52 protein-coding genes and 1 tRNA gene (2 of these 53 running past the window's edge) are annotated in these 56,533 nt (G+C 74.5%); 31 read left to right on the top strand and 22 right to left on the bottom strand.

Going from position 1 to position 56,533, the window contains the following annotated elements; translation table 11 throughout:
* From HNR12_RS13840 to cas6e, 11 genes are all read left to right on the top strand, one after another.
* On the top strand, positions 1-130 hold the 3' portion of the coding sequence (locus tag HNR12_RS13840; protein ID WP_179767869.1) for a GntR family transcriptional regulator. The gene continues 632 nt to the left of window position 1, outside the view; the window shows 130 of its 762 coding nt (coding positions 633-762); the start codon falls outside the window, past its left edge; it ends in the stop codon at positions 128-130.
* On the top strand, positions 127-2,766 hold the full coding sequence (locus HNR12_RS27840) for an FAD-dependent oxidoreductase (RefSeq protein WP_217782532.1): 2,640 nt from the start codon (positions 127-129) through the stop codon (positions 2,764-2,766). Before HNR12_RS13840 ends, HNR12_RS27840 begins: the two co-directional genes overlap by 4 nt.
* 135 nt (positions 2,767-2,901) lie before the next feature.
* On the top strand, positions 2,902-4,083 hold the full coding sequence (locus HNR12_RS13825; protein ID WP_179767868.1) for an NAD(P)/FAD-dependent oxidoreductase: 1,182 nt from the start codon (positions 2,902-2,904) through the stop codon (positions 4,081-4,083).
* A gap of 274 nt (positions 4,084-4,357) precedes the next feature.
* Positions 4,358-4,558 carry a hypothetical protein gene (locus tag HNR12_RS13820; protein ID WP_179767867.1) on the top strand — a complete coding sequence of 67 codons (201 nt, stop codon included), beginning with the start codon at positions 4,358-4,360 and terminating at the stop codon, positions 4,556-4,558.
* Positions 4,559-4,706: 148 nt separating this feature from the next.
* Entirely contained in the window at positions 4,707-4,949 is a 243-nt protein-coding gene (locus HNR12_RS13815; protein ID WP_179767866.1) for a CsbD family protein, read from the top strand.
* A gap of 245 nt (positions 4,950-5,194) precedes the next feature.
* A complete protein-coding gene (gene cas3, locus HNR12_RS13810) occupies positions 5,195-8,023 on the top strand; it encodes a CRISPR-associated helicase Cas3' (protein ID WP_179767865.1) in 2,829 nt (942 codons plus the stop codon).
* The gene (casA, locus tag HNR12_RS13805; RefSeq protein ID WP_179767864.1) at positions 7,935-9,785 is read left to right on the top strand and encodes a type I-E CRISPR-associated protein Cse1/CasA; all 1,851 of its coding nucleotides are present in this window, start codon (positions 7,935-7,937) and stop codon (positions 9,783-9,785) included. The genes cas3 and casA overlap by 89 nt, the downstream gene beginning before the upstream one ends.
* Entirely contained in the window at positions 9,782-10,489 is a 708-nt protein-coding gene (gene casB, locus HNR12_RS13800) for a type I-E CRISPR-associated protein Cse2/CasB (protein WP_179767863.1), read from the top strand. Before casA ends, casB begins: the two co-directional genes overlap by 4 nt.
* Positions 10,490-10,495: 6 nt before the next feature.
* Positions 10,496-11,677 (top strand): type I-E CRISPR-associated protein Cas7/Cse4/CasC, encoded by a 1,182-nt coding sequence (gene cas7e / locus HNR12_RS13795; protein WP_179767862.1) that lies wholly within the window; start codon positions 10,496-10,498, stop codon positions 11,675-11,677.
* Positions 11,670-12,473, top strand: coding sequence for a type I-E CRISPR-associated protein Cas5/CasD (gene cas5e / locus HNR12_RS13790; protein WP_179767861.1), 804 nt, complete (start codon positions 11,670-11,672; stop codon positions 12,471-12,473). The genes cas7e and cas5e overlap by 8 nt, the downstream gene beginning before the upstream one ends.
* Position 12,474: 1 nt before the next feature.
* Positions 12,475-13,236 (top strand): type I-E CRISPR-associated protein Cas6/Cse3/CasE, encoded by a 762-nt coding sequence (cas6e, locus tag HNR12_RS13785; RefSeq protein ID WP_179767860.1) that lies wholly within the window; start codon positions 12,475-12,477, stop codon positions 13,234-13,236.
* A gap of 133 nt (positions 13,237-13,369) precedes the next feature.
* On the opposite strand, the gene HNR12_RS13780 is transcribed toward cas6e, so the two are convergent.
* Both HNR12_RS13780 and HNR12_RS13775 read right to left on the bottom strand, forming a co-directional pair.
* Complete coding sequence (locus HNR12_RS13780) at positions 13,370-14,581, bottom strand: alpha/beta hydrolase (RefSeq protein ID WP_179767859.1); 1,212 nt, start codon at positions 14,579-14,581, stop codon at positions 13,370-13,372.
* Between the two features lie 61 nt (positions 14,582-14,642).
* Positions 14,643-15,155 (bottom strand): DUF6069 family protein, encoded by a 513-nt coding sequence (locus tag HNR12_RS13775; RefSeq protein ID WP_222600329.1) that lies wholly within the window; start codon positions 15,153-15,155, stop codon positions 14,643-14,645.
* Positions 15,156-15,371: 216 nt separating this feature from the next.
* Here HNR12_RS13775 and HNR12_RS13770 point away from each other — a divergent pair, with 216 nt between their 5' ends.
* Both HNR12_RS13770 and HNR12_RS13765 read left to right on the top strand, forming a co-directional pair.
* Entirely contained in the window at positions 15,372-16,568 is a 1,197-nt protein-coding gene (locus tag HNR12_RS13770; RefSeq protein WP_179767857.1) for a sensor histidine kinase, read from the top strand.
* Positions 16,565-17,218, top strand: coding sequence for a response regulator transcription factor (locus HNR12_RS13765; RefSeq protein WP_217782528.1), 654 nt, complete (start codon positions 16,565-16,567; stop codon positions 17,216-17,218). Before HNR12_RS13770 ends, HNR12_RS13765 begins: the two co-directional genes overlap by 4 nt.
* 23 nt (positions 17,219-17,241) lie before the next feature.
* On the opposite strand, the gene HNR12_RS13760 is transcribed toward HNR12_RS13765, so the two are convergent.
* The 5 genes from HNR12_RS13760 to HNR12_RS13740 form a co-directional block, all read right to left on the bottom strand.
* The gene (locus HNR12_RS13760) at positions 17,242-18,276 is read right to left on the bottom strand and encodes a FecCD family ABC transporter permease (protein WP_179767855.1); all 1,035 of its coding nucleotides are present in this window, start codon (positions 18,274-18,276) and stop codon (positions 17,242-17,244) included.
* Positions 18,273-19,316 (bottom strand): FecCD family ABC transporter permease, encoded by a 1,044-nt coding sequence (locus tag HNR12_RS13755; RefSeq protein ID WP_372451120.1) that lies wholly within the window; start codon positions 19,314-19,316, stop codon positions 18,273-18,275. The genes HNR12_RS13760 and HNR12_RS13755 overlap by 4 nt, the downstream gene beginning before the upstream one ends.
* Complete coding sequence (locus tag HNR12_RS13750; RefSeq protein WP_179767854.1) at positions 19,316-20,341, bottom strand: iron-siderophore ABC transporter substrate-binding protein; 1,026 nt, start codon at positions 20,339-20,341, stop codon at positions 19,316-19,318. Before HNR12_RS13750 ends, HNR12_RS13755 begins: the two co-directional genes overlap by 1 nt.
* A 294-nt stretch (positions 20,342-20,635) precedes the next feature.
* Positions 20,636-21,475 carry a helix-turn-helix domain-containing protein gene (locus HNR12_RS13745; RefSeq protein WP_179767853.1) on the bottom strand — a complete coding sequence of 280 codons (840 nt, stop codon included), beginning with the start codon at positions 21,473-21,475 and terminating at the stop codon, positions 20,636-20,638.
* A 144-nt stretch (positions 21,476-21,619) separates the two neighbouring features.
* Positions 21,620-22,513, bottom strand: coding sequence for a manganese catalase family protein (locus HNR12_RS13740; RefSeq protein WP_179767852.1), 894 nt, complete (start codon positions 22,511-22,513; stop codon positions 21,620-21,622).
* Between the two features lie 403 nt (positions 22,514-22,916).
* Here HNR12_RS13740 and HNR12_RS13735 point away from each other — a divergent pair, with 403 nt between their 5' ends.
* The 3 genes from HNR12_RS13735 to HNR12_RS13725 all read left to right on the top strand — a co-directional run bounded on the left by HNR12_RS13735 (position 22,917) and on the right by HNR12_RS13725 (position 26,186).
* Positions 22,917-24,236 carry an extracellular solute-binding protein gene (locus HNR12_RS13735; RefSeq protein WP_179767851.1) on the top strand — a complete coding sequence of 440 codons (1,320 nt, stop codon included), beginning with the start codon at positions 22,917-22,919 and terminating at the stop codon, positions 24,234-24,236.
* An 85-nt stretch (positions 24,237-24,321) separates the two neighbouring features.
* Positions 24,322-25,350, top strand: a complete 1,029-nt coding sequence (locus HNR12_RS13730) for a carbohydrate ABC transporter permease (protein WP_179767850.1) — start codon at positions 24,322-24,324, stop codon at positions 25,348-25,350.
* A complete protein-coding gene (locus HNR12_RS13725; RefSeq protein ID WP_179767849.1) occupies positions 25,347-26,186 on the top strand; it encodes a carbohydrate ABC transporter permease in 840 nt (279 codons plus the stop codon). The genes HNR12_RS13730 and HNR12_RS13725 overlap by 4 nt, the downstream gene beginning before the upstream one ends.
* 24 nt (positions 26,187-26,210) lie before the next feature.
* Here the strand turns inward: HNR12_RS13725 and HNR12_RS13720 are convergent, their stop codons facing one another.
* Positions 26,211-26,852 carry a class I SAM-dependent methyltransferase gene (locus HNR12_RS13720; protein ID WP_179767848.1) on the bottom strand — a complete coding sequence of 214 codons (642 nt, stop codon included), beginning with the start codon at positions 26,850-26,852 and terminating at the stop codon, positions 26,211-26,213.
* Positions 26,853-26,978: 126 nt separating this feature from the next.
* Here HNR12_RS13720 and HNR12_RS13715 point away from each other — a divergent pair, with 126 nt between their 5' ends.
* Positions 26,979-27,575 carry an HD domain-containing protein gene (locus HNR12_RS13715; protein WP_179767847.1) on the top strand — a complete coding sequence of 199 codons (597 nt, stop codon included), beginning with the start codon at positions 26,979-26,981 and terminating at the stop codon, positions 27,573-27,575.
* Positions 27,576-27,840: 265 nt separating this feature from the next.
* A complete protein-coding gene (locus tag HNR12_RS13710) occupies positions 27,841-29,046 on the top strand; it encodes a nitric oxide synthase oxygenase (protein ID WP_179767846.1) in 1,206 nt (401 codons plus the stop codon).
* A gap of 228 nt (positions 29,047-29,274) precedes the next feature.
* On the opposite strand, the gene HNR12_RS13705 is transcribed toward HNR12_RS13710, so the two are convergent.
* The 6 genes from HNR12_RS13705 to HNR12_RS13680 form a co-directional block, all read right to left on the bottom strand.
* Positions 29,275-30,903 (bottom strand): peptide chain release factor 3, encoded by a 1,629-nt coding sequence (locus HNR12_RS13705; RefSeq protein ID WP_179767845.1) that lies wholly within the window; start codon positions 30,901-30,903, stop codon positions 29,275-29,277.
* Positions 30,904-31,086: 183 nt separating this feature from the next.
* Positions 31,087-33,624: an MMPL family transporter gene (locus HNR12_RS13700; RefSeq protein WP_179767844.1), complete on the bottom strand. Its 2,538-nt coding sequence runs from the start codon at positions 33,622-33,624 to the stop codon at positions 31,087-31,089.
* A gap of 431 nt (positions 33,625-34,055) precedes the next feature.
* On the bottom strand, positions 34,056-34,790 hold the full coding sequence (locus tag HNR12_RS13695; RefSeq protein WP_179767843.1) for a TetR/AcrR family transcriptional regulator: 735 nt from the start codon (positions 34,788-34,790) through the stop codon (positions 34,056-34,058).
* A gap of 84 nt (positions 34,791-34,874) precedes the next feature.
* Complete coding sequence (locus HNR12_RS13690; protein ID WP_308118494.1) at positions 34,875-36,212, bottom strand: TIGR01777 family oxidoreductase; 1,338 nt, start codon at positions 36,210-36,212, stop codon at positions 34,875-34,877.
* A 72-nt stretch (positions 36,213-36,284) separates the two neighbouring features.
* Positions 36,285-37,031 (bottom strand): hypothetical protein, encoded by a 747-nt coding sequence (locus HNR12_RS13685; RefSeq protein WP_179767841.1) that lies wholly within the window; start codon positions 37,029-37,031, stop codon positions 36,285-36,287.
* A gap of 178 nt (positions 37,032-37,209) precedes the next feature.
* Positions 37,210-37,839, bottom strand: coding sequence for a class I SAM-dependent methyltransferase (locus tag HNR12_RS13680; RefSeq protein WP_179767840.1), 630 nt, complete (start codon positions 37,837-37,839; stop codon positions 37,210-37,212).
* A 92-nt stretch (positions 37,840-37,931) separates the two neighbouring features.
* Between HNR12_RS13680 and HNR12_RS13675 the strand changes: the two genes are divergently transcribed.
* The 4 genes from HNR12_RS13675 (at position 37,932) to HNR12_RS13660 (ending at position 41,905) form a co-directional block, all read left to right on the top strand.
* The gene (locus HNR12_RS13675; RefSeq protein WP_179767839.1) at positions 37,932-38,576 is read left to right on the top strand and encodes a helix-turn-helix domain-containing protein; all 645 of its coding nucleotides are present in this window, start codon (positions 37,932-37,934) and stop codon (positions 38,574-38,576) included.
* 49 nt (positions 38,577-38,625) lie between these two features.
* Positions 38,626-39,642, top strand: coding sequence for a hypothetical protein (locus HNR12_RS27835; protein ID WP_218901936.1), 1,017 nt, complete (start codon positions 38,626-38,628; stop codon positions 39,640-39,642).
* 200 nt (positions 39,643-39,842) lie between these two features.
* Positions 39,843-41,069, top strand: coding sequence for an FAD-dependent monooxygenase (locus HNR12_RS13665; RefSeq protein WP_179767838.1), 1,227 nt, complete (start codon positions 39,843-39,845; stop codon positions 41,067-41,069).
* Positions 41,070-41,113: 44 nt separating this feature from the next.
* Positions 41,114-41,905 (top strand): SDR family oxidoreductase, encoded by a 792-nt coding sequence (locus HNR12_RS13660; RefSeq protein ID WP_308118493.1) that lies wholly within the window; start codon positions 41,114-41,116, stop codon positions 41,903-41,905.
* Positions 41,906-41,923: 18 nt separating this feature from the next.
* On the opposite strand, the gene HNR12_RS13655 is transcribed toward HNR12_RS13660, so the two are convergent.
* Entirely contained in the window at positions 41,924-42,229 is a 306-nt protein-coding gene (locus tag HNR12_RS13655; protein ID WP_179767837.1) for a hypothetical protein, read from the bottom strand.
* On the opposite strand from HNR12_RS13655, the gene HNR12_RS13650 reads away from it, so the two are divergent.
* On the top strand, positions 42,228-43,037 hold the full coding sequence (locus HNR12_RS13650; protein ID WP_179767836.1) for an MFS transporter: 810 nt from the start codon (positions 42,228-42,230) through the stop codon (positions 43,035-43,037). The genes HNR12_RS13655 and HNR12_RS13650 overlap by 2 nt on opposite strands.
* Here the strand turns inward: HNR12_RS13650 and HNR12_RS28470 are convergent.
* A complete protein-coding gene (locus HNR12_RS28470) occupies positions 42,961-43,533 on the bottom strand; it encodes a DUF418 domain-containing protein (protein ID WP_338119842.1) in 573 nt (190 codons plus the stop codon). The two genes, HNR12_RS13650 and HNR12_RS28470, sit on opposite strands and share 77 nt — an antisense overlap.
* Positions 43,534-44,499: 966 nt before the next feature.
* Between HNR12_RS28470 and HNR12_RS13640 the strand changes: the two genes are divergently transcribed.
* Both HNR12_RS13640 and HNR12_RS13635 read left to right on the top strand, forming a co-directional pair.
* Positions 44,500-45,639: a sensor histidine kinase gene (locus tag HNR12_RS13640; protein ID WP_179767835.1), complete on the top strand. Its 1,140-nt coding sequence runs from the start codon at positions 44,500-44,502 to the stop codon at positions 45,637-45,639.
* Positions 45,636-46,295 carry a response regulator gene (locus HNR12_RS13635; RefSeq protein WP_179767834.1) on the top strand — a complete coding sequence of 220 codons (660 nt, stop codon included), beginning with the start codon at positions 45,636-45,638 and terminating at the stop codon, positions 46,293-46,295. The genes HNR12_RS13640 and HNR12_RS13635 overlap by 4 nt, the downstream gene beginning before the upstream one ends.
* A 54-nt stretch (positions 46,296-46,349) precedes the next feature.
* Here the strand turns inward: HNR12_RS13635 and HNR12_RS13630 are convergent, their stop codons facing one another.
* From HNR12_RS13630 to HNR12_RS13625, 3 genes are read right to left on the bottom strand one after another with little or no spacing between them, the layout of a single operon-like run.
* Positions 46,350-47,882 carry a DUF4132 domain-containing protein gene (locus HNR12_RS13630; RefSeq protein WP_246425508.1) on the bottom strand — a complete coding sequence of 511 codons (1,533 nt, stop codon included), beginning with the start codon at positions 47,880-47,882 and terminating at the stop codon, positions 46,350-46,352.
* Positions 47,831-49,546 (bottom strand): hypothetical protein, encoded by a 1,716-nt coding sequence (locus HNR12_RS28465; RefSeq protein ID WP_246425074.1) that lies wholly within the window; start codon positions 49,544-49,546, stop codon positions 47,831-47,833. Before HNR12_RS28465 ends, HNR12_RS13630 begins: the two co-directional genes overlap by 52 nt.
* Positions 49,546-49,947 (bottom strand): hypothetical protein, encoded by a 402-nt coding sequence (locus HNR12_RS13625; protein ID WP_218901934.1) that lies wholly within the window; start codon positions 49,945-49,947, stop codon positions 49,546-49,548. The genes HNR12_RS28465 and HNR12_RS13625 overlap by 1 nt, the downstream gene beginning before the upstream one ends.
* 222 nt (positions 49,948-50,169) lie before the next feature.
* Here HNR12_RS13625 and HNR12_RS13620 point away from each other — a divergent pair, with 222 nt between their 5' ends.
* On the top strand, positions 50,170-50,592 hold the full coding sequence (locus HNR12_RS13620; RefSeq protein WP_179767833.1) for a VOC family protein: 423 nt from the start codon (positions 50,170-50,172) through the stop codon (positions 50,590-50,592).
* A gap of 90 nt (positions 50,593-50,682) precedes the next feature.
* A complete protein-coding gene (locus HNR12_RS13615; protein WP_179767832.1) occupies positions 50,683-51,714 on the top strand; it encodes an aldo/keto reductase in 1,032 nt (343 codons plus the stop codon).
* A 192-nt stretch (positions 51,715-51,906) separates the two neighbouring features.
* On the opposite strand, the gene sigJ is transcribed toward HNR12_RS13615, so the two are convergent.
* Entirely contained in the window at positions 51,907-52,815 is a 909-nt protein-coding gene (sigJ, locus tag HNR12_RS13610; protein ID WP_179767831.1) for an RNA polymerase sigma factor SigJ, read from the bottom strand.
* Between the two features lie 193 nt (positions 52,816-53,008).
* Between sigJ and HNR12_RS13605 the strand changes: the two genes are divergently transcribed.
* Together HNR12_RS13605 and HNR12_RS13600 are read left to right on the top strand one after the other, a co-directional pair.
* Entirely contained in the window at positions 53,009-53,512 is a 504-nt protein-coding gene (locus HNR12_RS13605; protein WP_179767830.1) for a carboxymuconolactone decarboxylase family protein, read from the top strand.
* A 157-nt stretch (positions 53,513-53,669) separates the two neighbouring features.
* The gene (locus HNR12_RS13600; RefSeq protein ID WP_179767829.1) at positions 53,670-54,233 is read left to right on the top strand and encodes a dihydrofolate reductase family protein; all 564 of its coding nucleotides are present in this window, start codon (positions 53,670-53,672) and stop codon (positions 54,231-54,233) included.
* Between the two features lie 147 nt (positions 54,234-54,380).
* On the opposite strand, the gene HNR12_RS13595 is transcribed toward HNR12_RS13600, so the two are convergent.
* The gene (locus HNR12_RS13595; protein ID WP_179767828.1) at positions 54,381-55,070 is read right to left on the bottom strand and encodes a TetR/AcrR family transcriptional regulator; all 690 of its coding nucleotides are present in this window, start codon (positions 55,068-55,070) and stop codon (positions 54,381-54,383) included.
* A gap of 157 nt (positions 55,071-55,227) precedes the next feature.
* On the opposite strand from HNR12_RS13595, the gene HNR12_RS13590 reads away from it, so the two are divergent.
* Positions 55,228-55,758: a hypothetical protein gene (locus tag HNR12_RS13590; RefSeq protein WP_179767827.1), complete on the top strand. Its 531-nt coding sequence runs from the start codon at positions 55,228-55,230 to the stop codon at positions 55,756-55,758.
* Between the two features lie 232 nt (positions 55,759-55,990).
* Here the strand turns inward: HNR12_RS13590 and HNR12_RS13585 are convergent.
* Positions 55,991-56,075, bottom strand: a tRNA-Leu gene (locus HNR12_RS13585).
* A 138-nt stretch (positions 56,076-56,213) separates the two neighbouring features.
* Between HNR12_RS13585 and HNR12_RS13580 the strand changes: the two genes are divergently transcribed.
* On the top strand, positions 56,214-56,533 hold the 5' end (the start) of the coding sequence (locus HNR12_RS13580) for a M20/M25/M40 family metallo-hydrolase (RefSeq protein ID WP_179767826.1). The gene runs 1,003 nt beyond the window's last position; only the first 320 of its 1,323 coding nucleotides appear in the window; its start codon is at positions 56,214-56,216; its stop codon lies beyond the right edge, outside the window.

Genomic DNA, 56,533 nt, shown 5'->3' with positions numbered 1-56,533 from the left:
CCGCAACATCTGGCTGGCCGACGGCGGCCTCGCCGAGGTCTTCCAGTCCCACCTGCTGCCCGACCAGAGCCCCTTCTACATCGAGCAGTCCCTCGCACCGGTCCCTCCCCCCGCAGAGGAGTCGCTATGACCCGCCCCCGCATCGGCATCGTCGGCACCGGAACCATCGGCACCATGGCGGCCTGGCGCGCGGCCGAGCGCGGCGCCGAGGTCGTCGCGTTCGACCTCGACGCCCCCGGGCACGACCGGGGCGCCGCCGGAGGCGAGTCCCGCATCTTCCGCACCGCCTACATGGAGGGGCGGCGCTACATCCCGCTGCTCCAGCGCGCCGAGGGGCTGTGGCGCGAACTGGAGGACCGCACCGGGCGGCGGCTGCTCGACCTGTGCGGCGGGCTGTCCATCGGGCCGGCGGACGACCCCCGCATGCGCGAGATCGTCGAGGGCGCCCGCGAGTACGGGCTGGCCCACCGCGTCCTCACGTCCGAGGAGGCGGCCGAGCGCTACCCGCAGCACCCCGTGGGCCCGGACGAGACCGCCGTACTCGACCCCCGGGCCGGGGTGGTCCGGCCCGACGCCGCCCTTGCGGCGGCGGCGCTGCGGGCCGAGGAGCTGGGCGCCCGCGTCCACCGCTACACCGGGGTGGAGGCGGTCGAGCCGCACGGGTCGGGGTGGAGCGTGGCCGCCGGCGGCCGCCGCCACGACCTCGACCGCCTGGTCCTGGCCCTGGGCCCGTGGAGCGCCGCCCCGGGCACCTTCGCCCGCGGCCTGCTGGAGTCGGCGGGCCTGGCGGCGGCGGGGCTGGAGGCCCGGCAGATCCCGATGTGCTGGTTCCCCGCCCGTGATCCCGGTGCCCTGGTCCCCGGACCCAACCCGGTCGTCATCCGGGTCGGGGAGTACGGCTACTCCTGCTTCCCCGTCATGGACGGGGTATCGGTCAAGGTCAGCCCGCACAGCGCGCCCCGGCCCGCCGTCGCCCACCCCGGCGAGCTGCCGCCGCGCGCGGCGCCGGGGGTGGTCGCCACTGCGCGGGAGACCGTGCGCCGGCACCTGCCGGCGCTGCACCCCGACCCCAGCCGCACCGCCGTCTACGCCGACCTGTTCAGCCCCGACGGCCACGCGCTGCTGGGCCCCCTGCCCGGAAGCCCCGGCGCGGTGCTGGCCACCGGCTTCTCCGCGCACGGCTTCAAGCTCTCCCCGCTGTTCGGAGAGGTCATCGCCGACCTCGCGATCGAGGACCGGCCGGGCCGGCAAGCGCACCGGGAGACCCCCGGCGCGGCGGCCGCACCCGGCACCCCGGCCCCCCGGCATGCCCGAAACGGGGATGAAACCATGCCTGAATCCGCTGTCTCCACCGCCGTGGTCATCACCTCGGCCCTGCTCGTGATGGGCGCCGGCGCCCTGATCGCCTTCTACTACGGCCGCCGCGCCGCCACCTCCGACGACTGGATCGTCGGCGGGCGCTCGCTGCCGCTGCGCGTGGTCGTGTTCAGCCAGTTCGCCACCGCCTCGGGCGGCGGCGTGCTCGTCGCCCACGTCGGCATCGGCTACGCCTGGGGCTGGTCGGTGCTGGTGTACGAACTGGCCTGCACGGTCGGGTTCCTGCTGCTGGTGCTGCTGGCCAAGTGGCTGCGCAGCCAGGAGTTCGACACCGTGCCGCAGGTGCTCAGCCGGCTGTTCGGCCGCGACACCAAGGTCGTCGCGATCGCGGCGCTGTGCAGCATCGTGGTGCCGTTCGGCTGGCTGGCCACCCAGTTCGTGGCGTTCGCGCGGCTGTTCTCGCAGCTCACCGGGCTCTCGCTGCCGATCCTGATCGCCGTGATGGCGGTGGCGTCGCTGCTGTTCGTGCTGCCGGGCGGGCTGCTGTCGGTGGCCTGGTCGGACTACATCTTCGGCGTGTTCATGCTCGTCGTGACCGTGTTCGTGGTCGGCTACGCCATCTACGCCGCGGGCGGGGTGGACGCCATCACCACGCGGGTGCCCGAGGAGCTGTGGTCGCCGTCGTCCATCACGCTCGTGGGCTGGCCCACCATCCTGCTCTGGGTCTTCGCGATCGTGCCCGGGACGCTGACCAACCAGCTCTACTACCAGCGGATCTTCGCCACCAAGGACATGTCCAACGTGCGCCGCAGCCTGGTCGTCAGCGGACTGATGATGCTGATCGCCGGGGTCTACGCCGGCGTGCTGGGGCTGGCGGTGCGCGCGATGGGCGCCGACTTCAGCGTGGCCGAGCGCGAGCTGGCCGCGGGCTGGTTCATCGGCCGGCTCCCGCTGTGGGTGATGGCGGTCTTCGCCGGGTTCCTGGTGGCCACCATCGTGTCCACGACCTCCAGCGCGCTGCACTCGGTCACGACCAACCTGGTGCGCGACCTCTACCAGGGCATCCGCGGCGGCGACCGGCCCGAGCGGGAGCTGGTGCGGATGTCCCAGCTCATCACGGTGGGGGTGACGGTGACGGCCGCGCTGCTGGCGATCGCGTTCCCCCGCGCGCTGGACTGGCTGGTGGCCACCTACGCCTACTCCGCGGCGACGCTGGCGGTGCCGATCTTCGTCGGCTTCGCGCTGCGCAACCGGGTGCGGCTGACGCCGGGCATCGCCCTGACCGCGATGGGCAGCGGCCTGGTGGGCTGCGCCGCCGCCCACATCGCCGGCACCGAGGTGCCCTACGCGGTCTACGGAATCGCGGTCTCGCTGGCCGGGATGCTGGTCGCCGTGGCCGTCCGGCGCGGGGTGGGCGGCGGCGACCGCACCCCGGCGCCCACCGCCTGACACGGTGAGGGCGGGGACCGCGGGTTGGCCGCGGCCCCGCCCTCACCGTCAGGCCATCACCCACGCCATCCCCCAAGCCATCGCCAAAGAGATCGCCAAAGAGATCACCAAGATCACCACAGGAGAGGAACCAACGTGCGGATCGCCATCATCGGAGCCGGGGTGGTCGGGCTGTCCATCGCCCGCGAACTGGCCGGGCGCGGCGACGACGTGACCGTCTACGAGGCGGTCCGGCCCGGCGCGGGCACCAGTTCCACCAGCTTCGCCTGGGTCAACTCCCACGCCAAGGAGCCGCTGTCCTACCACGACCTGAACCTGGCGGGCGTGCGCGCCCACCACGCCCTGCACGCCGAACTCGCCGACGGGCCGCGCTGGTTCCACCCCACCGGCAACCTGGAGTGGGCCTCGACCCCCGAGCACGAGGCGGCGCTGAAGGCGTCGGTCGAGCGGCTGCGCGACCGGGGATACGCCGCCGAGTGGATCGGCGCCGACGACGCGCGGACCCTGGAGCCGGGGGCGCGCATTCCCGACAGCGTGACGGGGGCGGTGCTGTTCCCCGACGAGGGCTACGTGCTGCCGGGGGAGTACCTCGCCCGGCTGCTCACCGACGCCCTGGCCCGGGGGGTGCGGCTGGTCTGCCCGGCGCCGGTGCGCGCGGTGGCGGCGGACGCCGAGGGCGCCCGCGTCACCCTGGCCGACGGCACGGTGGAGACCGCGGACGCCGTGATCAGCGCGGTGGGCCGCTGGACCGAGGAGCTGGCGGCCACGGCCGGGATCACGATTCCGATGGCCGACCCGGAGGGCGTGGGCTCGGCCACCGTCGGCTACCTCGCCTACACCGAGCCGGCGCCGGTGCGGCTGGAGCGGGTGCTGACCACCTCGCGCCTCAACGCCCGCCCCGAGGGCGGCGGCCGCCTGGTCCTCCAGGGCCTCGACCTCGACGCCCAGGCCGACCCCGCCGCCCCGCCCCTGGGTCCCGACTCCCCGGTGGCCCGCGAGCTGACCGCCCGCCTGGCGGAGGTCATGACGGGCGGCGAGCACGCCCGGGTCGCGGAGGTCCGCGTGGGCCGCCGGGCCCTGCCGGCCGACGGCCTGACGGTCTGCGGCTTCGCCGACGCCGACACCCACCGCCGCCTGTACGTGGTGGCCACCCACAGCGGCATCACCCTGGCCCCCGCCCTGGCCGAGTGGGTCACCGAGGAGGTCCACACCGCCACGGAGGTCCCGGCCCTGGCGGACTTCCGCCCCACCCGCTTCACGACGGAGTCCCGCCCCACGACCACCCTCACCCAGGTCCGCCTCCCCGGCCAGCAGTAGCGGGCCGGGCCGTCACACGAGCAACACGACCGCCGAGGCCGGGCACCCAGGGCGTCCGGCCGCGGCGGACCGGCGAGCGGCGGTGCGGTGCGGGGCGGAGCCAGGGTTCGCCGTTCGCCGGGGGAGGGGGAGCCACGCGTCCGCCGGCGGCGGGTTGGGTCCCGCCCGCTGCCGTGGCAGGATGACCGGCCAGACCGGGAACGGCGGAGCGGCCACGCGCGCCCGCCGTCCCCCCGTCACCCATCGCGCCGACCCCCCGGAAAGGCGGGACCACATGTCACCCAGTTCCGACTGGCGGCACCAGGCTTTCATGGCCGGCCACCTCAGCCCACGGGCCCTCGCGGCCGCCAAGACCAACCGCGAACGCAATAGCGCCGCGGCCAAGCGCAACCGCCAGAACAACGACGCGGCCGCCACCAGTCGCCACATCACGGAGAACACCGAGGCCAACATCCGAGGCAGCAGCAGCCGCTGACCCGGCCCGCAGCGCCCGTCCGGTCGCCTTCCTGGCCCCCCGGTCCATGATCCGCATGCATACTCCGGCTCCTGCGCGGAAGTGGAGTAGTGAGGCCAAACCGCTATGACGGCTGGGTCTCGCTGATCCGGCCGGTCTGGAGGCTGACATGAGCGCTGGCGAGAAGGGCCAGAGCAAGGGCGAGCAGATCAGCGGCAAGATCAAGGAGTTCGCGGGCAAGCTCACCGGCAACGAGCGGCTGAAGAACGAGGGCCGCGGCGAGCAGGTGAAGGGCAACGTCCGCGAGGCCAAGGAAGACACGAAGGGCGCCATGGGCGGCTTCGTAGAGGGCATCCGCGACGACGACCCCAACCGCCGAGGAGAGGGCCCCGGCCCCGACCGCCGCGTCTGACGCCATCACCCATCCGCCCCGGGGGCGGGCCAATTACCGGCCCGCCCCCGGGGGGGTTCGATCTGTTTCGCAATACAAAAGGGTTAATGGCGCCATTTTTCCGTTTCTCTGGTAAATCTGCTGTTCTCCCTCCAGTGGTGATCCCGGCGTGGTAGACAGCTTTCCGCAGGATCCGCGCAGACCCGAAAAAGCGCGGTCTTCACCAGGATAACGATCTTGGTTGTGCGGAAGGAAGGCTTCAGGACGTGGGAGATCCGTCCGGTTTCAGTCATGCGGCGCTGGCGGTCTGGGGCAAGACGGGGGAGGGAAGCCGGAACCCGCGGATATCTCCGGAAGAGTGGCACCCCCTGGTGGCGCACATGGTCGACACCATGGAGGTTGCGAAACAGGTCTGGGAGCACTATCTCTCAGCTGCATTCCGGGACCGGTTCGCTGAGGGACTGGGCGTCAGCGGCGTTGACGCCCACAAGACGGCGCGGTCCCTGTTCCTCTGGCTTGCCGCGCTGCATGACCTTGGAAAGTGCGCCCCCGGATTCCAGAACCAGAGCCAGCTTCATGTCCGCCGGGCCACGGAGGCGCTGCCGTTTCCCGGCGCCCCGGAGAACCATCCGCACAACCTTGTATCGGCGCACTTGCTCTACGCGTTTACGGCCGAGGCCGGCTGGGCGCACGAGGCATCGGCCTGGGTGGCCAACGTCGTCGGCGGCCATCACGGCGTCTTCCCCCAGCCGGGCTCGGCCGAGACGCCGCTCAGGACGACACAGATCGGCGGCGCGGAGTGGCGCACCGTGCAGCGGGAACTTTTCCAGATGATCACGCGGCTCGCTGATGTCCCTCTGGGCCTCCTGGCCGACCATGTTCCGTCGATCGGCAGCCAGTTGACGTGCGCGGGGGCCGTGATCCTCTGCGACTGGCTCGCGAGCAACGAGGACCTCTTCCATTACAGCGGCCCCTGGACGGAGGACTATCCGAAGCTCGCGGCCGCCAGAGCGAGGGACTTCCAGCGGCTGATGCAGTTGGAGGACGTCTGGCGGCCCGCCCGGCCAGCGAGCGCGCCGCGGCTGTACGCGGACCGCTTCGGTATCCGGGAGCCCCGCGACACGCAGACCGCCGCCTACGAGGTCGCCGCGGAGATGGACCGCCCCGGGCTGGCGATCATCGAGGCCCCCACGGGTGAGGGCAAGACCGAGGCGGCGCTGGCGATGGCCGAGGTGCTTGCCGCCAGGTTCGGCTTCAACGGGTTGTTCTTCGGACTGCCGACCCAGGCCACCGGCAACCAGATCTTCGACCGGGTCCTGGACAAGTGGCTCCAGAGGCTTCCGCAGGACCCCCTGCCCACAGTGGGACTCGTGCACGGCAAGGCCAGTCGGCACAAGCGGTACCACGACCTCCCACTGGGCGGTATCGGTGAGCACGGCGAGGCGACGCCCACAGCCTCGCAGTGGATGCGGGGGAGCAAGAAGGCGCTGCTGTGCCCCATCACCGTGGGGACCGTCGACCAACTGCTCTTCGCCGGCGTCAGCGCACCCCACGTCATGCTTCGCCACCTCGCCCTCGCCAACAAGGTGGTCGTCATTGATGAGGTGCACGCCTACGACGCCTACATGTCGCACATCCTGCACCGGGTACTGCACTGGCTGGGCCAGCACCGCGTCCCCGTCATCCTGCTGTCGGCAACACTCCCGCCTGCGCAGCGCGAGGCACTGATCGCCGCCTACACCGGCTCCCCGGCCGACGTGCCGGCGGAGGGCTACCCGCAGATCACCCACGTTCCGGCGCCCTTGCCCGAGGAGCGCGCGGCGGCGTCCTCCTTCTTCGCGCCTTCCAGCGCTGAATCCCCAAGGCCTACCGCCCGAGTACGCGTGGCCAAGCGGACCGAGGACCGTGCGGCCGACCTGGCAGTGGAGTTGCGCCCGGAGTCGGGCGCCGGCGATCTCGCCCGCTTGTCGGGCGAGATCGCCGAGCGCACAGCCGGTGGGGGATGCGTCCTCGTCCTGCGGAACACCGTCGTCCGGACCCAGCAGACGTACGAGGCCCTGCGGAAGTTCTTCCCCGCGAACGAGCTGACGCTCGCCCACGCCCGCTTCACCGCAGCCGACCGCGCGGCCCTGGACGAGCGCCTGCGGACCGGATTCGGGCCGCCGGTCCCCGATGCGGTGACTGGCGAGGTCGCGGAGAACCAGCACCGTCCAGCGCGCCATGTCGTGGTCGCCAGCCAGGTCGCCGAGCAGTCGCTCGATGTCGACTTCGACCTGGTCGTGACCGACCTCGCCCCGGTCGACCTGCTGGTGCAGCGGGCCGGGCGGCTGCATCGACACCGGCGCCCGCGCCGACCGGCGGGCCTCAGCAGTCCCGTTCTTGTCGTCACCGGTTATACGGGCAGGTCCGACGGCGGCCCGCCCTCCTTCCCCACATCAGACGGTAAGCCCTACCCGCACCATTTCCTCCTGCGGACTCTCGCGGTGCTGCGGGAGTGCGACCGCGTTCACATACCCGACGACGTGCCCGGACTGATCGACCAGGTCTACGGCGGAACCCCCCTTGGCCCGAAAAGCTGGCATTCCAGCATGGAGAGGGCTGCGGAGAACCTGCGGGAATCCCTGGCGGCCCTGCGCCGCCAGGCCAGCGCCCTCCTGCTCGCCGAACCGGATCCCACCGCTTCCGATCTCAGCGAACTGCAGCACAGCGCGTCCCATGGAGTGGACGAGGAGTCCGCAGGCAACCGCCTGAGCGTCCGGCTCGGCGAGCCCAGTGCCGAGATCATTCTGCTTCGGAAAGTCGACGAGACCACGGTATGCACCGTGTCGGCGGGCGAGCAGACGCGTATTCCCCTCGACCGGGCGCCATCAGCAAAACGGATGAAGGACGCGGTCCTGGACCAGGCAATCCGACTTCCGCTGCGAATGGTCCCGATTGAGAAGTTGTTCCTCCCTGCCGCGTGGAAGCACGCCCTGTGGTGTCAGAGGCTCCGTGTATTGGTTCTGAGTGGACGCGACGGCAGCGTTCGAGAATCCGGTAAGAGCTTCGTTTACAGCAGTGAGGCGGGGTGGACCCATCAAAATCGAGACACGTAGCGGCACCGCGATCGCCTTCAACCTGGCAGGCGATCCGTGGCTCCCTTACCTGTCGGTTTCCGGACAGCCGCATGAAGGCTCCATCCGCCACGTTTTGACGGCAGCACACGAGATCAGGGACCTGTCAGTCGACAGCCCGACCCAGTATCCGGTCCTGATCAGGTTCCTCCTGGCAGTCCTCCACCGGGCGCTGGGAATGCGGAACGGAATCCAGCACCCCGCGCAGCCCAGGAGCAAGGGCAGTTGGATCGACCTCTACCGCCGAGGCAGTTTTCCCCCCGAACCGATCGCGGCGTACCTCGACCACTGGGCAACGCGCCTGGACCTCTTCGACCCGGCGGCTCCCTTCGGCCAGACGCCCGGGTTGAACGCCAGAGGTGACGCCCGGAAACCCACCAACCTGCTGATACCGCACGCGGCAAGCGGCAACAACGCGCCCATCTTCTCGGCCGCACGTGATCGGCGTCCCGTGGCGCTGACGCCGGCCGAAGCCGCGCGCTGGCTGCTGCACCTCCATGCCTGGGACACAGCGGGGATCAAGACGGGCGCGGTCGGCGACCCCGCTGCCAAGCAGGGCAAGACCACCGGCAACCGGACCGGCCATCTCGGCTCCCTGGGCGTTCTCATCCCCACAGGTACCACGCTGTGGGAGACCCTGATGTTCAATCTGCGGGTCCTCAACGACGACATCTGCCCGGACGACGACCTCCCCTTCTGGGAACGCCCACCCTCGACACCGGAATGGACGACGGCTCATCCGGCCGGAGTCCTCACCCTCTACGGCTGGCAGAGCCGCCGTGTGCGGCTCTTCCCCGAGGCGTCCCAGAGCGGTGTCGTCGTCCGCGAGGTCCTGGTCTGCGCGGGCGACCGCATTGCCGACCCGACCGGGCTGACGCGGCTGGAACCGCACTCCGCCTGGTACCCGGTGGACGGCGGCTCCCCCGGAACCAGGGGGAAGGACGACGGGGCCGCTGGCTCCGGGGTCGATTCCGGTCCCGGCCACCGTCCGATCCGCCACCGGCCCGGCCAGCAGTTGTGGCGCGGACTTGGGGGCATCCTCGGCAGGCGGTTCGACAAGGAGAGCGGAATCGCCAAGTCTCCCGTTCCGGCGGCGCTCCATCACATCAACTCACTCCGCCTGCCGCAGGAGCGGGTGCTCCAGATCCGCGCGTTCGGCATCACCTACGGCATCCAGAGCGCGGTCATTGACGAGACCTACACCGACACCCTGCCGCTGCCGGTGGCGCTGCTGCGTCCCGAGGGCCAGGGTGTGCTGGACAGTGTGGCGGTGGATTCCGTCCGCGACTCCGACACAGCCGCGTGGACGCTCGGCCGGCTTGCCGCCGACATCGCCTACTGCTCGGGCGGCGACGATGAAGCCCAGAAGGCCCAGCATCGCAGGGCACAGGACCGCCTCTACGCGGTGCTGGACCAGCCGTTCCGCGAATGGGTCGCCGGACTCGTCGACGAAGAACGCGCGGAAGAGTACCGGGTCGCCTGGCACCGCCGGGTGCACAAGGAAGCGAGCCGCATAGCGGGCTCCCTTCTCGCGGACGCGCCTCCCACCGCACTACGGACCCGGATGCGCGCGCCGAAACCCGGAGCCAAGGACAAGCGCCCGATCCCGGTGAACCTCCCGCTGATCCACGGGGAGTTCTACCGGTCCCTCGCCAGAGCGCTGCCGCAGGCGGGCGGCACGGACCCCACCAGCGGCGCTGAGGCCGCGGACCAGCAAGACGACGCGAACGGAGGCGCGCTGTGACTACCTCTTCGCCAGTGGACGAGCGCAAGGAGATCGACCGTGAGCGCCGCAAGCGGCTCTCCCAGGAGTTGGCGAACCTGTTCGACAAGGACCGGAAAGCCCTGCGGGCCGACGCCCCCGGTGTGCTGAGCCAGTGGCGGAAAGGCTTGAGTCACCCGCCCCACACGACGCCGGTTCTGGCGATGCAGGTCTCCAACGTGCTCAGCAGCCCCTACGAAAGGGAGGGATCCTGGGACGTCCGGACCTGGGAGACCGCGATCCACTACGGGCTCGGGCTCTTCGCCGTGCACCAGCAGTCGGTGTCCGTCCCCGTCCACGACTTCACGGCGGCGGGTCAACGGTCGGTTTCGGTGGGTGCCGCCTGCCGCGCGCTGGCAGCCGCGCAGGTGGACCCCGCGCGCCGCGAGTTCCCGGCGAGCACCCCCCAGTTCGAAACGGTGAACAACGGGCTGGTCCGCCGCCTCGAAGCCGCGATGAGTTCGGAGTCGACCCTTGAACTCGTCGGCCACGTCCGCGGCATCATCCCCCTCCTCAAGAGCACGGACCGGGTCATCAGGATCGACTACGTCCAGTTGGTCGCCGACCTCGCCGCATGGTCCACCCCCGCCCGCCGCGGGCCCACAGCGCTCAGCTGGGGCCGCCACTTCTACGCCCCCTTCCGGTCCGACACCTCCAGCCCCGAGCCGGCGAACGACAAGGAGTAAGAACCCATGGTCTTCTTGGACATCCACGCCATCCAGGCGGTACCGCCGGCGAACATCAACCGCGACGAGAACGGCAGCCCCAAAACCGCCCAGTACGGCGGCGCCCGGCGGCTCCGCGTTTCCTCGCAGGCGTGGAAGCGCGCCGCCCGCAAGGCCATGGAGGCCGCCTCCGCCGACATCCCGGAGTCGCAGCGCACCAAGCGGCTGCCCGAGGTGCTGGCCAACGAGCTGACCAAGCGCGACCCCGAACTCGGCCCGCGCGCGGCCGAGGTCGCCGACGCCACCGTCACCGCCCTCTTCGGTGCCAAGACCCCGAAGAAGAACGGCCGCTCGGTCACCGAGTACCTGCTGTTCCTCGGCGCGGCCCAGCGCGACCGCGTCGTGGACCTCCTCCTGGAGCACAAGGCCGACGTCCTCGACACCGTCGGCGACACCAAGAAGTTCACCGACCTGCTCAAGCGCATCAAGCTGCGCGACGAGGTGAGCACCGGCCACCCGCCCGCCGTCGCGCTGTTCGGCCGCATGATCGCCACCGACCCCACCCTGAACGTCGACGCCGCCTGCCAGGTGGCCCACGCCATCTCCACGCACGCCGTGGACGCCCAGTTCGACTACTACACCGCCGTGGACGACACCGACGAGGCCGCCGACGAGACCGGTGCCGGCATGATCGGCACGATCGAGTTCAACGCCGCCACCATGTACCGCTACGCGACCGTCGACCTGCGCAGCCTCATCGACAACCTCGACGGCGACCGCGGGATGGCCACCGACGTCGCCGTGTCCTTCGCCCGGGCGTTCCTGTGCAGCATGCCCACCGGCAAGCGCACCACCTTCGCCAACAACACCCGGCCCGACTTCGCCCTGCTGTCGGTGCGCACCGACCAGCCGGTGAGCCTCGCCGGCGCCTTCGAGCGCCCGGTCGTGGCCCTGGACAGCGACGGCGAGCCGGTCGGCCACCTCGCGCGGTCCGTGCGGGCCCTCGCCCAGCACCACGTGCTCCAGGACGAGCAGTACGGCACCGCGCCGGAGTTCCACACCGCCAACTACCCCGCGTGGATCGCTGAGGACGCGGGTCGGCCCGGCGGGTCCGGTAGCGGCTACCTTCCGCCCTCGCAGCCGCTCCCCGAAGGGCTGGCCGCCACGCGAGCCGCCCTCGCCCGGCTGGTCGGTGCCCCCGATGCCTGACGTCCTCGCGCTGCGCCTCGGCGGGCCTCTCCAGTCCTGGGGCGGCGCGACCCGCTACAACACCCGGGGCACGCTGAGCCACCCGACCAAGTCGGGGGTGGTCGGCCTGTGCGCGGCCGCCTTGGGGTGGCCGCGCGGCACCGACCTCTCCGCCCTGGCGGGGCTGCGCTTCGGTGTGCGCGTCGACCGCCCCGGCACGCTGCTGACCGACTACCACACCATGTCCGCTGCGTCCCACGACCCGCTGCGCCCCCGCGAGCAGCGGCTGCCCACAGCGGACGGCAAGCAGCTCAAGCCAGGGGAGGGCAAGGTCTCGCGCCGCTACTACCTGGAGGACGCCCTGTTCGTCGCGGCGTTCGAGGGTGCCGGCGAAACGCAGCGCGAACTCCTGCACGAGGTCGAGGCCGCGCTGAGACGGCCGCGGTACCCGCTGTTCCTGGGCAGGCGCTCCTGCCCGCCCGACGCCCCCGTGCTCATCGGACTGCTGCTGGACACCGACCTTGAGGCCGCCCTGCGCGAACACGTCCCCTGGCAGGTCTCCGACTGGCGCAGGACCCGGCTGCCCGAGTCCGGAGCGCTGCCGCTCGTGCTCGACGAGCCCGAAGGCGAGGAACTGATCGACGACCTGCCCGCGGGCGGGGCCCCCTTCGACCGGAGGTTCGCGCACCGGGCCGTCCACCACGCCTCAGCGGCCGTCACCGCGCTCGCCGGGACTGACGAGGTGGAGCCCGCACCGGCGCCGGGGTTCGGCTTCACCGCCGAGGCCGCGATGGAGCTCGCGGCGGAGGAGGAGTGAGATGTACCTGACCCGGGCCTTCATCAACCCCCGCAGGCGCGGAGCCCTCCGCTTCATCGGCGGCCCGCAGCGCATCCACGCCGCCGTGATGCAGGCGTTCCCCATGGACCCGCCCACCGAGGGCTCGGTCGGCCCGCGGGTGCTGTGGCGGCTGGACGAGGACGACCACCGCCGCCCCGTGCTGTGGGTGGTGTCGCCGGACAAGCCCGACCTGCACCACGTGGTCGAGCCGTACGGCTGGCCGGCCTCCGACCAGGCATTCGAGACCCGCGACTACACCCCGCTGCTCCGGCGGCTGGAGTCAGGCCAGCGCTACGTCTTCCGCACCACGGTCAACCCGGTGAAGAGCACCCCGGTACCGCCCGAGGACCGCGAACCCGGTGAGGACGGTCTGAAGAAGCGCGGCCACCTGGTGCCGATCGTCGGGGCCGGCCACCAGATCGCCTGGTTCGCCGAGCGGGCGGGCAAGTGGGGGTTCGAACTCCTGCCGAGTACCGTGCCCATGCCCGAGACCGAGTCGGAGGGGGACACCGCAGACGCCCCCGTCGCGCCCCCGGCCTATGCCTGCGAGATCCGCGCCCAGAAGAACCTCCGGTTCTGGCGCGGCGAAAGCGGATCCAAGCCGGTGACCCTGTCCACGGTGGCCATGGAGGGACTGCTGCGGGTGACCGACGCCGACCTGCTGCGCAACGCGCTGACGCGGGGAATCGGGCGCGCTAAGGGCTACGGCTGCGGGCTGATCAGCCTGGCCCCGGCCCGGTAGGCCGGGGTGGTGCGCGGCGGCCGGTGGTCCCGCTGCCAGGGGCGGGCGGGACCGCCGCGCCTGATCGCCGTCATCCATCCACCCGGGGGCGGGCCGCGCACCGGCCCGCCCCTTGTTGCGGTGTCTTCGGTTTCTACTGATCCTTCCGGTCTCGGGAAGGTGCCTTCAGCGTGACCGCTTCCTGAGTCGAGCGCACCCAGGCCGTGAACGCCTCCACCGCGTCCACCACGGCCTCGTGGCGGGGGGAGTGGACCAGGTCGAAGGCGTGCTGGGCGCCGGGGAGTTCGGCGTGGACGACCGGGGACCTCGACACCTGCCGCAGGCGGGCGGTGAACGCGCGGGCCTCCGCCGCCGGTACCAGGGTGTCCCGGTCGCCGTGCACGGCCATCAGGGGCGGGGCGTCGGGGCGCAGGTGGTCCAGGGGGGACGACGGGACCGGCTCCGGGGCGTTGGCCGGGGCGGTGTAGTAGCGGCCGAAGTAGCCGTACAGGCACACGGCGGCCGAGACCGAGGTGTCCGCGTCGGCGAACCCCGGTTGGAGGCGGGGGTCGTTGGGTGTCAGCGCGCACAGCGCCGCCAGGTGGGCGCCGGCGGAGCTGCCCGACACGACCACCGTCGCCGGGTCCGCGCCGTACTCCGCCCCGTGCGCGCGCACCCACGCCAGCACCCGCTTGGCGTCGCTCAGGTGGTCGCCGAACCCGGCCTCGGGCCGCAGCCGGTAGTTCGCGCTGACGCAGACCCACCCCTGGCTCGCGAGCCGGTACAGCAGGGAGCGGCCCTCGCGGTTCTTGTCGCCCATGGAGTAGCCGCCGCCGTGCCAGTACACCAGGACCGGGGCGCCGGCCGGGCGCGACCGGTGCCGGTAGACGTCGAGCCGGTGGCGCGGGTGCGTGCCGTAGGCGATGTCCGCCACGCGCTCGACCCCTCGCCGCCCGACCAGGACCGGGCGCAGCAGGATCCGTGCCCACGGCGTGCGGCGGCGCAGCCCCGCCGCCAGGCCCGGGTCGACCGCGCTCCGCCAGCCGGCGCCCAGGCCGGCCGCCAGGGCGGCGTCCAGCACCGGCCGCGCCCCCAGCCCGCGCCGGGCGGCCTCGGCGAGGCCCGCGGCGACCAGCGCGGCCAGGGCCAGGCACGCCCACGCCCCCGGGGTGGAGAGGTCGCCCTGCGCGTAGGCGAGCACCGTGGACGCCAGCAGCCAGGCCAGCGCGGCGAACGGAAGCTCGTTGGCCAGCAGCCCCAGGAGGAAGCCCGCCATCGCGAGCGGACGCGGACGGCGCGGCGGCGCCAGCGCCGCCAGGGTGTACAGCGCCAAGAGCGCGACGGTCATGAGGTATCCGGTGGGCATTGCGGCACCGACTCCGTTCCGTTGATCCGTTGTCCGGTAGGGGCGGCCGGCCCGGTCGGCCTCAGCGGCATGCGGCTCGGGGGAGGAGGGGGATGAGGACGGCCGCCGGGGCGGTGTGGAGGAGCAGGAGGACGGCGGTGCCCGCCGCGCCGGTGCCGCTGGTGAGCGGGCCGACGAGGGACAGGACGAGGAAGGCCACCGCCACCGCCGTCCACAGGCGGTGCGGCGCCGGCCGCCGTACCGTGCGCTCCAGGAGGGCCAGCAGTGCCCAGCCCGCGAGCCCCGCCGCCAGGCTCGCCACAGCGACCGCCGCCGGGCCCACCGGCCGCACCGCGCCGCCCTGCACCGCCTCCACCTCCACGCCCGCCGCCACGGCCACCGCCCACACCGCCAGCGACGCCGCGACCGCGCCGCCCACGGCGAGCGCCCGGCGGACGCGCCTGCGCCGCGCGGACGCGGCGGTGCGGCCCGGCGCGACGGGCGGTGAGGTCCTCCGGGCCGCTTCCTGCGCCGCTTCCCGCGCGCGCTCCCTCTGGGGCGTTTCCTGCGTGCGCGTCGTGTCCTGACCGGTCACGGTTCTCCCTTGGTCGTGTCCTGGCGTTCCTGCGGTCGCGCGGCGACCGGTGGCCCCCGACGGGTCCCGACGGCCCCGACCGCGCGCCTCCCACCCTCGTCGCCGCGCCGCCCGCCGCGCATCGGGCGCTCGGCCCTCCGCGCCCCGACCTCCGGACCGCCTGACCCCGACTTTGGTCGGTGTCGGCACCGCGCCCGCCGGGGCTACCCTGGCCCGATGAAAACCGAGGTCAGCGTGCTCCCCGCCGGCGAAGGCGGTGCCCCCTGGCGGCCCACGCCCCTCGCCGCCGCGGCCGTGGCCGCCGCCGTGCTCCCGCTGATCGCGGCCACCGTGTGGCAGCGCCTGGTGGACGGCCCGCCCGGTGCCTATCCGGCGCTGGACATCGCCGTGGGCGTGCTCGCCTGGGCCGGCGCCCCCGTCGCCCTGTGGCGCCCGGTGCCCGCCGCGCTGGCCCTGACCGCCCTGGCCCTGCTCTCACCGGCGGCCACGCCCGCCGCGACCCTGGCCGTCCTGCTCGTCGCCCAGCGCCACCGCCTCCCCGTCGCCGCCGCCGTGGCCGCCGCCGGCCTGGCCGCCCACGCCGTCCAGGGCTTCGTGCAGCCCAGCGGCGGCATCTCCTACGGCTGGTGGCTGCTGCTCATCGCCGCCGGGTACGGCGCGATGGTCGGCTGGGGCGCCCTGCTGCGCGCGCACCGCGCGCTCGTGGAGTCGCTGCGCGAGCGCGCCCGGCGCGCCGAGGCCGAGCAGGGCCGCCGCGTCGCCGAGGCCCGCATGGCCGAGCGGACCCGGCTGGCGCGCGAGATGCACGACGTCCTCGCGCACCGGCTCACCCTGCTGGCCACCTACGCCGGCGCGCTGGAGTACCGCCCCGACTCATCGCCCGAGCGGCTGGCGCACGCCGCCGGTGTGGTGCGTGAGGGCGTCCACCAGGCGCTGGAGGAATTGCGCGAGGTGATCGTGCTGCTGCGCGCCGACGAAGGCGCACCCGGCGACGACCTCGACGGGCCCGAAGGGCTGCGCCCGCCCCCGGCCGCCCTGTCGGGCCTGGTGGCCGAGTCCCGCGCGGCCGGGACCGAGGTCGACTACCGCGAGGAGGCGGCCGGCCTCGACCGGCTCCCGCCGGGCACGGCCCGCGCGCTGTACCGCGTCGTCCAGGAGGGCCTGACCAACGCGCGCAGGCACGCCCCCGGCCGCCCCGTCGCCGTCGCCGTGCGCGGCCGCCCCGGCGACGGCCTCACCGCCTCCGTCGCCAACCCGCTGCCCCCGCCGGGCGGCGCGCCGTCCGGCGCCTCCGGCACCGGCACCGGCCTGGTCGGGCTCACCGAGCGGGTGCACCTGGCGGGCGGCCGGCTCGACCACGGGGCGGCCGCCGGGGAGTTCCGGCTGCGCGCCTGGCTACCATGGCCGCCATGACCGGTGAGCTGCGCGTCCTCGTCGTGGACGACGACGCCCTGGTCCGGGGCGGCCTGGCCATGATGCTCGACGGCGCCAACGGGATCACGGTGGTCGGCGAGGCAGCCGACGGCGACGAGGTGCTCGCGGCCGTCGACACCCACCGCCCCCACGTCGTGCTGATGGACCTGCGCATGCCGCGCGTCGACGGCATCACCGCCACCCGCCGCCTGCGCGCCCGCCCCGGCGCGCCCGAGGTCATCGTGCTCACCACGTTCGACACCGACGAGAACATCCTGCGCGCCCTGCGCGCGGGCGCCGGCGGGTTCCTGCTCAAGGACACCCCGCCGCCGCGCATCGCCGCGGCCGTCCGGCGGATCGCCGAGGGCGAGCCGATCCTCTCGCCCCGCATCACGCGCCGCCTGATGGACCGCGCCGCCACCCAGGCCGACGCCTACGACCGCGCCCGCGACGCCCTCGCCGCGCTGAGCCCCCGCGAGAACGACGTGGTCCTGGCCGTGGCCCGGGGCCGCACCAACGCCGAGATCGCCGCCGAGCTGTACATGAGCGTGGCCACGGTCAAGGCCCACGTCTCCAGCGTCCTGGCCAAGCTCGGCCTGGACAACCGCACCCAGATCGCCCTGCTCGCCCACGACGCCGGCCTGGCCTGAGCGCCCGGCCGGCGCCCCCGGCGCTACAGGGAGCCGCCCGCCCGGTTGGTGCGCACGATCAGGTAGACGAGGTAGGGCGCGCCCAGGGCGCCGGTGATCACCCCCACCGGGTAGCGCGTGCCGAACGCGAACTGTCCGCAGAAGTCGGCCACCAGCACCAGCAGCGCCCCCACCAGGGCCGCCGGCAGGAGCAGGGAACCGTCGCGCCCCACGATCCGCGCCGCGATCGGACCCGAGAGGAACGCGACGAACGCGATCGGCCCGGCCGCGGCCGTCGCGAAGGCGATGAGGCCCACCGACCCCACGACGGCGACGAGCCGCACCAGCTCCACCCGCACGCCCAGCGCCGCCGCCGTCTCGTCGCCCAGCTGGATGAGCGACAGGCGGGTGGACTGCGCCAGCAGCACCGGCCCGATCACCAGCAGCGCGGCCGCCACCGGAACGGTCTGGCCCCACGTGGCGCCGTTGAGGCTGCCGGTCAGCCACCGCATCGCCTCCTGGAGGTCCCACGAGGCCGCCTGGTCCAGGATGTAGGAGGTGACGCTCTCCAGCATCGCCGAGATCCCGATGCCGATGAGGATCAGCCGCGTCCCCGAGACCCCGTTCCTGAACGACAGCAGGTACACGGCCCCCGCCACCAGCAGCCCGGCGGTGATCGCGAACGCCGACACCCCGATGCCGTCGAGGGAGAGCACCACGATCGCGAAGGTCGCCGCCGCGCCCGCCGCCCAGTTGATCCCGATGATGTCCGGGCTGGCCAGCGGGTTGCGCAGCAGCGTCTGGAAGGTCACCCCGGCCAGCCCGAAGCACAGCCCGGCCACCAGCGCCAGCACCGCGCGCGGCAGCCGCAGCCGCCCCACGGTGAACGAGGCGCCCGGCACGTCCTGGCCGAGCAGCACCCCCAGCACGTCGCCGGGCGGGTAGAACGTCCGCCCCACCATCAGGCTCACGGCGAAGGCCGCGGCGATCAGCGCGGCCAGCAGGCCGATCACGCCGCGGCGGCGGCGCGCGCGCCGCGCCCGGTCGCGGCCGACGGACTCGGCGGTGGAGAGGCTCACAGCGCACGCACCTTCTGGCGGCGGACGATGTAGACGAAGAACGGGGCGCCGATCAGCGCGGTCACAATCCCCACGTCGATCTCCGCGGGCCGGGCCACCAGGCGGCCGACCACGTCGGCCGCCGTCAGCAGCGCGGCGCCGCCCAGCACGGAGAACGGCAGCAGCCACCGGTGGCCCACCCCGACGAGCAGCCGGCACAGGTGCGGCACGACGAGTCCCACGAACCCGATCGGCCCGGTGACGGCGGTGGTCGCGCCGCACAGCACGACGGCGCCCAGCGACGCCGCCGTCCGCACCACGGCCACCCGCGTGCCCAGTCCGGCCGCCAGTTCGTCGCCCAGGGCGAGCAGGTCCAGGCCGTTGGCCGACAGCAGGCACACGGCCGCACCGACCGCCAGGAACGGCAGCACCTGGGCTATGGCCTCGTAGGTGCCGCCGCCCACCCCGCCGATCTGCCAGGACCGCACCTGGTCGGCGACGTCGTTGCGCGGCAGCACCACGGCGCTGATGAACGACGACAGCGCGACCGAGGTCGCCGCCCCCGCCAGGGCGAGCTTGAGCGGTGTCGCGCCGCCCCGCCCCAGCGACCCGATGACGTGCACGAACACCGCCGTGGCGCCCGCGCCCGCGATCGCCGTCCAGATGGTCGCGGTCGCCGAGGCCAGGCCGAAGTAGGAGATCCCGGTGACCACGGCCAGCGACGCGCCCATGTTCACGCCCAGGATCCCCGGATCGGCCAGCGGGTTGCGCGTCACCCCCTGCATGGCCGCGCCCGACAGCCCCAGGGCCGCGCCCGCCAGCACCGCCAGCAGGGTGCGCGGGACGCGCTTGGCGACCGCCGCCTGGTCGAAGCCCTCGACCGAGCCGCCCAGGGCGGCGGCGATCTCCGGCCAGGGCACCGTGCGCGAGCCGACGGTGATCGAGGCGAACATCAGCGCCGCCAGGGCGGCGGCCAGCCCGGCCAGCCCCAGGACCCGGCGCGGCCCCGGGGACCGCGCGGCGGCGGTGCCCGGGGCCGGCGGGGCGTCGGTCGCCGCCACTACGCCTCGCCGGCGGCCGCGGACAGCAGCGCGAGGTAGTCCTCCAGGACCCAGGAGATCGACAGCGGCGTGGGGTTCGCCGCGGTGCCCAGCGGCTCCTCGCCGGGCAGGTTGACGACCGCGCCGTCGGCCACCGCCGGCATCTGCGACAGCAGCGGGTCCTCCTCCAGGCTCTCCACCAGGTCGTCGCCGCCGTAGGTCACGATGATGTCGACGTCGTTGAACGAGTCCGCCCGCTCGGCGCTGCGCGTCAGGGAGAACTGGTCGGTCTCGGCCGAGGCGTCGGCGATGCTGCCCGGGGTCTCCAGGCCGAGGTCGGCGAAGAACTGGGCGCGGGTGTCGTGCGTGGTGTAGAAGCTGACCTCGCTGAGGTCGGTGGCGTCCACGTGGGTGAGGAACATCGCCGACCGGCCCTCGATCTCGGGGTGCTCGGCCACGGCGGCCTCGATCTCGCCCTCCAGGTCGGAGATGAGTTCGGCGCCCTCGTCGGCCATGCCGATCGCCCGGCTGTTCAGCTCGATCATCTCCCGCCACGGGGTGCCCCACGCGGTCTCGGGGTAGGCGACGACGGGCGCGATCTCGCTCAGCGTGTCGTAGTCCTCCTGGGTCAGCCCGGAGTAGGCGGCGAGGATCACGTCGGGCCGGGTGTCGGCGACCGCCTCGAAGTCGATGCCGTCGGTCTCGTCGAACAGCACCGGCGTCTCGGCGTCCAGCTCCTCCAGCCGCTCCTCGACCCAGGGCAGCACGCCGTCGCCGTCGTCGTCGCCGAAGTTGGCGGCGGCCATGCCGACCGGCACGACGCCCAGGGCCAGCGGGACCTCGTGGTTGGCCCAGTTGACCGTGGCGACGCGCTCGGGCTTGGACTCGATGGTGGTCGTGCCCAGCGCGTGCTCGATGGTGATGGGGGTCCAGTCGCCGGAGCCCTCGCCCCCGCCCTCGCCGCCGGATGCGGCGGAGCAGGCGGTGAGCGCGCAGGCGAGCAGTGCGGCCGTGGACAGCGCGGCCAGCCGTGAAGCGCGGGGCATGGTTTCCTTCCGGTTGTGGCCGTGGGTGCGGCCGCCGCCGCGGCGTGGTGCGGGGCCCGGTGTGAGGACCGCCCGGGGCGCCCGGTGGCGCGGAGGCGCCGCCGGGCGGGCGGGGGATGGCGGCCGGACCACCGCGGTGCGGGGCGCGGGGGCGTACGCCGCCGCGGCCGTGGCGGTTGGTTAGGTTTGCCTAACCGAATTTAGAAGAGCTCCCAAAGGTACGCAATACCGCGTATGCGACACGATTTCTAGCGAAACGGACATCGCACATCGGAACCCCCCGACCCGCCGGGCTCACCGGGCCCGGAAGCGTCCCGGGCTCACCCCCGTGATCCGCCGGAAGGCGGCGCCGAACGCGCTCGCCGAGTGGTACCCCACACGCGCGGCCACCTCGTCGATCTCCTCGCCCCCGGCCAGCAGCGCCATGGCGTGCTGCACCCGGGCGGTGGCCACCCACCGGCTGAACCCGGCGCCGGTCTCGGCGTGGAACGCGCGGGTGATGGTGCGCGTGCTCACGCCCAGGCGCGCCGCCCACGCCGCCAGCGTCGTGGTGTCGGCGGGGTTGCCGCGCACGGCGGCGACAATGGGGGCCAGCAGCGGCGACTCCGGGATCCGCAGGGTCAGCTCGCGCTCGGCGGGGGCGAGGAGGTCCAGCACCATCGCCTCGGTCCGCGAGCGCGCCGGGGCGTCCAGGCCCTCGGAGTCCAGCCGGTCCAGCAGCAGCCGAAGCAGCGGCGTGGTCGCCACGGCGGTGGGCCGGTCCGCCAGCGGCGGCACCGCGTGGATCCCGAACTGCGCGGCGCGGTGCAGGGTCCCCGCCGGAGCCCAGCCCGAGTGGGGTGCGCCGGCCGGAATCCACAGGCCCGCCGTCGGTGTGACCGTCCAGACCCGGCCGCCGATCCTCGCCCACGACGCCCCCCGCTCGTTCCAGAGCAGTTCGTGGGTGGGGTGGGAGTGCTCCTCCCAGAACGTGTCGCGGTCGATGGCCTCGGCGGCCGTGGCGATGACGAAGGGCACCGCGATCTCGCCCGCCGCGTAGCGCGGCAGCCTGCGGCTGTCGACCGCGCCGCCGCGCGTCGGCCGGGCGGCGCGCGGGCGGGCCGCGGGCCCGGCGGGAATCTCGTGTCTGACCACGGCATACAGGCTAAGCACCGGGTCGTCGGCCCGGAGCGGGGGAGTGGGGCGGACCCGGCCCCGTGCCGCGGACCGGCCCCGCACAGACACGGCGCCCGCGCCCCGCGGGGGCGCGGGCGCCGGAGACCCGCGGCGACCGTCCGGCTACTGGAACGCGTCCTTGATCCGCTCGCCCGGCCCCTTGGCCTGCGGCGGCTGCTTGGGCTTGCCCGAGGCGTCGGCGTGCGAGGTCACGTACTGGGTCGGCTTGGGCGCCGGACCCGACGCCGGGCCGCCCAGCGCGGCGGGATCGGCCAGGAACTCGAACGTGTGGCGGCCGTCGGGTGCCGGCCCGGACGCCCACACCCCCTGGTCGGACTCCGTGCCGTCGGACAGGTGCCACAACGTTCCGGCGTGCTCCTGGTTCTCCTCGTCGAACAGGTCGGAGGGCACCACGGGCCCCTCCACGCCGTCCTCCTGGAGCTGCTGGATCGCCGCCAGCCACAGGTTCTGATGGTAGGTGTCGCGCGCCAGGTTGAACTTGAGCATGGCCTTGACGCCGGGGTCGTCGGTCATGTGGTACAGCCGCGCGGTCTGCAGCCGCCCTTGGGCCTCGGCGGCCACGTTGGCGCGGAAGTCGGCCATCAGGTTGCCGCTGGCGACGATGTACTTGCCGTTCCACGGCGTGCCGGCCGAATCGGCGAGGACGGGGCCGCCGCCGCCCACGATGGCGTGCTGCGGGTTCATCCCGCCCACCACGGCCGCCACGGCCGGGTCCTTCACGGCCTCGGCGGTGACGTCGTCGGGCGCGCCCTCCAGGAGCCGGGCGACCATCGTGGCCAGCATCTCCACGTGCCCGATCTCCTCGGTGGCGACGTCCATGATCAGGTCCTTGTACTTCCCCTCCATGCGGCAGTTCCAGCCCTGGAAGAGGTACTGCATGGTCACGGTCATCTCGCCGAACGCGCCGCCGATCAGCTCCTGCAGTTTCATGGCGTACAGCGCGTCCGGCTTCTCCGGCTTGGCCTCGAACTGCAGGTGCTTGGTGTGACGGAACATGTGCCCTCCTTGCCGGGTGCTGCCGGGCGCCGCGCAGGGCCCGTCCGGGCCGCTGGGGAACGCGGGGGCAGCGGTGGCGGAGCCGCTACCCGCCGTGCCCGTTCCGATTCCCCCTCGGGCCGTGTTCTCGGGCCGGCGGCGGCCGCGCCGTCTCCTTCGGCACGCGCCTGATCACCGGTGGTGGCCTTTCGGGTGCGGTGGGGGTTACACTCACGCGCGGTAAACCGGTTCAGTCGACCCTCCGCGCGCCCCGGCCGCCGCCCGGCGCCCCCTTCGACCCGTCCGCACCCCTTCCCGCGCTCCCGCGCCCTCCCGTGCGCTCGAGCAGGCGCATCCCCCTTCGGCCGTCCGCCGCCCCACCCGGCGGGCGGCGCCCCCGGCCTCAACCAGATCGGAGACGGTCGTGCAGATCCCCCTCAAGGCAGCGGCCTCCGCCGGCACCGCCCTCGTCCTCGCCGCGGCCCTGACCGCGTGCGGCGGCGAGGGATCCGGCGGCGACCAGGTCCTCACCTACTGGGCCAGCAACCAGGGCGCCAGCGTGGAGGAGGACGAAGCGGTCCTGCGCCCCGCGCTGGACCGCTTCACCGAGGAGACCGGCATCGAGGTCGAGCTGGAGGTGATCCCCTGGAGCGAGCTGTACAACCGCATCCTCACCGCCGTGAGCAGCGGGGACGCCCCCGACGTCCTCAACATCGGCAACACCTGGGCCGCGAGCCTGCAGGAGACCGGCGCGTTCGTGCCCTTCGAGGGCGCCGACCTGGAGGCGGTCGGCGGCCAGGACCGGTTCGTGGAGACCAGCTACGCCACCGGCGGCGCGCCCGGCGAGCCGCCGACCTCGGTGCCCCTCTACGGCCTGTCCTACGCGCTGTTCTACAACCCCACCCTGTTCGAGGAGGCCGGGATCGAGGAGCCGCCCGCCACCTGGGCGGAGTTCGTCGACGCGGCCGAGGAGCTGACCCGCGACACCGACGGCGACGGCGAGACCGACCAGTACGGGTTCGCGCTGGAGGGCGGCAGCGAGCGGCAGAACTCCCACATGGCGTTCGTCCTGGGCCGCCAGCACGGCGGGCGGCTGTGGGACGACGGCCCGTCGTTCGCCTCCCCCGAGCAGGTCGACGCGGTGAAGATGTGGATCGACCTCATGGCCGAGCACGGGGTGGTCGACCCCGGAAACGCCGAGTTCAGCGACGGCACCCAGGCCGTCGGCGACTTCGTGGACGGGCGCGCGGCCATGGTGATCGTCCAGGGCAGCACCCGCACCACCATGGCCGAGCGCGGGTTCGAGGACTACGAGATCGCCCAGGTGCCCGTGCTCGACCCGCTGCCCGGGCAGGGCGAGCCCGTCCAGAGCATCGCCGCGGGGATCAACATCAGCGTCTTCGCCGACTCCGGCAACCCGCAGGGCGCGCTCCAACTGGTGGAGCACCTGACCAGCCCCGAGGAGCAGGTCTACCTCAGCCAGGAGTTCCAGACGCTCCCGGTCGCCCGCGCCGCCTACGACGACGATGCCCTGGCCGACGCGGACATGGAGACCTTCCGGACGATCCTGGCCGAGCACGCCGAGCCGATGCCGCAGATCCCCGAGGAGGGGCAGTTGGAGACCGTGCTCGGCGAGGCGATCGCCGGCCTGTTCGCCGAGGCCGCCACCAGCGGCGACGTCGGCGAGGACGCCGTGCGCGCCGCGCTGGAGGACGCCGAGACGCAGATGGACGCCGCGAACTAGCGGCGCCCGCGGCCACCGCCCGTTCCGCCCCGCCCCGCCCGCCTTCCGCGCCGGGCGGGGCGGCGTTCCCCCTGGAGGCGCTGCCATGTCCACCAGCCCCAACCGGCGCGGCCGCCCGGCGGGCGCCGCGCCGCCCCCCGCCCCCGGCTCCGGCCCCGCCGCCGCGCCGCCGAGCCCGCAGCGGCCCCCCTCCCCCCGCCCGGCCGCCGCCCGCCGGCGCCGCCGCTCGCTCCTGCCCTACGGCATGGCCGCGCCCGCGGTCGTGCTGGAACTGCTCATCCACATCGTCCCCATGGCCCTGGGGATCTACATCGCCTTCACCTCGCTGACCCAGCTCACCATCCGGCGCTGGACCACCGCCCCGTTCGTGGGCTGGGAGAATTTCGCCCAGGGGCTGGACCCCGGCGGCGCGCTGGGCGGCGCCCTGTACCAGAGCCTGCTGCGCACCGCCGGCTACACCGTGCTGGTGGTGGGGCTGTCGTGGGCGCTGGGGATGGCGGCGGCCGTGGCGCTCAACTCCCGGTTCCGCGGCCGGGGCCTGGTGCGCACGCTGTTCCTGGTGCCCTACGCGCTGCCGGTCTACGTCACCGCCATCGTGTGGGCGTTCATGGTCAACCAGCGCGACGGCATGGTGAACCGGCTGCTGGTGTCCGACCTCGGCCTGCTGGAGGAGCGGCCGTTCTGGCTCATCGGCGAGAACGCGTTCTGGGTGCTGGTGGTGGTGTCGGTGTGGCGGCTGTGGCCGTTCGCGTTCCTGATGCTGCTGGCGGCCCTGCAGAGCATCCCGAACGAGGTGTACGAGGCGGCGGCGATCGACGGCGCCTCCAACTGGAAGCGGTTCACCTCGGTCACGCTGCCCATGGTCCGCTCGGCCAACGGGGTGGTGCTGCTGGTCATGGGCCTGTGGACGTTCAACGAGTTCGACCTGCCCTACCTGCTGTTCGGCGAGACCTCGCCGGAGAGCGCGCGGCTGGTCTCGCCGCTGGTCTACGAGCACTCCTTCGTCAACTGGAACTTCGGGCTGGGCGCCGCCATGAGCGCGCTGCTGCTGGCCGCGCTGGTGGCGGCCTCGGCCCTCTACGTCCGAACGGTGCTGCCCAGGAGGCGTTCATGACCGAGACGACCGGGTTCCGCTGGTTCCGCCGGCTGACGCTGGGGTTCCTCGCGGCCTTCACCCTGCTGCCGCTGTACGTGCTGGCCACGACCTCGGTCAAGCCGCTGGAGGACGTGCGCGGCATGTTCACCTGGCTGCCCGAACGCGTCACGTTCGCGCCCTACGTGGACATGTGGTCGACCATCCCGCTCGCCCGCTACCTGGCCAACAGCCTGGTGGTGACGGTGTCGGCCACGGCGCTGGCGCTCGTGGTGGCGATCCTGGCGGCCTACCCGCTGGCGCGGCTGCGGTTCCGCGGCGAGCGGGTGTTCGCCATGACCGTGCTGTCGACCCAGATGTTCCCCGGCATCCTCTTCCTGCTGCCGCTGTTCCTGCTCTTCGTGCGGACCGAGGACCTGCTGGGCGTCGAGCTGACCGGCACCTACCACGGCCTGGTGATCACCTACCTCACCTTCGCGCTGCCGTTCTCGATCTGGATGCTGGCGAGCCACTTCAGCGCCATCCCCGAGGGACTGGAGGAGGCGGCGATGATCGACGGCACCGGCCGCCTCGGCGCCCTGGTGCGGGTGGTGCTGCCGGTGGCCCGGCCCGGGATCATCGCGGTGGGCGTGTTCGCGTTCGTCACGGCCTGGGGCGAGGTGCTGTTCGCGTCGGTCCTCACCGACGACCGCACGCGCACGCTCTCCATCGGGCTCAAGCTCTACACCAGCCAGGTCGACACCCGGTGGAACGAGCTGCTGGCCGCCTCGCTCACGGTCTCGCTGCCGGTCCTGGTGGCGTTCCTGCTGGTGCAGCGGCACCTGGTGTCGGGGCTGTCCGCCGGGGCGGTGAAGTGAGGCGGGCGGCCGCGCGCGGGCGGCTCAGCCGCGGCGCAGCACCCACTGCAGGCCGCGCATGGCGTGGCCGTTGAGACTGGTCATGTCGGCCGGCTCGGCGTGCTCCAGGGTGCACCGGCGAAACAGCGCGGCCAGGTGGGCGGGGTCGTGGTGGCGGAACACCCCGCCGTCGGGGCGGGTGAACACCCCGTGCACGGGGTGCGCCGAGGCGGCGTAGGTGGCGCGGTGGTGCGGGCTGTCCTGGAGCGGGAAGTCGCACAGCACCACCACCCCGCCGGGCGCGCACAGCCGCTGCACCTCGTCGGCGACCGCGCGCTGGTCGCGCTCGTCGGGGATCACCGTGAGGACCGAGACCAGCAGCACCGCGTCGAAGGCGCCGTCGGGCTCGGCCAGCGGCAGCGAGGGCGCGTGCCGCAGCTCCAGGTCGGGCGACTCCCGGCGGCCCCGCTCGACGAGGGCGGCCGAGGGGTCGGTGCCGACGGTGTTGCGGTAGCCGGCGTCGGCCAGCGCGCGCAGCACGCGGCCGTAGCCGCAGCCGAAGTCCAGTATCCGGGCGGCGGGGTCGACCCACCGCGCGAGCAGGTCCAGCGGCACCGGGTGGGTGAAGGTCTTGCCGGCGCCCGGGCCCTCCCAGTACGCCATCGCCGCCTCCGATGTGCCCGCCATGCCCGGCCTCCCTCCGCCGACGGTGGGGGCGCGGCGGCGCGCCGCGCGCCCGCGACCAGCCTACGGCGGCCCCCGCCCGCGCGCGGCCCGGCCGGGCGGGGGCGCGCGGGCGGTAGGGTCCGGCCCATGCGCCTACCCACCGACGAGGAGATCCGCGCCCTGCACGCCCGCTACGCGCCCACCCCCGAGGCGCTGGAGCTGGTCTACACCCACTGCGAGATCGTGTGCGGGATCGCCGAGCAGCTCCTGGACGCCGGGGGGTTCGACCTCGACCGGCGCCTGGTGCGCGCCGGGAGCCTGCTGCACGACATCGGGGTCTACCGGCTCTACGACGCCGAGGGCCGGCTGGACCACGCGCGCTACGTGGCCCACGGCGTGCTCGGCCACGGGCTGCTGGAGTCGCTGGGCCTCTCCCAGGCGCTGTGCCGGTTCTGCTCCTGCCACACCGGAATGGGCTTGACCAGCAGGGACGTGCTCCGCCAGGGCCTGCCGATCCCCGTGGGCGACTACCTCGCGGAGTCGGACGAGGAGGCGCTGGTCATGTACGCCGACAAGTTCCACAGCAAGACCGACCCGCCGGTGTTCCTGACCCCGGCCGCCTACGCGGCGACCGTCCGCCGGTTCGGAAAGGACAAGGTCTCCAAGTTCGCCGCAATGCGCGAACGCTTCGGTGAACCGGATCTCACTCCGTTTATCGGGAAATACGGTTACGCGTTGGTTTAGGTCCGTGCCCGGAAGGCGATCGGGCGGTGAACCACCACTGGTAAGAGGTCTTCTTGGGTGCCGGTTCCAGGATGCGCGGTGGCCGCTCCGGCAATATCACCTGGATCGTGTTATTACCAACCGGAAACCACAGGGGAAACTCCAGAACCAGTTGCCTCTCCGGGTTATAGAACAATTCCCGGTTCTGTCTTACCCTGCTTTCCGGAGGCTCCCCCCGGCCTCTCCACGCACACCGTGGCCCGCTCGCGACGAACGGCTGCGCCCCATGACAGCTCATCCCCTGACCGGCGCACAGCGCGGGTGCCCCCACCACGCCGACCCCCACCCCGCCCCCCACGCGGCCCCGGGCCCCGACGTCCTGGCCCCGGGCGAGGAGCCCGTGCAGCGGGTCCGCGACGGCCGGGCCGACCCCGACGACGCCGAGGCGTTCCTGCGGCAGTTCCACCGCGAGCGGCCCGAGGCCGGGCCCGTGGAGCCGCGCCTGCGCCAGGCGCTCGCCGAGATCGCCGACACCGGCACCTACACCCACACCCGCGACGAACTGGTCTTCGGCGCCCGGGTCGCCTGGCGCAACGCCGGGCGCTGCCTGGGCCGGCTGTACTGGCAGAGCCTCGTCGTGCGCGACCTGCGGCACGTGTCCTCGGCCGAGCAGATCGCCGCCGCCTGCTTCGACCACCTGCGCCGCGGCCACAACGGGGGCCGCGTCCGCCCCCTGGTGTCGGTCTTCGCCCCCGACCGGCCCGGGCGGCCCGGGCCGCGCGGGCGCAACGGCCAGCTCGTCTCCTACGCCGGCGTCCGCCGCCGCGTCGGCGACCCCAAGACGGCCGACACCACCGCCCTGGCGCGGCGGCTGGGCTGGCCCGACCCCGTCGGCGAGTTCACCGTGCTGCCGCTGATCGTCCAGGAGCACCCCGCACTGCGTCCGCGGTGGTTCCGGCTGCCCGAGGACACCGTGCACGAGGTCGCCATCACCCACCCCCGCCTCGCCTGGTTCGCCGAGCTGGGGCTGCGCTGGCACGCGGTGCCGGCGGTGTCGCACCTGGCGCTGGAGGTCGGCGGTGTCTGCTACCCCTCGGCGCCGCAGAACGGCTGGTACATGGTCACCGAGATCGGCGCGCGCAACCTCGGCGACACCGGCCGCTACGACCTGCTGCCCGAGGTCGCCCGCCGCCTGGGGCTGGACACCGCCGCCGAGGACAGCCTGTGGCGCGACCGCGCGCTGGTGGAGCTGAACGTCGCGGTGCTGCACTCCTTCCGCCGGGCCGGGGTCACCATGGCCGACCACCACACCGAGGCCCGCCGGTTCCTGACCCACATCGAGCGCGAGGAGCGGGCCGGCCGCGCGGTCCCGGCCGACTGGAGCTGGCTGGTGCCCCCGATCTCGGGCTCGGCCACGGCGGTGTTCCACCGCTACTACGACCCGGTACCCGGCGCGCTGCGTCCGGCGTTCGTGGCGCGCCTGCCCTGGTGAGCGCCGCCGGGGTGCGGCCCAGGTGTGGGGTCCCGGGACGGTGGCGGGACGCGTGCCGGGTGCTGCGAACGGCCGGGTTCGGCGCCGGGCGCGTCGACGCCATCACCGCCGTCTGGCCGGCCGAGGCCACCCCGCCGAGCACGACCGGCCCGACCGCCGGAGGCCTGCGGCGGAGGGGGCGCGGGGGCGTGGTCGGGGGCGGCGGAGGCGCCCCAGGTCCCCGGCGGGCTACTCCTCCTGCTCGACGCCCCCGGCCAGCAGCGGCTCCAGAACCAGTTCGGGGTGGTCGCGCTGGATCACCCGCAGGCGCCACTTGTTGTGCACCAGGACCAGCAGTTCGCCGTCGGAGCGGCGGGTCAGCACCTCGGCGCCGGACAGGCTGTTGGCCACCGGAGCCGAGGCGGCGTCGGTGTGCCGGGCCAGCGTGTAGTCCAGGTGCGCCAGCTCGATGGGGGCGCGGAACTCCTCGGCCATGCGGTGGGAGACCACGTCGAACTGCAGCGGCCCCACCGCCGCCAGCACCGGCGCCTGCTCGCCGCGCACGTCGGAGGTCAGCACCTGCACCACGCCCTCGGCGTCGAGCTGGGCGATCCCGCGCTGGAACTGCTTGTAGCGGCCGGCGTCGACCGCGCGCGCCACCGCGAAGTGCTCGGGCGCGAAGCTGGGGATCGGCGGGAACTCCACCTTGCGGCCCGCGTACAGGGTGTCGCCGACCTTCAGCGCGGCGGCGTTGACCAGCGCGATCACGTCGCCGGGGTAGGCGGTCTCGATGGTGGTGCGCTCGCTGCCGAACACCGCCTGGGTGTACTTGGTGGCGAAGGGGCGCCCGGTGGCGGCGTGGGTCAGCACCATGCCGCGCTCGAACCGGCCCGTGGCCACCCGCACGAACGCCATCCGGTCGCGGTGCGCCTTGTCCATGTTGGCCTGCATCTTGAACACCTGGCCGGAGAACGGCGCGCCGATCGGGCGGCCGGCGCCGGCGGCGTCGACCGGGTCCGAGGGCGGGGGAGCCAGGTCCACCAGGGCCCGCAGCAGCTGGGAGACCCCGAAGTTGGGCAGCGCGGCGCCGAACAGCACCGGCGAGGACTCCCCGGCCATGAACGACGCGACGTCGAAGTCCGCGCCGATCTCGCCGAGCAGCTCCAGCTCCTCCACGGCCTGGGTCCAGGCCTCCCCTTCCGCCTCGGCCGCCTCCTCGGGGGTCAGGGTCTCCTCGATGGCGCGGGTGGCGCCGCCGGGGGTGCGGGTGAAGCGGGTGTAGGTACCGCTCGCGCGGTCCAGGAGCCCGCGGAAGTCGCCGGCGATCCCCACCGGCCAGTTCAGCGGGGTGGGGCGCAGCCCGATCCGCTGCTCGATCTCGTCCAGCAGCTCCAGCGGCTCGCGGCCGGGCCGGTCCCACTTGTTGACGAACGTGATGACCGGCATGCGCCGCGCGCGGCACACGTCGAACAGCTTCAGGGTCTGGGCCTCCAGGCCCTTGGCGGAGTCCAGCAGCATGACCGCGCAGTCCACCGCCGAGAGCACCCGGTAGGTGTCCTCGGAGAAGTCGGCGTGGCCGGGGGTGTCCAGCAGGTTGAGCACCCGGTCGGCGTAGTCGATGCGCAGGGCCGCCGAGGTGATGGAGATGCCGCGCGCCTGCTCCATCTCCATCCAGTCCGAGGTGACCCCGCGGCGCTCGCCCTTGCCGTGCACCGCGCCGGCCGAGGTGATCGCCGCGGCGTGCAGCGCCAGCGCCTCGGTCAGCGTGGACTTGCCGGCGTCGGGGTGGGAGATCACCGCGAACGTGCGCCGCCGCCCCGCCTCCGCGACGACCTCGCGGGTGGACTTGTCGTTGGTCTCTTCGGCCGTCGTGCTCACCGTTGCCGCTCGTTCCTCACCTGTCGCTGATGGCGGTGCGGGTGTGCTCCGCACCCGTCGAGGCACCTCCGCCACGACCCTACCCGCACGTCAGGGACGCGGCGCCGGACCGGCGCGGCGGGGCGGCCGGAGGCGGCGCCGCTCCCTCGGGCCCCAACCCTAGTGTCGCGGGCGGCCCCCGCGTCAGGCCCGGCGGTCCGGGGCGGAGGGCTCGGCGGTGCGCAGGCCGGCGCCCTCGATGTCGACATCGGGCAGGAGCCGGTCCAGCCACCGGGGGAACCACCAGGCCGCGCGGCCGAACAGCGCCATCACCGCGGGCACGAGGGTCAGCCGCACCAGGAACGCGTCGACCAGCACCCCCACCGCCAGGGCGAAGGCCACCGGCTGGATGGTGGTGTTGTCGTTGAAGACGAACGACGTGAACACCGCGATCATGATCGCGGCCGCGCACACCACCACGCGGGCGCTGGCGCGGTAGCCGGTGACGACCGCCTCGCGCGCGCCGCCGCCGTGCACGAAGTCCTCGCGCATCCGGCTGACCAGGAACACCTCGTAGTCCATCGCCAGGCCGAACAGGGTGCCGATCAGCACGATCGGCAGGAACGACAGCAGTGTCTCGGTGGGGGTCACCCCGAGCAGGCCGGCGCCCCAGCCCCACTGGAACACCGCGACCGTGGCCCCCAGCGCGGCGCCCATGCTCAGCACGAAGCCCAGGGCGGCCTTGACCGGCACCACGACGGACCGGAACACCAGCATCAGCAGCACCAGGGCCAGGCCCACGACCACCGCGAGGAACAGCGGCATGGCGTCGGCGATCCGCTCGGAGGTGTCGATGCTGCTCGCGGTCGCGCCCGTCACCGAGATCTCGGCGCCGGTGTCGGCCTCCCAGCCGGCGCGGGCGCCGCGGATGGCGTGCAGCAGGCCCTCGGTCTCCTCGGCGGAGGGGCCGTGCTCGGGGACGACCACGATCATGGCGGTGTCCTCGGCGTCGTTGTAGACCGGCGCCTGCACGCTCTCGACCTCGGCGAAGTCGGCGAGGTCGGCGCGCACCTCGTCGGCGTCGCCGGTGTCGTCGGACTCCACCGTCACCAGCAGGGAGGCGTTGTAGCCCTCGCCGAACCTCTCGGTCACGATGTCGTAGGCCCGGTGCTGGGTGCTGTCGGGGGCGCTGGAGGCGTCGGTGGGCAGGCCCAGGCGCATGTCGGGCAGCGGCAGCAGCGCGGCGCCGAGCACCGCCAGCACCGCCACCGCGGGCAGCCACGGCCGCCGGGTGACCAGCCGCGCCCACCGCGCGCCCAGGGTGGCGGTCGAGGTGAGCGCCCGCTCGGCGCGGGCGCCCAGCCCCGGCAGCCGGCCCGCGCCGGCCCGGCGGCCGAGCAGGCCCAGCAGCGCCGGCAGCAGGGTGATGGCGACCAGCACCGAGAACACGACGGTGATGGCGGCGGCGATACCCATGACGGTCAGGAACGGGATGCGCACCAGGCCCAGGCCAAGGAGGGCGATCACCACGGTGGTGCCGGCGAAGACGACCGCGCTGCCGGCCGTGCCGATGGCCCGGGCCGCGGACTCCTGGGGGTCCATGCCCGCGAAGAGCTGCTGGCGGTGCCGGGAGAGCACGAACAGGCTGTAGTCGATGCCGACGGCCAGGCCCAGCATCATGGCCAGCAGGGGCGCGGTGCTGGTGAGGTCCAGCACCTCCGACAGCGCGTAGATCAGCGCCATGCCCGCGCCGGTGCCCGCGAGCGCGGCCAGGATCGGGATCCCGGCCGCCACGAGCGCGCCGAAGTTGAGCACGAGGATGGCCAGGGCGACCAGCAGGCCCACGCCCTCGCCGCCCTGGATGCCCGAGACCTGGGCGATGGAGATCGACTGCCCGCTGTACTCCACGGTGAGCCCGGCGTCCTCGGCCGGGCCGCCGCTGCCGAGGAGGTCGTCCACCGTGGCGGCGGGCACGCTGCCGTCGGGGTCGGTGAACTGCACCTGGAGCAGGGCGGTGGTGCCGTCCTCGGAGAACAGCGGGATGCGGTCCTTCACCTGCTGGTCGATCCGGTCGACCGCTTCGTCGGGGAGGTCGTTCTCGGCGATGGCGCGGTCCACCCGCCGCTCGACCTCGGCGCGGGCCGCGTCCTCGTCGAAGGGCGGGGTCTGGGCGCGGACCTGGTCGCGGGCCTGGTCCTCGGCCTGCGCCAGGGCCTGCTCGCGGCCGGGCGTACCTTCGGGGTACTGCCGGTCGACCTGGTCGCGGGCCTGGTCGAGGGCGTCCGCCTCGGCGTCGGCCACCTGCGACTCGTAGTCGGCGCGGGCCTGCTTCAGGCCCTCGTCCACGAGGGTGCCGCGGACCTCGTCGCTGTGCAGCGCGCGGTCGTATCCCTCGTCGTAGAGGTCGAAGGGGTTGGTGACGGACTCGACGCCGTCGATGTCCTCGACCCGCTCGGCGGTGCCGTCCACGGCGGCGCGGTAGCGGTCGGCGGTCACGTCGCGGCCGCGCGGCGCCTCAAGCACCACGGTGGCCCGGCCGCCGCTGCGCTCGGGGAAGCGCTCCTGCAGCATGTCGACGGTGTCCTGGGACTCCGTGCCCGGGATGGAGAAGGAGTCGTTGACGGGCACGCGGAACACGGCGGCGGCCGCGACGAGCGCCACCAGCAGGAGGACCCAGGCGCCGATGACCGGCCGGCGGTGGCGGTAGGCGAATCTGCCCAGGCGGTACAGGAGCGTTGCCATGGTTGCTTCCCCGAGGGTTGGCGGTGCCGTGAAGGGAACCGCTCAAAACTGATGAAGTCTTCATTTCTGATGTATCTGTCAGAACAGACTATAGGCCGGGTGGCAAAGGGGCGTTCACCTGCGGGTATGTGGCGTCCCCCACCCACGGTGAGGTGGCGGGGGAGGGCGCCGGGAGAGAACGGCGTGCCGGACGCCGGGGGACCGGATCGGGGTAGGCGCACCGGTCGCCGGAGCGGAGAGGAGGCGCGCGGAGGCGCGATCGGGGCGCGGTCGCGGCGGTCGGCGAGAAGGGCGATGCCGACGGTGTGAGCCGCGGGCGGCGGCGCGGGGCGGCGGGCCGGTCCGGGGTGCGCAAGGTGGGAGTGCAGCCCCACCGGGCGGGCGACCGGAGGAAGGCCGAAACCGGGGGCGGGAGCCGGGGGCCGCGGGGGCTACGGGGCCGTGGCCTGGGCCTGGGCCGGGGCGGAGGTCGGGGCCCGCCCGGGATCGGGGTTCGCGGAGGGGGCGGGCAGCGGCGCGCGGGCGAGTTCGCGGGCCTCCCCGGCGGGCACGCCGAACATGGTGAGCACGTGCTCGGCCAGGTCGTCGGCGGCGTCGTCGGCCAGGCGGCCGGGCTCCTCCAACTGCAGGTGGATGAGGGCGATGAGAGAACCGCCCACGACCGCCAGTCCGATCTGGGGATCGCCCAGGGTGAAGCGGCCGGCCTCGATCCCCCGCCGGATGTCGGCCAGCGCGCGCGGCGCCAGGCCGTGGTCGGCCGACAGGTAGGCCATGCCGTTGCGCACCAGGATGCGGGCGAGTTCGGGGTGTGTGGCGCCCAGCCGGGCCGTGGCGCGCACGGCCAGGGCGAACGCTGCGGCGGGGTCGTCGCTGCCCTCGGTGAGGGCGTCGAGGAGGCGGCCGTGCTCCTCCAGCACGTCCTCGATCGCCGCCCGCACGAGGTCGTGCTTGTCCGCGAAGTGGTTGTAGAAGGAGCCGAGTCCGACGTCGGCCTCGTCGGTGATCTCCTGCACGCTGAACCCGGTGTCGCCCTTGCGGGCGATGAGCGCGCGTCCGGCGTTGATGAGCGCCTGCCGCGTGCGGGCCTTGCGCCGCGCGGTGCGCGGCACCGGCGCGGCGCCCCGCGCGGAGCCGTCGTGCCCTTCGGGCGCCTGTGCGCTCGCCATGCCGTCGAGGATAGTCGACCCGGTGCCCAGGACTGAGGATCCGTTCACTCCTGAGCGCGCACACCCGACGGCGCCGCCCCGCCCCTACGCCCCGGGGCCGGGGACCGCGCCCTCGGCCGGACGGCCCAGGACGTGGCGCAGGGCCGGTTCCAGGCGCGGGTGCCGGAAGCGGTGCCCGGCCTCGCGCAGCCGCGCGGGCACGACGTGCTGGTTGGCCAGGGCGAGTTCGCGGGCGCCCTCGCGGCCGAGGAGCACGCGTGGGCCGAGGTCGGGCACGGGCAGCAGCGCGGGACGGTGCAGCACGCGGGCCAGGGTGCGGGTGTAGTCGCTGTTGCGCGCGGGCTCGGGCGCGACCGCGTTGACGGGGCCGGAGAGCCCGGGGTCGAGGACCGCCCGCAGGTAGACGTCGGCAAGGTCGTCGATCCCGATCCACGCCAGCCACTGGCGGCCGCCGCCGATGTCGCCGCCCAGCCCGGCGGCGAACAGGGGGCGCAGCAGCCGCAGGGTCCCGCCGCGGGGGGTCTGGACGATCCCGGTGCGCACGTGCACCGTGCGCAGGCCCGCCTCGCGCGCCGGAGCGGCCGCGTCCTCCCAGTCGGCGACGAGGTCGGCGAGCACGCCCTCCCCGCGGGGGCTGGATTCGGTCAGCACCTCCTCGCCGCGATCGGGGCCGTAATAACCGATGGCGGAGGCGGAGACGAAGACGCGCGGTCCGCCGGCCGCCGCCACCTCGGCCAGCCGCCGCGTGGGGCCGATCCTGCTGTCCCGGACCCGCGCCTTGTGCGCCTCGGTGAAGCGCCCGGCGATCGAGGCCCCGGCGAGGTGGACCACCGCGTCCACGCCGTCCAGCAGGCCCGACGCGGGGGCGTCGGGGACCCACCGGCGCTCGTCGGGCGTGCGGGGGGCGCGCCGCACCAGCCGGACCACGCGGTGGCCGCCGGTGGCCAGCAGCGCGGTGACCGCCCCGCCCACCAGGCCGGAGGCGCCGGTGACGGCCACGGTCAGCGGCCCGCCGGCCCACACGCGGGCCCGGGCGTGGGCGGCGAGGTCGCCGGCGAGCTGGGCGTGCCGGTAGGCGAACATCGCGTCCAGCAGCCGCGCGGGGACGTTGGTCTCGACGGTGTCGACCACCCGCGTCGACGACTCGTCCACGGCGGCGAACGCGTGCGTGTGCCGCCACGACACCGCCGACGCCAGCGGGCGCGACACGAGTTCGTCCACGAACCGGTGCGGCGGCCGGTACCCGGCCGCCTGGTGCGCGGCGACCCACCGCAACCCGCCGGGCAGCAGCAGCACCGCCCGCCCGTCCCGCAGCGAGCGCGCCTCCGACCCCACCCGCACCGGCTGCCAGGGCGGCGCCAGCCGCCGGATCGCCCCCGGCCGCCCGTGCCACGCGAACACCTCGCCGATCGGCGCGTCCACAACACCGCTGTACCGCACAACCCCCACGGGGCACCTCCCGCTCACAGCCCGAAACCCGCCCCAGAGTGCCCCCTACCCGTCCTGCGCCGCCCTCCGACCCTCCGCCCGGTCCCGCCCCAACTCCGCGAACAGCGCATCGGCCACCCGCCGCCGGTTGGGCCCCATCGGCCGCTCCCCCTCGGCGGCGGTGAGGGCTTCAAGCAGCCGCTCGCGCTGCCGAGCATCGAGGTCGCCGAGCATGAGCCGGGCGAGCACCATCGCGTGGTACTGCTCGAAGGCGCTCCCGGGTTTCTCGATCAGCGGCGGCAGCGCCTCGAAGTCGCGCAGCCGCGGATCGGCCTGCATCATGCCCAGCGCGGTCACCCGCCGCTCCTCGTCCGCGGAGCGCAGCCAGTCCCGGACCCGCCCGGGATCGGAGGTCCCCGCCCGCGCGAGGTCGGCGGCCCGCTCCACGAGCCGGTCCAGGGCGGCGGTGCGCGCGGGCCCGGAGGGCATGGCGCCGCGCGTGGATCGGTAGTCGGCGGCGATGGCGCCGGCCAGCTCCATCAGCGCCCGCGCCTCACCCCGCAGCCGCTCCCCGGCGGCGGTGTCGCCGCGTTCGTCGGACTGCTCGGCCAGCGCGTACTTCTGCGCGGCCGCGGCCCGCAGTCGCAGGTTGGCCCCGCCCAGTTCCAGGCTGTCGATCCGGTCGCCGAATACCGCGACCACGAGCGCGACCCCGCTGAAGACGATCAGCGCGGCCGCCCCTGTGCCGTTCTCGGTGGCGAAGACGGCGGTGGCCCCCAGCCCGAAGGCGGCCAGCCCGAGCGCGGTCACCATCCACCGCACCCACCGGGACGGTCCCGGACTTCGCGTCGACGTGGACAGCGCAACCCCTCACCACGGCCTGACAGAGGCCCCCATCATCCCAGTGCTCCCGGCACCCGCCACCTCCGGGAGCGGGCGCCGAACGGAACCGGCCGCGGCCCGCGCCACCCGGGCCGGCGGGGGCGGGGCGTCACGCCGTTGGGCGGCGGAGGGCTATCACGTTGTCGGTGACCACGGCCTTCTGGCCGTTGGGGCCGGTGGCGGTGCGCTGCGGGGCCTCCAGGCGTTCGGGGTGCCAGGTGGGGGGCAGGGCCAGGGCGGCGGCGGTCTCCTGGGGGGTGGGGAAGGCGGGGTTCTCGTCGGCGTTCCAGCTCCACGGCGCCACCGACGCGTGGTCGGTGATCAGGAGCAGCCCGCCGGGGGCGACCGCGGCGGCGGCGCGGCGCAGCACGCGCTCGCGGGGGAGGTCCAGCGGTGTGTGGAAGTAGCTCGCGGCCACGAGGTCGAAGACGCCCTCGGGGAAGGTGTGCGCCAGGTCGTGGCGTTCGGGCGTGACCCGGTCGGCCAGGCCGTCCGCGGCGGCGGCCTCGGCCAGCCGGGCCAGCGCGGTGGCGGACACGTCGACCGCCGTCACCCGCCAGCCCAGGGAGGCCAGCCAGCGCGCGTCGCCGCCGTGCCCGCAGCCGAGGTCGAGCGCGGTCCCCGGCACCGGGCACAGGGCGGGGACGGTGTCGGCGAGGACGGCGTTGGGCCGGGTGCCCCACCCGGGGTCGGCGCGGCGGTAGTGCCGCTCCCAGAACTCCTCGCTGGGCGTTGCCATCGGGCTGCTCCTCTGCTGTGGGGAGGGCGGACATCGGGAACTCCCCTCACTCTCCCCGCGTGGTGCCACACCGGCAAATACACTTGCGGAACATGCAAACGAACGAGTCCGGCGGAGTACCGGGCGAAGGCGTCGACGCGCTCCTGGGCACGGTGGGGCCCCGGCTGCGCGAGGTGCGCACCCGGCGGCGGCTCAAGCTGGCCGACGTGTCCGAGCGCACCGGGCTGTCCGTGAGCACGCTGTCCCGCCTGGAGTCGGGCCTGCGCCGCCCCTCCCTCGACGTGCTCATCCCGCTCGCCCGGCTCTACCGGGTGCCGCTGGACGAACTCGTGGGCGCGCCCGCAACCGGCGACCCGCGGATCCACCCCCGGCCCGTGCGCCGGGACGGGATGATCTACATCCCCCTGGCCGGCCACGGCGCGCCGGTCCAGGCGTTCAAGCTGATCCTGCCCGGCCGCGACCCCGGCGCCCCGATCCGGCAGAGCGTCCACGGCGGCTACGAGTGGCTGTACGTGCTCACCGGCCCGCTCCACCTCAAGCTCGGGGCCGACACCACCGTCCTCGACGGCGGCGAGGCGGCGGAGTTCGACACCCGGCGGCCGCACGGGATCGCCAGCGGGTCCGACCGCCCCGCCGAGATCCTCATCCTCTTCAGCCCCCAGGGCGAGCAGATCCACATCCGCGACGCCGGCGGCGCCGAGGGCGAGGCGGGGGCCGCTGCCCCGCCCGAGCCGTGACGGCTCCGGACAGCGTGACAATTCCCGGGAAAAACGGCACCCTGGCGCGGTGACCGAATCTCCCCACGGGCTCCCTTACCAGGGATCCGGGCCCTACTGCTACGCCAATTCTTTGGCAATGATGATGGGCGCCGACGCGCCGCCGGCCGCGGTCATCGAGACCGCGACCGGAAGCGCGTTCGGGATGCAGCTGGTCGGCGGCACGCTGCCGTTCTTCGACGCCTTCGGCTGGACCCCCGAGGCCGGCGTGGAGACCGCGCTGGCCGGCCTGGGCTGGGCCGCCGACACGTGCTCCGGGGGAGACGCGGGCACCGCGCTCGACCGGCTCGCCGACCGTCTGCAGCGCGGTCCGGTCATGGTCGGCCCCGTGGAGATGGGCTATTTCAGCCACCAGCCGGGAATGGCCGGACCGATCGGCGCCGACCACTACGCCGTGGTTGTGGAAATGGACGACACGCACGTCACCCTGCACGATCCCCAGGGCTATCCCTACGCGCGCCTTCCGGTCGACGACTTCACGAAGGCGTGGCGCGCCGACACCGTCGCCTACGGGGCGCCGTTCACCATGCGGTCGGGCTTCCGCCGTGTCGCGCACGTCAGCGCCGAGGAGGCCGTGGCCGCCGCCATCCCGCGCGCGATCGAGCGGCTGCGCGCCGCCACCGCCCCCGCTCCGGACGCCGCCCCCGACCGCGACCGGCGGCCCGCCTCCCCGGCCGCCTCCGCCGGCGCCGCCCTCGCCGGCGGCCCCGTGCCGCCGGGCACCCTCGGCAACGGCGCCGCCGCCCTGGCGCTCGCCGACCTGCTGGAGGCCGGCGGCGACGACGGCCTCCGCGACCACCTCGTCCACTTCGCCGTCCGGGTCGGCGCCCGCCGCCTCGCGGACGCGTCCGCCTGCCTGCACGGCATCGGCCGGGCCGCGGCGGCGGCCGTCACGGCCCACCAGGCCCGCCTGGTCGGCGCCCTCCAGCACCCCCTGGCCACCGGCGACACCCGCGCCGCCGCCACCGCCCTGCGCGCCCTCGCCCCGACCTACGACTGCCTCCGCGCCGCTCTCGAAAGCCCGTGACCGCGCCCCGGCCCGCCGCCGACCGCTGCCGACCGGGTTCGCCCGGCCGCCGGCCGCCCCGGCGGCCGGTGCCGCCCCTGGCCGCCCCTGACCCCCGGCCCTGGTTCGCCCCTGAACCGTTGGAAAACCCCTCGGGCGGGGCGTGCCGCCGTGGCTAGATTGTGGCGACGGCGACGGATATCGCACGACGGGAGACAGGCGTGCAGCGGACCAAGACCATTCTCATCTCCGGAGGCGGAATCGCGGGGCCCGCCCTGGCCTACTGGCTGCGCGAGTACGGGTTCACCCCCGTCGTGGTGGAGCGCGCCCCGCGGATCCGCACCGGCGGCCAGCGCATCGAGATGTCGGGGGTCGGCGCCGAGGCCCTGCACCGCATGGGGCTGCTGGAGCGGATCCGGGCCGAATCCGGGCCGCCGCCCGCCGGGGTCTTCTACCTGGGGAGGGCCGACCGCCCCGCGGCCATGCCGTCGTGGGACTCCCCGGCCGACGACCGGCCCGAGCGCGCCCCGTTCGCCGTCAAGCGCGGGGTGCTGGGCACGGTGCTCTACGAGAACGCCCGCGAGGGGGTGGAGTACGTCTTCGACGACTCCATCACCGCCGTCGAGCAGTCCGACGACGGCGTGCGGGTCTCCTTCGAGAACAGCGCGCCGCGCCGCGTCGACCTCGTGGTCGGGGCCGACGGCCTGTTCTCCAACGTGCGCTCCCTGGTGTTCGGCCCGGCCGAGCGCTTCACCCGGTTCCTCGGCACCAACCTGGTGATCTTCACCGTCGACAACTACCTGGGCCACCGCGACTCCATGTCCTGGCACATGTGGCCCTACCGGGGCTGCGCCATCACCACCTTCCCCGGCAACGCCGAACTCGAAGGGCTGTTCCTCTTCCGCAGCACCCGGCCGATGGAGGTCCGCGACCTCACCGTGGAGCAGCGCATGCGGCTGGTCGAGCGGATCTACGCCGACGCGGGGTGGGAGGTCCCCGGACTCCTGCGGCAGATGCGGGCCTCCCGCGACTTCGTCTTCACCCCCTCCACGCAGATCCGCATGGACTCATGGACCCGGGGCCGGGTGGCGCTGGTCGGCGACTCCGGGTACTGCCCCGACCCCATGTCCGGCCAGGGCTCCACGCTCGCCCTGGTGGGCGCCTACATCCTCGCCGCCGAACTGCGCGCCGCCGGCGGCGACCACACCCGGGCCCTGCCCGCCTACGACGCCGCCATGCGCCGGTTCGTCGCCTTCAGCCAGGGCGTGGGCGACTACAGCACCGCGTTCGCCGCGCCCCGGGCGGGCCGGTGGGGTACCTGGGCGCGCGAGCAGCAGATCCGCGCCCTGTTCGCCGTGATCGAGCGTGCGCGGGGGCTCAACCTCCCCGTTCCCGCCGCCTGGCTCGGCGGCGAGCTGAGCCTGGCCGACTACGCGCCCGCCGCCTGACCCGAAGCGCGCCGCCGCGCCCGCCTCCTGGAGGGACCCCGCCCGTGGAGCCGACCCCCGCCCCCACCGACCCCGCCCCCACCGAATCCGTGCCCCGCGGGTCCGCCCTGGTCACCGGGGCCTCGCGCGGCCTGGGCGCCGCCATCGCCCGCCGACTGGCCGCCGACGGCTGGCCCGTGGCGGTCAACCACCCCGCCGACGCCGCCGAGGACGCGCGCCGGGTGGTCGCCGGGATCCGCCGCGCGGGCGGCACGGCCGAGGCCTTCGCCGCCGACGCCACCGACGAGGCCGAGGTCGGCGACCTGGTGGCCCGGGCCGCCGCCCGGCTCGCCCCGGTCGAGGTGCTGGTGGCCAACGCCACCGGCCCCCAGCCCTTCGTCGCCGTCGAGGACCTCACCTGGCAGGACCACCTCGACCAGCTGGTGTTCTTCGTCAAGAGCCCCACGCTGCTGGTGCGGGCCGTCCTGCCCGGCATGAAGGCGCGGGGGCGGGGCCGCGTCGTCCAGATCGGGTCCGACATCGCCGACCGCGCCCTGCCCGCCACCTCCGCCTACGCCGCGGCCAAGGCGGCCCAGTTCGGCCTCACCCGCGTGTGGTCCCGCGAACTCGGCCGCCACGGCATCACGGTGAACCTGGTGGCGCCCGGGTGGATCCCCGTCGAGCGGCACGCCGGGGTCCCGGCCGCCGAGCACGCCGCCTACCGCGCGGCCACGCCGATGGGCCGCGCGGGCACCCCCGGCGACGTCGCCGCGGCGGTCTCCTACCTCGCCTCCGACGCCGCGGGGTTCGTCACCGGCGAGCGCATCACCGTCAACGGCGGCCACACCCTCGCCTGAGCCGGGCGCGGCCGTGCGCTAGGAGGCCCGGCCGGCCTGTGCGAGAAGCCCGTCGACGAACGCCCGGAGGCCCTGGCGGTAGATGTCGCGCTCGGCCAGCTCCGGCCAGCGGTTGCCCACGGCGGCCAGGCGCGGGACGCGCGCGGGATCGGCGCCGCCGAAGAAGGGCCCGCTGGGGGCGGCGGGCGCGCCTTCGGCCCGGCGGCGTTGGGTGCGGGCGCGGACGAGGATCTCGCCGACGGTGTAGTACCAAAGGCCGCGGAGTCGTCCCTGCGCATGGTCGAGGCCGTGGTGGCGGGGGCGGAGGACTACGGGTGCAGGCATGACCCTGCTGGTGTTCGGTGTCGTCAACACCGACCGCCACCCGTGGTCCTCGCCGGTGACCGCCGCCACCCTGGCGGCCGCCGCGGTCCTGCTGGCCGCGTTCGTCCACGTCGAGCGGACCACCACCCGCGAACCCCTGCTGCGGTGGGGGCTGCCGGCCAACCGCTCGGTGGCCGGGGCCAACGCCTTCAACCTGCTGGTCGGCGCGGCCATGGCCGCGCCCTTCTACTTCGCGTCCCTGTACCTTCAGCGGGTGCTGGGCACCGGCCCGGCCCTGACCGGAGTCCAGTTCCTGCCGCTCGCGCTGGCCGTGGTCGCCGGGTCCGTCCTGGCCGTCCGGCTCGGCTACCGGTGCGCGCCGCGGACGCTGATGGCCGCCGGCGCGGCGCTGACCGCCGCCGGGTTCGCCTGGTTCGGCCTGATCAGCCCTGACGGCGCCTACGCCACCGACGTCCTGGGCCCCTCGCTGGCCGTCGGGACCGGGTTCGGGCTGTGCCTGGGGCCGATGGTCTCGACCGCCACCGCCGGGGTCGCGCCCCACGAGAGCGGAACCGCCTCCGGCCTGCTCAACAGCTCCCGCCAGATCGGCGCCTCACTGGGTCTGGCCGTGCTCGGCACGGCTGCCCAGGCGCGCACGGGCGGTGCGGCGTCAGCCGAGGCCCTCAACGCCGGCTACGCGCTGGGCCTGGGCCTGGGCGCCGTGCTCCTGGGCGCCGCCGTCCTCGTCGCGCTCACCGTCCTTCCCCGTACCGGCGCACCGCCTGCGGCCGGAGCGGACCGCGAGGAAGGCGTCCGCGGACATGGCTGAGCAGCGGTCCCCGGTGAGCCGCGGCCTCGCCGCGCTCAAGCGCCGCGTGTACGCGGGCGGCCGCGCCCGGGTGCCGCCGGGCGCCTCCGGCGGAGTTCGAGCGGATCGCCGACCGGTTCCCCGTCTTCCCGGTCCGCCGCCGGGACCACTGGCCCCCGCGCGGGCGCACCGGCCCGGCGGCATCAGGCGCGGCGGGCTCGCGCACCCGCAGGGGCGGGCGCCGGGCCCAGCTCGCCCACCGCCAGACCCACTCCAGCGGGCCCTGGCGGAAGCGCCGCAGCCACAGGACGGCGAACAGCCACTGCACCGCCAGGATCGCCCCCACCGCCAGGAGCGCCGTCCGCGCGTCCTCGGCGAGGGGCAGGCCCAGGACCCGGGCGGCGCACAGCACCAGCAGCGTGGCGGTCAGGTAGACGGTCAGCGCCATCCGGCCCAGCGGCGCGAAGACGCCCGCCATCACCGGCCGCAGCGGGGTCCGCAGCAGGACCAGCAGCACGCACACGTAGGCCGCCGTGCGCAGCAGGTCGGCCAGGCCGGCCACCGGCGACGGCCCCTCGGCGGCGACCCCCCGCCTGCCCGGCCGCCCACACGGCGCCGGCCGCGGCCGCCGCGAAGGCCGCCCCCAGCAGCACCGGCCACCACGCGGACCGGTCGAGGCGGGCGACCACCCCGTAGCGGACCAGGGTCGCCCCCAGCAGGAACAGCCCGGCGATCAGCAGGGGGCCGCCCCCGCCGACGACCAGCGCGCCCGGGACGAGCACGGCGGCGAGGGCGGCCAGGGCCCACCGCGGCAGCCAGGACGCGGGCAGCAGCACGACCAGGCCCACGACCGCGTAGACGGTCAGGATGTCGCCGGGCCACAGCAGCCGGTGCAGGAGGCCGAACGCGAGCAGCGCCAGCATCCGGCGCAGCAGCACCAGCCGGGGGCGCCGCGCCCGCTCGGCGGCGGAGTCCAGCAGCGCGAACCCGATCCCGAACAGCAGGGAGAAGACCGGCAGCCCCAGCCAGACGTGCGCGTCGCCCAGGAGCGGGCGCGCCACGGCGGTGTTCCCGCCGGCGATCAGCTGGATGTTGGCCGGCAGGATCCCGCACAGCGCGAACCCGCGCAGGATGTCCAGCGCCGCGATCCGGGGGCGGGCGGGCGCGCTCACCGCGGCCCCTCGGCGGGCGCCGCCGGCGCGCGGCCGCCACCGACCGCGCCGAGGGCCGGGCGGACCGAGCGGGCCGAGGCGGGCCGCCCGGCCGGTCCCCGCAGGGAGGGCCGGGGGAGCGGGGAAGGGGGTGTGCCGCCGGCCGTCCGGTGAGGAGGCGGCGCGGAAGCGTCGTCCACGTCGTATCGCATGGGGGTCCATCCTGGGCGCCGCGCCGGGCGGGGGCATCGGCCGAAAAGCCGGTTCGCCCGCGCGGCGACCGTATTTTCGGCTGATTCGGCACCTGTGCGGTGCTCGCTAGCCTGAGCGGCATGGACGCAGGGAGGGCTCGGCGGCTCGCGGGCGACATCGGGTTCGGCGCGGTCTCCGCCGGGGCGCTCGCGTTCCAGGCGTCGCAGATCGCGGCGATCTGGGGCGGCGGCTACTGGCGGCTCGGCCTGGCGGCCGGGACCGCGGTGGGCGTGATCACGCTGATGCGCCGGCGCGACCGGGCGCGGGCGGCGTTCGCCGGGCTCGCCGTGGCGATGGCCGCCGTGTGGATCGCGTGGTGGGCCGGGCTGCCCGCCGAGCCCAACCCGGCCATGGCGCTGGGCCTGTCCGTCCTCGTGGCCTCGGCGGTGCGGACCCTGCCGCTCCGCTCGGCCGCCGCCGTCGGCGCGGCCGGGGCCGCCGTGGCGGCCGGCGGGCTGGCGGCCGCGCTCACCTCGGCCTCCGCCGAGGCCGTGGCGCAGCTGAACTGCGCGGGGTGGCTCGCCGCCCTCGCGGCCGGCCTGGGCCTGCGGCTGCTCGACGCCCGGAACCGGGCCCTCACCGAGAAGGCGCGCCGCGACGTGCGCATGGAGCTGGCCCGGGAGCTGCACGACGTCGTCGCCCACCACATCGCCGGGATCGTGCTGCTGGCCCAGGCCGCCCCGATCGCCGCGCGCCGCGACCCCGCGGCGGCCGACGCCTCCTTCGCCGAGATCGAGGCCGTGGGCACCGAGGCGCTGGACGCCACGCGCCGCGTCGTGGGGCTGCTGCGCGACACCGACGACACCCAGCCCTTCACCTCCGGCCTCGAAAGCCTCCGGGACCTGGTCGAGCGCTTCAGCGGGCGCGGCCCCGCCGTGCGCCTGCGGCTGCCCGGCGGCGAGGCGGAGTGGGCCCCCGAGGTGGCCAGCACGGTCTACCGCGTCGTGCAGGAGTCGCTCACCAACGTCGCCCGCCACGCCCCCCACGCCGCGTCCGTCCTGGTCAGCGTCGAACAGGACGGCGCCTCGGTCGCGGTCGAGGTGGCCGACGACGCCCCGCCGACCCGGGCGGGCGGCCACTCCCGGCGCGGCGGGTACGGCCTGGTGGGGATGCGCGAACGGGTCGAGGCCCTCGGCGGCCGGGTGCAGGCGGGGCCGCGCCCCGGCGGCGGCTGGTCGGTGCGCGCCACGCTGCCCCTTCCCGCGCGGAGCGGCCGGTGACCATCCGCGTGCTGCTCGCCGACGACCAGGCGATGATCCGCGCCAGCCTGCGGATCATCCTGGAGGACCAGCCCGACATCACCGTGGTGGCCGAGGCGGCGGACGGCGCCGAGGCGGTCGAGGCGGCCCGGCGCCTGCGGCCCGACGTGTGCCTGGTGGACATCCGCATGCCCCGCCTCGACGGCATCGAGGTCACCCGGGCGCTCGCCGGACCGGGCGCGGCCGACCCGCCCCGGGTGGTGGTGCTCACCTCCTTCGACCTGGACGAGTACGTCTACGGCGCGCTGCGCAGCGGCGCGGTCGGGTTCCTGCTGAAGGACGCCGGCCCCGGGCTGCTCGTGGAGTCGGTGCGGGCCGCCCACGCCGGCGACGCGCTGATCTCGCCGTCGGTCACCACGCGGCTGCTGCGCCGCTTCGCGGCGGCGGGGGCGCCGCCCGCGCGCGGTCCGGCCCGGCCGCTGCCGGACCGGGAGACCGAGGTGGTCCGGTCCATCGCCCGGGGCCGCACCAACCAGGAGATCGCCGCCGAGCTGTTCATCTCGCTGAGCACCGTCAAGAGCCACCTGTCGGCGGTGCAGGCCAAGCTGGGGCTGCGCAACCGCACCGAGATCGCCGTGTGGGCGTGGGAGAACCGGCTGATGAACCCCGGGGCCTGACCGGTGCTCCCCTTCGGCCCGGCACCGGGCCGAAGGGGAGCACCGCCGGCCCGCCTAGGCCCCCTGGGGCCGTATCTGGCTGAGGATCGTCGGGTCGGTGATGCGGGTGTCCTCGGCGAGCAGCAGCGCCTTGCTGAGGATGAGCGAGAGCACCCGGTCGCCGTCGAACGGCAGGTAGGTGTCGGGTGCGGCGGGCGTGCTGTCGGGGACGATGCACAGGTACCGGTCGCCCGGGTCCATCAGGATGTTGCCCGAGCCCAGGTGGATCCGGTAGGTGTGCAGGTCGCCCCGGACGTGCAGGAAGCGCCCCTCGACCCGGCAGCGGTCGCCGACCGCCAACCGGGGCAGCAGCCGGGCCAGCAGGTCGTGGCGGGTTCTGGCGGTCTCGCTCAGGTCGCCGAAGCTGTAGGACGACCAGTACTCCCGGTAGCGCCCGCCGGGGCCGCCGTCCTGCCACGTGGGGTCGTTGCCGACACCCGTGACGCCGACGAACAGGTCGACGTCGCGCAGGACCTCGCTGAACACCTGGGGCGGGACCTCCGCCAGCGGCAGCGCGGCGTCGGCGCCCCGGCCGGCGAACCCGCCGTCGTCCATGGTGCTGAACTCGGTGTGCGGCGCGTCGATCGGGTAGAACCGCACCTGGTCGGCGGCCAGGAACTCGTAGGCGCCGGAGCCGGTGGTGGGGGCGTCGCTGAGGGAGCCGTCGCCGCGCACCCAGTACTCCGCGCGGATGCCCCACTCGGGAAGGTCGCGCATGGCGGGCGGGTAGGCGCAGTCGTGGTGGCAGATGCGCAGCTGGGGGTCCCGCCAGCCGCGCTCGGCCGCCAGGGAGCGGAACGGGTACTGGCGCAGGATGTGCCCGGCGAACCGGTTGGAGTAGGTGCCGGTGCGCCGCTCGGCCTCGGTGAGCAGGTAGACCTCGCGGTGGGCCTGCTTGAACGGCTGGGTGACCCGCTCGCGCTCCAGCCGCTCCCGCCAGGCCATCACCTCCTCGACCGGGCGGCCCACCGGATGCCACAGGCGCACCTCGCCCCGCGGCGCGACCTCCTCGCCCGCGAGGCCGCGCAGGGCGCCGTCGGCGTAGGCGCACGGCGTGCCGTCGACCGTCCAGATCAGGCGGCGGGCGAGCGTGCCGACGAGGGGGTGGTCGAGGTAGCGCTCCCGCCAGGCCGCCGCGGGCCACGCGCGGTCGGTGAGGAAGGAGCGGTCCAGGCGCTTGGCCACCGCCGTCAGCATCGCGGCGGCGGCCTTGGCGTCGGCCTTCAGCTCCTTCAGTGTGTCGGCGTGGTCGCGCCGCACGGCGGCCGGTACCGACTTCACCGGCGCGCCCGCGGCGCTGAACCAGCGCAGCTCCGCCCGGCGGCCGTCGACCAGGAGTTCGGCCCGCGCACCGCCGAGGTGCTCGACCCGGCGGCCGACCTCGGTGAGGCCGTAGGCGGGCACCGCCAGCTCCTCGATCTCGTCGCGGCCCAGCCCCAGCGCCAGCGCCCGCGCCTCCAGGCCGGCCTCGACCAGTTTGAGGGTGGACTTGTAGGTCACCCGGGTGGCGAGCCGGGCCAGCTCGGCGAGCGCGGCCTCGCCCTCCATCGCGCTGAGCGCGTTGGCGCAGGCCCCGGCGAGCTTGGGCATGCCCGGCCCCACGCCCGGCACCCGGTGCAGCGCCCGCTCCAGCAGCGCGCCCAGCCCGCGCGCCGTGCGGGGGTGGGCGGGCGTGAACGACAGCAGCCACACCAGGCCGCGGGCCGCGACGTGGTTGTGGTTGTCCGGCTCGCGGGGCATGCGGCTGCCGCCCACCAGGGCCAGCCAGGCCAGGGCGCGCTCGCGGAACTCCCGTTCGTCGACCTCGGCCAGCAGGGACCGCGCCCGCTTCTCCCAGGCGCGGTCGGGCCGCGCCTTGGTGGCCGTGGCCGCGTGCCGGACCAGCTCCGTCCAGGCGGGCGGCAGACCGGCGAGGTCGGCGACGGCGAGGTCGGTCCACGGCTCGCCCGCGTTGAGCGGCGGGTGGCGCTCGGCGAGCAGGCGCGTGATCCGGCGCAGCGTGTCGGCGTAGAAGGGGTGGGTGCCGTGGCACTCGTGCCGGATCCGGGCGCCGAGCCTCGGGGGATGGTGCGGCCGGAGGCCAGTTCCAGCCAGGCGAGGTTGCGGTGGATCAGGAGGTCGCGCAGGTCCGCGGGGTCGGCACGGGCCAGGGCCTCCTGGCGTGGAGCGGCCAGCCGGTCGTCGGGCCGATCCAGCGGAAGCGACAGCTGCGCGTGCAGCCGCAGGAGGTCGGGGCGCCGTGCCTCGGGGACCCGCGGGTACAGGTCGGCGCAGGACTCGACGAGGGGGAGCAGGACCTCGGCGGGGAGTTGGGCCGCCTTCTCGGCCGTGCCGGAGAACGCGCTGTCGGCCAGCAGGGCCTCGCACGCGGTCTCGGCGTCGCCGTGCTCGGCGGCGGCCCGCAGCAGGGGCTCCAGGTGGTCGTAGCCGAGCTGCTCCAGGGGGCGCGCCGACACCAGGGCGCGCACCCACAGCAGCGACTCCCGCCGCTCCTGGGTGGACGCCGCCGCCAGGAGTTCGGCGCAGTGCCGGTCAAGGGCGTGGCGGACGTCGCGGGGCAGGTCCGCCAGCCGCCGCACCTTGACCGGGAGGGGGGTGTCCTCGGCGACGACCTCGGCGGCCTCGGCGGGGGCGCCGGGGCCGGCGGCCTCGCGCAGCGCCGCCTCCGAAGCGGGGGCGCCCAGGAGCAGCGGCTGGGGCGCCAGCGCGGTGTGCAGCCACAGGACGCCCTCACGGCGCTCCGGCTCCGCGGCGGTCTCCCACATCCGCCCCAGCACGAACTCGGTGAGCCTGCGCCGGTACTCGGAGTCGAAGGTGCGCAGCCGGTCGGCCATGCGGGGGACCTCGCCCGAGGCCAGCGCGGTCTCGAGCACGGCCCGCTTGTCGTCGGTCGCCGAGGAGCCCAGGTGCATGCTGGCCAGCGCGGCGGCCTCGAACCCGTCGGAGTCCAGGAGGTCGATCCGGCGTCCCAGCAGCCCGGCGTGCGCGGTGCGGAGCCGGTCGCGCCGCGCTGAGGGCCCGGCCGCCCGGTACAGCTCGACGCAGGCCCCCGCCATCTGGCGGCGGAGGTCGGCGGGGAGCATGCGCAGCCGCCGCACCGCCCCCGGGAAGTCGTCGGCGGCGAGCACGGTCTCGCAGGCCGCGGCGGGGCCGCCGCACTCGGCGGCCTCCAGCACGGCGGTGTCGAACGCGGGGTCGTCGAAGTCGGGCATCAGCCACCCACCAGGGGAACGAGCTTGAGGAAGGTGACCTCCAGGCCGGGGGTCAGCTCGACCTCCTCGTCAAGGTCGGTGAGCTGCCGGTCGCCGGTCAGCACCAGGAAGCCGTTGCGGGAGAAGGCCGCCACGGCGGCCGCGAACTGCTCCTCGGGATCGACCCGGCGCGGGGCGTGCCGCGGCTCGCGCGGACCGTTCAGCGCGGCCTCGGCCTCGGTGGGCCGCACCAGCCCGCGGAACGGCCCCGCGGACTCGCGCGCGTTGTACTCCGCGGCCTCCTGGAACACCCGCCGGCGGATCACCTCGCGCACGCTCACGCGTTCGCCGGCCAGGTCGAGCACCAGCGCGGGCGTCCGCCCGCCCGATGTCGTCTCATCCGCACATATAAGTCGCGTCACACCCGCGATGCTAGGACCGCCCACCGACAGCCGGTTTCGGCGCACCGGCCGGCGGCGGGAACGGCCGTCGGCAAGTACAGGACACACCCTGGCCGCTACGCCTGGAATGGTGATCACGCAAGCAGCCAGAGAGGCCCAAGGCCCCTGGTCACGAGGGTGCCGTCCGCCGGACCTCCCCGCCGCGCGGCGGACCCTCGCCGCCATCCGAGCAAGGAGAAGGCCATGTCTGTCACGACCACCACCCACCTGAACTTCCGGGGCGAGGCGCGCGCCGCGCTGGAGCACTACCGGTCCGTGTTCGGCGGCCGCCTCACCGCCGTCACCTACAAGGACACCGGCGCGCCGGCCGACGGCAAGGAGGCCGACTGGGTGGTGTGGGGCGAGGTCGTGGGCGAGAACGGCTTCCACGTCATGGCCTACGACGTGCCCTCCGAGCTGCCGTGGGACCAGGGCGCCAACCCGTTCTTCGTCTCCGTGCGCGGCGACGACGCCGACGAGATCACCGCCCTGTGGCAGAAGCTGGAGAAGGGATCGACCGTGGCCCAGCCCCTGGGGCCGTCGCAGTGGGCGCCGCTGTACGGCATGCTCACCGACCGCTTCGGCGTGACATGGGTCCTGGACGTGGCCGCCCCCTACAACGGCTGACCCGCACCCGCACAACCACCCGCCCGGGGGGCCGCCGCACACCCGGCGGCGGCCCCCCGGGCGGCCCCGGAAAAAGGAGACGCGCCAGACGTGAGAACGCGACGGCTGGGAGCCACCGGTATCGAGGTCAGCGCTTACTGCCTGGGCACCATGATGTTCGGCAGGAACGGCAACCGCGACCCCGACGAGTGCGCGCGCATGGTCCACCGCGCCCTCGACGCGGGCGTCAACTTCGTCGACACCGCCGACGTGTACGGCTACAGCGAGGCCGAGGAGATCGTCGGCGCGGCCCTTGAGGGACGGCGCGACGAGGTGGTGCTGGCCACCAAGTTCAGCGGACCGATGGGGGAGGGCCCCAACCGCAGCGGCGGCTCCCGCCGCTGGATCATGCGGGCGGTCGAGGACTCGCTGCGGCGGCTGCGGACCGACTACATCGACCTGTACCAGATCCACCACCCCGACCCGGACACCGACATCGAGGAGACGCTCTCGGCACTCACCGACCTGGTCCGCGCCGGGAAGGTCCGCGCGATCGGCTCCTCCAACCTGCCGGCCGAGCGGATCGTGGAGGCCCAGTGGGTGTCCGAGCGGCGCTCCCTGCACCGGCTGCGCACCGAGCAGCCCACCTACTCCATCCTCAACCGGGGCATCGAGCGGGACGTCCTGCCGGTCTGCCGCGGCTACGGCATGGGCGTGCTGGTGTGGGGCCCGCTGTCGATGGGCCTGCTCACCGGCCGCTACCGCAGGGGCGCCGCGCCGCCGGACAACGCCCGTATGCGGTGGGTGCCCCGGCACCTCACCGACGAGGCCAAGCTGGAGGCGGTGGACCGCCTCCTGCCGGTCGCCGAGGACGCCGGAATGCCCCTGACCCACCTGGCCATGGCCTTCGCCACCACCCACCCCGACGTCACGTCCGCGATCATCGGCCCGCGCACCGAGGAGCAGCTGGCCGACCTCCTCGCGGGCGCCACCCGCACCCTGGACGACGAGGTCCTCGACCGGATCGACGAAATAGTGCCCCCCGGCACCGACCTCGGCCCCCTGGACGTCTCCTACACCCCGCCCGCGATCACCACCCCCATGGCCCGCCGCCGCCCCCCGAACTCCCGCGCCGCGGCCTGAGCGCGGGGGCCGTCCTCCGCAGCCGATCCCCTGCCCCCGGAAAGGCGCGGAGGCGGACTCTTCCCGGGGCGTGCCCGGCCGCCGGCGCAGCCGTGGCGGGCCCGCCGCGCGGTACCCCGTCCGAGTGGCGGGACCTGGGCGGTCCGCCGACCGGCGGAGCGCCCTACCGGTCCCCGGGCCGGCGGCGCTCGGTCAGGGGGTGTCCGCCAGGCCGGTGAGGTCGAGGGCGGCCAGGCGCTCGGGGTCGGACAGGATCTCGATCGCGGTGATCCGATCGCCGGTGACGGTGAAGCTCATGACCGAGAAGACGTCGCCGTCGACGGTGTTGACCAGTCCGGCCGTTCCGTTGACCAGTGCCGGGCGGCTGACCGAGAGGGTGGCCATGCGGCGGAAGGTGGCGGCCTGACCGGCCACCGCCTCGCGGCCGCGCAGGACCTTCATCCCGCCGGGCAGCGCCTTGCCGCCGTCGGCGCGCAGCACCACATCGGGGTGGAGGACCGACACCAGGGCGTCGAAGTCGCCGTCGCGCGCGGCGGTGAGGAACGCGTCGACGACACGGCGCTGGGCGACCGGGTCGCGGTCGGGTTCGGGGGCGGCGCCCTGGACACGACGGCGGGCGCGGCTGGCGAGCTTGCGGGCCGCGACCGGGGTCCGGTCGATGATGGGGCCGATCTCATCGAACGGCATGCCGAACATGTCGTGCAGGACGAAGGCCAGCCGCTCGGGCGGGGTCAGCGACTCCAGGACCACCAGCAGCGCCAGCCCGACCGAGTCGGCGACCAGCGCCTCGTGCTCGGGATCGGCGGCCTGCCCGCTGACGACCGGGTCGGGCAGCCGGGCCTCCAGCGAGGTCTCGCCGCGCTGCGTGCGCGAGCGCAGCATGTCCAGGCAGATCCGGCCGACGACCGTGGTCAGCCAGCCGCCGAGGTTGCCGATCCCGCCGGAGTCGGAGCGCGCCAGCCGCAGCCAGACCTCCTGGACGGCGTCGTCGGCCTCGGTCAGCGAGCCGAGCATCCGGTAGGCCACCGCCTTCAGGTGGGCGCGGTGCTCCTCGAACCGCTCAGCCAGGAACCGCTCGGTCAGGAAGTCCCGTTCGTCCATGATCGCCTCTCGTCGTCGCCCGCCGGTGCCGGGCCTCACCGTACTGACGGTCCCCAAGCCGCCGATGTGACCGGTGCGCCGGTCACATCGGCGGCGGCCCGCCTTTCGCGATCCGCCGCCGGAACCGGTCACATCCGCCGGCCGGCGTCCGTCAGACAGGCAGCAGACCGGTCACCATCGGAAGGAACCCCTCATGACCGCCACCACCACCGGCCAGGAGAAGTCCCAGTCGCGGCTGCCCAACCCCGCCGTGCTCGTCCCCGAACTGGCGGAGATCAGCCGGGCGCTGGTCAAGGCCACCGGGAACGGCTCGGTCCCGCAGGCCACCATCAGCCTGGTCCAGTTGCGCGCGGGCCAGATCGTCGGCAGCACCTACCTGACCGTCCTGCACACCGGCAACCTCCGCAGGGCGGAGCAGTCGGAGGAGCGCATCACCGCCGTGGCGTCCTGGCGCGACGCCACCTGCTTCACCGACGCCGAACGCGTGGCGCTGGAGCTGGTGGAGGCCGTCCTGCTGCCCAACCCGCACGGCGAGCGGGTCTCCGACGACCTGTACGCGCGGGCCGCGGCACACTACGACGACACGGCCCTGGCCACGCTGACCATGGCGATCGGCCAGATCGGCTTCTTCACCCCGCTCGCCCTGATCGGCAAGCCGACCCCGGGCGTGGGACCCGCCCAGCAGTGGCGGGACTGACCCCGGCCCGTCAGGCGCGGGGGCACCGCGCCTGAGCGAACCGGAACGCGACCGCCGGCGCGGCCACGCAGTGCGCGCCGGCGGTCGTGCGCGTCGCGATGAGTCCGGCGGCGCCGGGCGGTCGTACTGTCGAACCCATGGCAGAGAAGGACTTCTGATGCGCAGCGTGACCTATTCCATGGTCGTGTCGCTGGACGGCTACATCGTCGGTCCGGACGGCTCGTTCGACTGGACGGCGCCCGACAAGGAGGTCTTCGACCTCGCCACCGACGAGGTGCGCGGGGCCGGCGTCCACCTGCTGGGACGGCGGCTGTACGAGACCATGCTGTACTGGGAGACCGCCGACCAGCACCCGTCGCTCGACTTCTCGACGCGCGAGTTCGCCGCGATCTGGAAGGCGCTCCCCAAGGTGGTGTTCTCCACCACGCTGTCAGCGGTGCGGGGCAACGCCCGCCTGGCCTCCGGCGGCCTGGCGGAGGAGATCGAGCGCCTGCGAGCCGAGCCGGGGGAGGGCGACATCGCGATCGGCGGCGCGACTCTGGCCGCCGAGGCGGCCGAGCTGGACCTGATCGACGAGTACCGCGCCCGGGTCTACCCGGTACTGCTCGGCGGCGGCATCCCGTTCTTCCCCCAGCGCAAACGCCGGGTGGATCTGGACCTGGTCGAGAACCGCGCCTTGGGCTCCCACGTCCTCTACCTCCGCTACCGCGTGGCGCGCTAGGGCGGCCCCGACCGCGCGGCCGGGGGCGTAGGGGTTGGGGTCCGGCGCGTTCGGCCCTGGAGCGGGCGCGACCAGGTTTTCCTTGCCGTTCGCGGCGAGCCATCGCACCTTCTCGGCGTGTTTCCGGCGTACGCGGCCTGCCCCTCATCAGGAGGCCGCGGCGGGCGCCCCGGAGAGACCGGCCTCGATCCCGTCGAGGAGGGCGTCGAGGCCGTAGGCGAACGCCTGGTCCGGCCCGGCGTTGTAGCGGGCGGCCGGGGAGTCGACGCGCCGGCGCAGCCGGGGGAACGTCCGCGCGACGGCGGCCGCCTCGGCGGTGGCGTCCTCCAGGGCCCGGCGCGGGTCGGCGCCGCCGCGGGCCAGGCGCCGGGTCAGCGACGCGGTGGCGGAGGCGCCGACCGCGTTGCCCAGCACGTAGGTGAACACGGCGGCCGCCGCCCGGTCCGCGTCGTCGTCGGCGAACCCGGCCGCCTCGAAGACCGCGAGGCAGCGGTCGTCGTAACGGGCCTTGCGGGGGCCGTGGAGGACGTAGGAGCCGAGGGCCTGCACCAGCCAGGGGTGGCGGCCGCACATCGCGTGCAGTCCGGTCGCCAGGCGGGTGGCCGCGGGGCGCCAACCCTCGCGGTCGGGGTCGGGCAGGTCGATCTCGTCCCACACCTCGTCGCCCGCCAGCAGCATGAGCGCGTCCTTGTCCTTGACGTGCCAGTACACCGCGGTGGGCGCGACGCCCAGGCGCCGACCGAGGGCCCGCATGTTGAGGCCGTCCAGGCCCTCGTCGTCGAGGAGGTCGACGGCGGTGCGGACGATCTGGTCGCGGGTGAGGGTGGAGCGCGGCATGCCCCCACGATAGGGGACCGGCGGCCCGGATTGAACAAAGTTCGAGAACGGTATTGCACTTAGTTCAAGTCTCCGGTTGCGGTGTTCCCATCAGCCAGTTGAACTTAGTTCAATAAACCGGGTCGCCGTCGGCGCCCTCGCCCCTTGGGAGATCCACATGGACGTGTTCATCGCCGTCATGCACCTGGTCGTCGCCGCCGCGTTCGTGAGCATCCCGCTGGTGCGCCACCGCTACGGCCCCGCCGCGACGGCGACCGCCCACGCCGAACTGGACCGGCAAGGCGTGCGGACCACCGTCCTGACCGAGAACGGGATGCGCTTCGACGCGGGCGGCCACGAGACCGCCGTGCCCGCGTCGGTGGCCGCCGCCATGGCGGTGCTCGCCGGCCTGCACCTGGCCGGCGCCGCCTGGGCGGTACCGCTGACCTGGGGCGCCCTGGTGCTGGTGGTCATCGGCAACTGCCTGATCATCTACAGCAACCGGACCGCCGCCGCGTCGGTGCGGGCCGCCTTCGCGCGCACGGGCGATCCGGAGTTGGCCCGCATCGACGTCCCCGCACTCCTCGCCGCGGCCGAGCGCGGCTTCCCCGCCTGGACCTGGACGCTGGAGAAGGCCCGCCACACGGCCGTGTTCGGCGCCTCGGCCCTCGCCCTCGCGGCCCTCGCCGTCACGGCGCTCGCCCTCTGACTCCGCCGCCGCCCGCCCCGCCGCCGGACCGGTGGCGGGGCGGGCGGTCGCTGAGGTCGGACTCGACCGCCGGGGGCGACCCGTTCTGCGCGACGCGGACCCGCCGGACAAATCCGATCTCCACCAGCAGACCGGGCTCATGCTGCGCTGTCAGCCCGTGGAAAAAGCAGTGCGGGCCGGGGTGAACCCCGACCCGCAGCGTGTGGTCAACCATCCCCGGAGGGACGGGTTGTGTCCGAGGGGGGACTTGAACCCCCATGCCCTTAACGGGCACTAGCACCTCAAGCTAGCGCGTCTACCTATTCCGCCACCCGGACGTGGCAGCCCCGCGCGTGGTGCGTGGGCTGGGTTAACCATAGCAAAGGTCTGGGGGCGGTCGGACATCGTTTTCTCCCGGTGCGCGACCATGGCAGGGTCGGTGTCGACAGTGCCGTTCGAGTGGAGGCGGGGTGCGCATGGCGGACGCGCGTGACGCGGGGGTGAAGGCCGAGGACGAGGTCGTGGACCTCTGCCGGGAACTCATCGCCATCGATACGTCCAACTACGGGGACCACTCCGGTCCCGGGGAGCGGGCGGCGGCCGAGTACGTGGCCGAGAAGCTGGACGAGGTCGGCGTGGAGCCGGCCGTCTACGAGTCCCACCCGGGCCGCAGCAGCGTGGTCGCGCGCATACCCGGGGCCGACCCCGGGCGGGCGCCGCTGCTCATCCACGGGCACCTCGACGTGGTGCCGGCCGACGCCGCCGACTGGACGCACCACCCCTTCGCGGGCGAACT

Source organism: Streptomonospora nanhaiensis (assembly GCF_013410565.1).
Taxonomy (GTDB): Bacteria; Actinomycetota; Actinomycetes; order Streptosporangiales; family Streptosporangiaceae; genus Streptomonospora; species Streptomonospora nanhaiensis.
Note: the sequence above shows the minus strand (reverse complement) of the source record. Positions and strands in the feature narration are given on the sequence as shown.

Bases quoted from the DNA above. Each gene is read 5' to 3' on its own strand.
- HNR12_RS27840 (WP_217782532.1), top strand. From the start codon at position 127: ATGACCCGCCCCCGCATCGGCATCGTCGGCACCGGAACCATCGGCACC.
- HNR12_RS13820 (WP_179767867.1), top strand. From the start codon at position 4,358: ATGTCACCCAGTTCCGACTGGCGGCACCAGGCTTTCATGGCCGGCCAC.
- HNR12_RS13815 (WP_179767866.1), top strand. From the start codon at position 4,707: ATGAGCGCTGGCGAGAAGGGCCAGAGCAAGGGCGAGCAGATCAGCGGC.
- cas7e (WP_179767862.1), top strand. From the start codon at position 10,496: ATGGTCTTCTTGGACATCCACGCCATCCAGGCGGTACCGCCGGCGAAC.
- cas5e (WP_179767861.1), top strand. From the start codon at position 11,670: ATGCCTGACGTCCTCGCGCTGCGCCTCGGCGGGCCTCTCCAGTCCTGG.
- cas6e (WP_179767860.1), top strand. From the start codon at position 12,475: ATGTACCTGACCCGGGCCTTCATCAACCCCCGCAGGCGCGGAGCCCTC.
- HNR12_RS13780 (WP_179767859.1), bottom strand. From the start codon at position 14,581: ATGCCCACCGGATACCTCATGACCGTCGCGCTCTTGGCGCTGTACACC.
- HNR12_RS13770 (WP_179767857.1), top strand. From the start codon at position 15,372: ATGAAAACCGAGGTCAGCGTGCTCCCCGCCGGCGAAGGCGGTGCCCCC.
- HNR12_RS13765 (WP_217782528.1), top strand. From the start codon at position 16,565: ATGACCGGTGAGCTGCGCGTCCTCGTCGTGGACGACGACGCCCTGGTC.
- HNR12_RS13750 (WP_179767854.1), bottom strand. From the start codon at position 20,341: ATGCCCCGCGCTTCACGGCTGGCCGCGCTGTCCACGGCCGCACTGCTC.
- HNR12_RS13740 (WP_179767852.1), bottom strand. From the start codon at position 22,513: ATGTTCCGTCACACCAAGCACCTGCAGTTCGAGGCCAAGCCGGAGAAG.
- HNR12_RS13730 (WP_179767850.1), top strand. From the start codon at position 24,322: ATGTCCACCAGCCCCAACCGGCGCGGCCGCCCGGCGGGCGCCGCGCCG.
- HNR12_RS13725 (WP_179767849.1), top strand. From the start codon at position 25,347: ATGACCGAGACGACCGGGTTCCGCTGGTTCCGCCGGCTGACGCTGGGG.
- HNR12_RS13720 (WP_179767848.1), bottom strand. From the start codon at position 26,852: ATGGCGGGCACATCGGAGGCGGCGATGGCGTACTGGGAGGGCCCGGGC.
- HNR12_RS13715 (WP_179767847.1), top strand. From the start codon at position 26,979: ATGCGCCTACCCACCGACGAGGAGATCCGCGCCCTGCACGCCCGCTAC.
- HNR12_RS13710 (WP_179767846.1), top strand. From the start codon at position 27,841: ATGACAGCTCATCCCCTGACCGGCGCACAGCGCGGGTGCCCCCACCAC.
- HNR12_RS13700 (WP_179767844.1), bottom strand. From the start codon at position 33,624: ATGGCAACGCTCCTGTACCGCCTGGGCAGATTCGCCTACCGCCACCGC.
- HNR12_RS13695 (WP_179767843.1), bottom strand. From the start codon at position 34,790: ATGGCGAGCGCACAGGCGCCCGAAGGGCACGACGGCTCCGCGCGGGGC.
- HNR12_RS13685 (WP_179767841.1), bottom strand. From the start codon at position 37,031: ATGGTGACCGCGCTCGGGCTGGCCGCCTTCGGGCTGGGGGCCACCGCC.
- HNR12_RS13680 (WP_179767840.1), bottom strand. From the start codon at position 37,839: ATGGCAACGCCCAGCGAGGAGTTCTGGGAGCGGCACTACCGCCGCGCC.
- HNR12_RS13675 (WP_179767839.1), top strand. From the start codon at position 37,932: ATGCAAACGAACGAGTCCGGCGGAGTACCGGGCGAAGGCGTCGACGCG.
- HNR12_RS13650 (WP_179767836.1), top strand. From the start codon at position 42,228: ATGACCCTGCTGGTGTTCGGTGTCGTCAACACCGACCGCCACCCGTGG.
- HNR12_RS13655 (WP_179767837.1), bottom strand. From the start codon at position 42,229: ATGCCTGCACCCGTAGTCCTCCGCCCCCGCCACCACGGCCTCGACCAT.
- HNR12_RS13640 (WP_179767835.1), top strand. From the start codon at position 44,500: ATGGACGCAGGGAGGGCTCGGCGGCTCGCGGGCGACATCGGGTTCGGC.
- HNR12_RS13630 (WP_246425508.1), bottom strand. From the start codon at position 47,882: ATGGAGGGCGAGGCCGCGCTCGCCGAGCTGGCCCGGCTCGCCACCCGG.
- HNR12_RS28465 (WP_246425074.1), bottom strand. From the start codon at position 49,546: ATGCCCGACTTCGACGACCCCGCGTTCGACACCGCCGTGCTGGAGGCC.
- HNR12_RS13620 (WP_179767833.1), top strand. From the start codon at position 50,170: ATGTCTGTCACGACCACCACCCACCTGAACTTCCGGGGCGAGGCGCGC.
- sigJ (WP_179767831.1), bottom strand. From the start codon at position 52,815: ATGGACGAACGGGACTTCCTGACCGAGCGGTTCCTGGCTGAGCGGTTC.
- HNR12_RS13605 (WP_179767830.1), top strand. From the start codon at position 53,009: ATGACCGCCACCACCACCGGCCAGGAGAAGTCCCAGTCGCGGCTGCCC.
- HNR12_RS13600 (WP_179767829.1), top strand. From the start codon at position 53,670: ATGCGCAGCGTGACCTATTCCATGGTCGTGTCGCTGGACGGCTACATC.
- HNR12_RS13595 (WP_179767828.1), bottom strand. From the start codon at position 55,070: ATGCCGCGCTCCACCCTCACCCGCGACCAGATCGTCCGCACCGCCGTC.
- HNR12_RS13590 (WP_179767827.1), top strand. From the start codon at position 55,228: ATGGACGTGTTCATCGCCGTCATGCACCTGGTCGTCGCCGCCGCGTTC.